The following is a 57,671-nucleotide window of genomic DNA, read 5'->3' on the forward strand; positions in this document are numbered from 1 at the left end:
TCGCGACAACTATATTAGTATATCACCTATACCCTCACCCTGTCAATACCTTTTTCTAATTTTTTTGAAAAAATTATTGTTTTTAAGTTAGTGGATGATATTACATATCTTTGAGGCTGCTAAATTGGCCTACATTCTATCTTGTTTTAAAGGCGCAAAAAAAATGCCCTTTCGGACATTTTTTCTATTCTTGTTCTTGTTTATACTTTTCGAGTTCTGCTTTATTAGCCCAGACATAATGTCCTAGACGAATCTCTGCCATTTCTGGTTTATCAACTGAATAATCGTGCTGTTCAGGATCATAGACCTTCAACACTTTTTTACGCTCCAAGATTGGGTCTGGAATTGGTACAGCTGAGAGTAGGGATTGTGTGTAAGGATGGACAGGATGGTTGAATAGCTCCTCTGTCTCTGCCACCTCTACAATGACACCTTTGTAAATCACGGCGATACGATCAGAAATAAAACGAACTACCGAAAGGTCATGGGCAATAAAGAGATATGTCAAGCCTAATTCTTTTTGGAATTTTTTTAAAAGATTCAGAACCTGAGCCCGGACAGACACATCCAAGGCGGAGATTGGCTCATCCGCAATTACGAAATCTGGTTGCATGACCAAAGCACGAGCAATCCCAATCCGCTGACGCTGTCCACCAGAGAATTCATGAGGATAGCGAGTTAAATGCTCAGCCAACAAACCAACTTCATTGATGATATTTTTGACTTTTCTTTGACGATCTTCTTCGCTATCAAATAAATGATAATTGTAGAGCCCCTCAGATATGATATAGTCAACCGTTGCACGCTCATTCAGACTAGCAGCTGGATCTTGGAAAATCATCTGAATCTTGCGGATCAAGTCTGCTTCTTCTGCTTTAGACTTTTTCCCGTTAATCTTTTTACCTTCATAGAAGATATCGCCTGCACTGGTATCATTAAGTCCGATAATAGCTCGACCAATCGTAGTCTTACCAGAACCTGATTCTCCTACAAGAGAGAAAGTTTCCCCCTTATTGATGAAGAAATTTGCGTTTTTTACTGCTACAAATTTCTTACTTCCTTCACCGAAGGAAATTTCTAAATCTTTAATTTCAACTAATTTTTCAGTCATTTCCTTCCTCCTAAGCTTCTAATTGATTGAAACCCATTTTTGAACGAATTTTTTCATGCAGGTTTTCGATAATTTCTGGTTTATGAACCTTAGGCGCATCTTCATGGAGCAACCAAGTCTTAGCCCAATGAGTATCTGACACATTGAAAGCCGGCGCTGCTTCTTCAAAGTCAATTGACATGGCATAGTCAGAACGCAAAGCAAAGGCATCCCCTTTGATTGGTGAATAAAGAGACGGTGGCGTTCCAGGAATCGAGTAGAGGGCACCATTCGCATCTGCCAACTGAGGCAAGCTTGACAGCAGACTCCATGTATAAGGATGTTTTGGCTCATAGAAGATTTCTTCAACTGTACCGTATTCGATAATCTCACCAGCATACATGACTGCAACCTTATCTGCAATACTAGCTACAACTCCAAGGTCGTGCGTAATAAAGATGGTTGTGAAATGATATTCTTGCTGCAAGGATTTGAGCAAGTCAATGATCTGCGCTTGAATGGTTACATCGAGGGCTGTTGTCGGCTCATCACAGATAAGAATATCAGGACGGCAAGCCAAGGCAATAGCAATAACAATCCGCTGCCGCATACCACCTGAGTATTGGAAAGGATACTCTTCGAAACGTTTTTCCGCATCTGGAATTCCGACTTTACTCATGTAATCAATGGCCATTTTTTTAGCTTCTTTGCTTGACTTCCCTTGGTGTTTGATAATGACTTCTGTAATCTGGCTTCCAATGGTGTTAATCGGATCCAAGCTCGTCATAGGATCTTGGAAGATAGTCGCAATTTTCGCACCACGAATCGGCTCCCAATCTTTGTTAGTCCGAAGAGTCATCAAATCTTTGCCTCGGTAATCAATGGTTCCTTGAGCTACACGGCCGTTTTCTTCTAACATACCAGTAAAAGTCTTGGTTAAGACAGACTTTCCTGAACCTGATTCACCAACAATAGCCAGGACTTCGCCTTCAATTAAGTCCAATGAGACACCTCGAATGGCGGTTAAGACACGATCGCGAACATCGAATTCCACGACAATATCGCGAGCAGTCAATATTACATTTTCATTCTTTGTCATATTTACTCCTATCTATGTGTACGTGGATCGCTGGCGTCGGCTAAGTTTTGACCAACTACGAAGAAAGTAAGGGATACCAAAATCAGAGTTGTAAGCGGAATCCAAAAGAGGTAGGCATTGGTCGTCACGTTTTGAGAATAATCTGAAATCAAGCGTCCCAAACTTGGCACTGTTACAGGAAGCCCTAAGCCAAAGAAGGACAGAAAGGCTTCGTAAGAGATAAAGCTTGGCAACATTTGTGAAGTGGTGGTCACGATAACAGATACCAACTGCGGCATAATGTTCTTCGTTACAATCTTGAGAGTCGGTGTACCAAGAGTACGAGAGGCAAGGTTGTACTCCAAATCCCGATAGCGTATAATCTGCACACGGATAGTGTAAGCAATACCGACCCAACCAGTAATCGTCATAGCAAAAATAAGATTCCAGAAACCAGCACCGATAGAGTAGGTCAAGACGATGACAATCAAGAGGGCTGGGATGTTTGAAATGATATTGTAGACTTCCATCATGACGCGGTCAACTGTTTTGGAAATTCCCCAGATACCGCCGATGATAACTCCGATAGTCAGATTAATAACCGTCGCAATAATCGAAATAAGAATAGAGTTACGAGCACCAAACCAAACACCATCAAAGAGAGACTTACCATTACTATCCGTTCCAAACCAGTACTGGCCACTTGGCTTGATATAACGCATACTAAAGTCATTTACCTTACTCACGTCATTAAAGTCGAAGTCTGAAAACATAGGATAAATGAAGCTCATGAGAATAATGGCAATCAGAATTCCCAGCATAGTAATGGTTGATTTCTTTTTAAGGAATTGGCGCATGACTGATTTCCAGTAAGAGTAGGCTGGAGCATCAATCGTTTCAGAGGCAAAATCGTCACGTTTGACAAATTGGAATTTGCTTTTATCAATTGTAGCCATTATTTACCTCCTTTTGATGTTAACTTGATACGTGGGTCCAGTACAGTCATCAGAATGTCACCCAGCAAGAGGGCAAAGATAGACAGACATGTGAAGATGAATACAAGACCGACAACCATAGAGTTATTAGATGCCTTAACGGAATCAATCAACATCTTACCCATACCAGGGAAAGCAAAGACTGTTTCTGTCAAGGTTGCACCCGCAATAACTCCGACGATTGAAGCTGGAATACTAGATACCAGCGGCACCATAGCGTTTTTAAAGATGTGCTTGTTAGAAATTTCTTTTTCTGAGAGACCCTTAGCACGCGCAAAGCGGACAAAATCCTGAGACTGAAGGTCAATCATATACCGGCGAATCCAAACAGCTGTCCAAGGAGCACTCAAAAGCCCTAGAATAACAGCTGGCAGGACATAAGAGCGCCAATCTCCCGCTCCCAAGATTGGGAAGGAATCTGGAAGACCAACGGCAGACCCCGCCAAACGGACAATGTAGACCAAGGCGATGGTTGGCAGTGACATCATGAAGGTCAAACCTGCTGTGGAAATGCTATCAAACCATGTATTCTTAAGTCGAGCCATGTAGGAACCGAGCGGAATAGCAATCAGATAAGACAGAGCCACACCAATCAAACCAATAATGGCTGAGCTGGTAATCATGGATGGATTTTGATAGTTGCTTTGAGTCGCTGTATAGGCATCTCCCTTACCAAACTTAGCAATGTCCTGTGAATCGGCTTTGCTTGGCGTCTTGTAAGTACGAGAATAAATATTAACAGACGATGTCTTTTTACCTGTCGGGAATTGAACTTCAGAAGACTTAGTTTGCCCTTGTCCCTGTGTAATAACCTGCAGAACAGGAATATTAGCATAGGTTGGATAAGAATTACCTAAATTAAAGGTGATAAAGTTCTGGTGGACAAATGGGAACTGACCATTAAAGTACAGCAGATACTTATGCTTGGTACCAGAACCCACAAGAGACCAGCCAACAGAAGGATCATTTTCAAACCGGATATAACGCTCTAGGTTTGGATTTTCCTCATCTTGGATAACATTTGGATGGTCAATTTGAATCAAATTAGCATAGAACTCAAATACACGCTCATAAACAGGCACTTCACGTACAGCATAGAATTCTCCGCTCAGTGGGAATTTCTGCAATTTCCAGCCATTGCCAAGTTTATCAATATACTTCTGATAAATCTTCTTGTTTGCTTCTGTAGCTTCTGTTGTAACAGAGGACTCTTCCTTGCTGGCTTTCTCCTGTAGTTCCTTAGTATCATAATAGTCAATGTAACCCATCCGCTCAAAGATGGTGTTTTCATAGTTAGCTTTTTTATCTTTATTGGTCGCTATTTTATTATAGTTAGGATCCTGCTTGAAAATCAACCTTCTTGGCACCATGGTATAGATAATGGCATAAGTCAGGGTCGTCACCAAGAAAATCGACACAATTGAGCGTAAAATACGCATAAAAATATATTTTTTCATTTATCGTTTCCTTTAAATTCCAAAAGAACTTTCTCCTCTATTAGAGAAAGTTCTCTTAGCAAGCTTATTTCACGTGGTCTGCTAATTCTTCTTGAGCTTTTTTATTAGATTCCACACGTTCTTTATTCCATTTTTCCTGAGCGCTATTATAATCTTTTGTCGTTACAGTCTCATCCTGCAATTTCATGTACTTATAACTTGCTGCTTCACGCGCCTTAGCACCAGACCAAGCAAACGGTGCTGAGAATGGTACTACCTTAGTCAAGGTTGGACGGCCAGTTCTAGAAGTTACCGGAATCAACAAAGCACTATCAGTCAGCCAAGCCTGAGCAGCCGCATATTTTTCGTAGCGCTTGTTGAGATCCATCTTCTCTGCTCCAGCTTCTTCAACTAGTTTGGTATATTCATCCAAACCAACTTGTTTTGCTGCAGCATTATCGGTGCCGTCAAATCCTAAGAAGGTCTTAGTATTCTCACCACCAGGTTTGATAACATCCAGATAGGTAGATGGGTCTTGATAGTCAGGAGACCAGCCGACATTATCTGAAATATCCCAGTCCTCTTCAGCAGCAGAAGGTGCGAACAAGGTAATGTTGGTCACTTCATCTTTAGACAATTGGTGAACATCAATCACAACATTATCTGTTCCCAAAGTCTTTTCAATAGACTGCTTGAGGGATTGAACGCGCTGTACTTTAGAAGTAGCTGTTTGATCAACCGGAATGTCCAGATGGATCGGGAATTCTACGCCATCGGCTTTCAAAGCTTCTTTTGCTTTTTCAAATTCAGCCTTAGCTTTGTTCTCGTTATAGAATCCATCTTGGCCATCTGAGAAGTCCACATCTTTCCATTCGTCACCATAGGTTACGACTTTTTCCTTAACTAAGTCACCGAAGGACTTGTCACCAGCTTGCACAAATGTAGGTGGGATGTAAAGATTGCGAAGAAGTTTGTCTGCTCCGTCCTTACCATTAATCTGAGATGCATAGGATTCACGATTGAAAGCAAAGGTCAAAGCCTGACGGAAGTCCTTGTTAAGCAAGGCTTTCTTAGTTGAAGTCTTTTGAGCTTCTGACGTCTTAGCAGTATGGTTGTAAGACTGACGATCAATGTTTGTACCTACTAAGAATGTTGAGGCATCTTGAGGTGTATAGACGATATTATCTTTAAAGTCTTTTTCAACCTTTTCATAAGTCGCACTAGTTGGGAAGAGTCTAGCTGTTGTCAAAGCCCCTTGACTGAACTGATCAGCTAGTTTCCCTTGATCTTGTCCATCATAGAAAGAGAGTTTAACTGCATCTACATGAACATTTTCTTTGTCCCAATAATTAGGATTCTTCTCAAATTGAATTTCAGATTTTGAAGTCAATGATTTGAGCAAGAAAGGTCCATTATAAAGCAAGCTTGTTGGATCAGTTGCTTGGGCAAACTTATCACCTTGGTTTTTCAAGAACTCTTTGTTTACTGGATAGAGAATACCCATTGTAGTCTTAGAATTCCAGAAACTTTCTGGCTCATTAAGAGTATACTCAACGGTATGATCATCGACTGCTTTAATCCCTACTTCTGAGAAATCAATCTTCCCAGAAATATAGTCCTTAAGCCCTTTGACAGAATCCTGAACCAAGTAGATTGTTTCAGATTTATTGTCTGCTGCATACTTAAGTCCTGTAACAAAGTCTTCTGCTGTCACATCTGCGTACTCTTCACCTTCGGAAGTATACCACTTAGCATCTTTGCGAAGTTTGTAAGTATAAGTTTTTCCATCTGGCGATACAGTCCATTCCTCTGCCATTGAAGGAACTAAGTTTCCATATTGGTCGTTTTCTAAAAGACCGTCAATGACATTGGCTGTCAAATCTGTTGTAGCAGCCTTACTTGAAGTGAGATAGTTCAAGTTTTCAGGATCTGTCTCGTAGATATAATTAAAGGTGTTAGAAGAGTCTGAGCTGCCTGAGTTTGTGTTTGGCTTAGAGCCTGAGCAAGCTGCAAGAAAGCCAGCTGCAAGAAGAGTAACTCCTGCTAATGCAAGGACTTTGCTTTGTTTCATATAGGTTTCTCCATCTTTTAGATTTTTAGATTTAATTAAGATTATAGCATAGATAGTACTAAAAGTAAAATAAATTTTCAGAATATTAAGTTAGCTCACTAACACCCTAAGATTTTTATGCAAATGGTTTTCTCGGATGTTTATTATCTAGGACTAGACAAGCTCAACCTCGTCCATTTCGTCTTCAAAATCATCAAAAATCCCACTGTTGCTACAATGGGATTTTCTTGCTCTATTTGATATGTTCTGCGAGTTCTTCTTGAGCTTTTTTATTGGATTCTTCCTTTTCTTTTGCCCATTTTTCACGCGCTTTTTCATATTCTTTAGTCGTTATTGGTTTATCTTGGATTTCAACATATTTAAAGCTGTATTCACCCTTGTTTCCAGTCCAAGCAAATGGTCCCGAGAATGGAACAACCTTACGGACACTTGGTGTTGCACCAGATGACCAAGCTGGCATCAACAGGGCACTATCAGTTAGCCAAGCCTGAGCTGCAGCATACTTTTCGTAACGTTTGTTAATATCCTCGTTTTCCGCAGCTGCATCTTCCAAGAGCTTGTCATACTCTTCAAAGCCGGCCTCTTTAGCCGCTGCGTTATCTGTTCCAGGGTCAAAACCAAAGTAGCCGTCAACATTCTCACCAGTCTTAGAGCCAGTGATTTCCAGATAAGAAGATGGATCGTTATAATCTGGGCTCCAGCCGAGATTATTATTCAAGTCCCAGTCTTCTTGAGATGCAGAGTTCGCAAAGTAGGTGATGTTATTCAACTCATCATCTGTCATCTGCTGAATGTCAATCACTACATTATCAGAGCCAAGATTGGATTCAATAGACTGCTTCAGTGACTGAACACTCTTAACGCCATTGGTATCTGCTGAGCTGACCGGAATATCCAGATGAATAGGGAATTCTACTCCTTCTGCTTGCAGCGCTTCCTTAGCTTTGGCAAATTCTGCCTTGGCTTTTTCTGGATTATAAAGACCATCCTGAGCGTCGTCTAATTTGACTCCCTTCCACTCATCACCGTAGTTAGCTAGATTTTCTTCTACAATGCTGCCGAACTCTTTACCATTAGCTTGAACAAAGGTTGGCGGAACAAAAATATTACGAAGCTGCTTGTCTGCCGCTTCTTCGCCATTGGTTTGTGCAGAATAGGCAGTTCGGTCAAAGGCAAAAAGCAGAGCCTGACGGAAATCTTTATTGAGCAGTGCTTTCTTAGTGGAAGATTTCTGTGCATCCGTTGTCTTAGAAGTATGCTCGTAAGACTGACGGTCTATATTAGTTGTGACAACGAAGGTTCCTGAACCTTGAGGAGTGTAGACGATATTGTCGCCATACTGTTTCTTCACACTGGCAAAGTTGGAACTATTTGGGAAAAGACGAGCAATGGTGTAATTACCGTCAGAGAAGCCACGTACCAGAGATTCTGTATCTTGACCATCGTAGTAAGAGAACTTGACGGTGTCGATTTTCACCTTTTCCTTATCCCAATAGTTTGGATTCTTCTCTAAACTAATTTGAGATTTCGAAGTGATAGATTTCAAGATAAACGGACCGTTATAGAGGACACTGGTCGGATCCGTTCCCTGAGCAAACTTGTCACCTTTTGATTTCAGAAATTCTTCGTTAATTGGGAAAAGAATCCCCATGGTTGTCTTAGAATTCCAGAAACTTTCTGGCTGATTCAACGTGTATTGAACGGTAGAATCATCTACCGCCTTAACACCAACTTGGGAGAAGTCAGTTATTTTACCATTAACATAGTCGTCCAAGCCTTTAATGGATTTTTGAACGATATAGAGACCATCAGACTTGCTGTCTGCAGCATGCTTCAGACTGGTCACAAAGTCCTTAGCAGTCACATCTGCATACTCTTCACCATCAGAAGTATACCATTTCACTCCCTCACGAAGCTTATAAGTATAGGTCAGACCATCTTTTGAAACGGTCCAATCTTCCGCTAGAGAAGGCACTAAGTTACCATACTTATCGCTTTCCAGCAAACCATCCACTACATTAGCCATAATCTCATTGGTTGCCCGCTTATTGGACACAGTGTAATCCAGCGTATCTGGATCTGCGGTATAAACATAGCTATAGTTTTTCCCAGATGAATTGGAGCCGCCAAACGAACAGGCAGCCAAAATTCCTGTAGAGAGAATGACAAGCCCAGCAGCTGCAGCTAACTTAGATGTTTTCATAAACTTCCTCCAGTTTTCATTAAGATTACTTTCATTATAGCACTTCTGCGACAGGATGTAAACGTTTCAATGCAATAGAGAGTCATATAAAAAAGAGAGAACAAAAATGTTCTCTCCATTAAATCACTTATTTCAACACTGTCAGCAAAGAGCCGAGCTCTTGCTGTTCTGGATTTTATTTAATGTGTTTTTCTAGCTCTTCTTGGGCTTTTTTGTTGGATGCTTCCTTTTCTTTTTCCCATTTCTTAAGAGCTGCTTCATAGTCTTTAGCTGTCACAATATCATTTTGGAGCTCCATGTTCTTAAAGACATAGACATCTCCTTTGATTCCGACATAAGAGTAAGACTTGGTAAATGGCACGACCTTCTGAACAACTGGTGAACCACCCGCAGAAACACTAGGAATAACAATGGAGCTATCTGTCAGCCAAGCTTGAGCTGCTGCGTATTTGGTATAACGAGCGTCGGTATCTTGTTTTTCCTTATCTGCCTCATCCAATAACTCTTTGTATTCGTTCAAGCCGACTTTATTGACGATATCTTGATTTTTCCCTTTTTCTAAGCCTATATTATCCAGAATATCACCAGTTTCTGGGTTGAAAATATTCAGATAAGTTGATGGATCTTGATAATCCGCTGACCAGCCAGACATATTGAGGTCGTAGTCTTTCTGAGCTGCTGTTTCTGCAAAGTAGGCTGAATTATCGTAGTCATCTGTGGACATTTGCTGAACATCAATAACAACATTTTCTTGACCAAGCGCCGCTTCAACAGACTGCTTGAAAGAGTTGGTTCGCTGTACTAAGACTTTGTCAGTCTGATCCACAGGAACATCAATATGGATAGGGAATTCAACACCTTCTGCTTGTAAGGTTTCTTTAGCCTTAGCAAACTCTGCCTTAGCTTTATCAGCATTGTAGATGCTGTCTTGGGCATCTGTCAGTTTAACACCACTCCACTCATCGCCGTATGTAGGAAGTTTGCTCTCTACTTCATCTGAAAAGTCTTTGCCATCAATCTGCACGAAGCTAGGAGGAACTAGCAAGCTACGGATGAGTTTAGTTGCTCCATCTTTACCATTCATCTGAGCTCCAAAAGATGTCCTGTCAAAGGCAAAGTTAATCGCCTGACGGAAGTCTTTATTTTGAATAGCCGCTGTAGTCGATGTCTTCTGAGCATCTGTAGTCTTAGACGAATGATTATAAGCCTTACGATTCAGATTGAAGCCAAAGAAATAGCTGGTTGAGTTCTGTGGTGTGTAGATAATATTGTCTTTGTACTGCTTTTCTACAGAAGCGTAGTTAGAGCTTGTTGGGTAAAGCCGTGCTTGAGAATAGGCTCCGTCTGAGAAGTTGCGGATCAAGGATTCCTGATCTGAACCATCAAAATAAGTCAGCTTTATATTTTCAACCTTGACATTGTCCTTATCCCAGTAGTTCTGGTTTTTAGCATATTCAATGACAGACTTAGAAGTAAAAGCCTTCAGAATATAAGGGCCATTATAAAGAATGGAAGAAGGTTTTACAGTACCAAAATCTTTTCCTTTTGATTCCAAGAATTCTTTGTTAATCGGAAAGAGAATCCCCATAGTCGTTTTAGAATTCCAATAACTTTCTGGCTGGTTAAGAGTATACTCGACCGTATAGTCATCGACAGCCTTGACGCCAACCGTTGAAAAGTCATTTGACTCACCCTTGACATAGGCATCCAAGCCTTTGATAGAGCTTTGGACAATTGGAAGGGCTTCTGATTTTTCATCTGCTGCGTGCTTCAAACCAGTGACAAAGTCTTGGGCTTTGACACTTTCATATTCCTCTCCATCTGAAGTGTACCATTTAGCATCTTTACGAAGCTTGTAGGTGTAAGTCAGACCATCCTTTGAAACAGTCCAGTCTTCCGCAATAGATGGAACCAGATTACCATACTTGTCATTTTCCAAAAGACCATCGACCAGATTTGAAGCCACATCAGAAGTCGTTGCCCGATTGGAATTTACATAGTCCAGGGTATCAGGATCAGCAATATAAACATAAGAATAAGTATTGCTGGCACTAGAACTTCCACAAGCGGCTAAAATCAGTGCTGACACGACTGTCAGTCCAGTAATGGCAAACCATTTAGATTTTTTCATGAGCATTCTCCTTCGCAATTCAGTATATTGTATTATTATACAATATTTTTTTGAAAAAGCAAACACTTTATGTAAAAAAATAATAATTTTCTATTTTTCAGCCCTATAAGCTGTGTTTTTTCAAATATTTTTTAATTATTGTCATATTTTTCTATGCTAAACTTTATAAAAATGCGTTAAAAGTCAATATCGGCGCCTTTTTACATCTATTCTGTAATATTTTTATTATCCTTCATTTGTGAAAGAAAAGAGCTTTTTATGATACAATGGTTATATCTTGTTTTAGGGGAAAGAAATGAAACGATTATTCCTATGTTTACTAGTTTTGGTCGGAATGACCGCCAGCAAGGTTGCAGCAGATGATTACAACATTGCCGCTAAAAGTGCAATGGCTGTGGATGCTACTTCTGGAAAGATTCTCTACGAAAAAAACGCAACTACACCAATTGAAGTTGGCTCTATTACCAATCTTTTGACCGTCTATCTGGTCTATGAAGCCATTGACAGAGGAGATCTGACTGCCGATACCTATGTTGATATTTCAGACTACGCCTACAATCTGACAGCTAATCCAAATATCAGTAATGTCCCTTTGGAAGCCAGACGTTACAAAGTCAAGGACTTGATTGCCGCGTCCTTGATGTCCAGCGCCAACAGTGCCACGATTGCTTTGGCTGAGAAGGTTGGGGGCAGCGAAGAAAATTTCGTCCAAATGATGAAAGCTAAGCTCAAAGAATGGGGAATCAAAGATGCAACTATTGTGAACTCCACCGGGCTGAATACTCTTCTTCTGGAATACGCAACCGAAGAAACAGACTATACTGCCTCAGCTAGCACATCTAAAAAAAGCAAGGACACTGAAAACAAATTCAGCGCCTACGACTTGGCTGTTATCAGCCAACATCTGATTATGGACTTTCCTCAAGTGACAGACGTCACGTCCAAGTCCACAGCCAAATTTGCAGGGACGAGTCTGGAAAACTATAACTTCATGCTGGAAAACCAGTCCAACTTCCGATCAGGTGTGGACGGACTTAAAGCCGGCAGTTCGGATAAGGGAGGATCTTCCTTTGTTGCAACAACTACTGAAAATGGTATCCGCATGATTACAGTTGTGCTGGACGTTGAGCAAACTGACGGCGACCCTTATGCGCGCTTTGTAGCCACAGCGTCTTTGATGAACTACGTTTCGCAAAACTTCACTCAGACGACCATTGTGGCTGAGGGGGAAGCCTACAATAAAAGCCATTCAACCGTTATTGATGGCAAGCAAAAGACCGTTCCAGCCGTCGCCAGCAAGGATTTCACCATCATTGAGCGCATCGCCAATCAGGCTGAGCACAAGGTGGAATTTTCTACCAACGAAAAAGGCTTTCAAGCTCCGCTGAAAAAAAATACTGAACTCGGAACCTTGACCTATACCGACCCTGAACCGATCGGCCAAGGCTATCTGGAAAACAAAGCACCTTCTGTCACAATGGTGGCAGGCCAAGAGGTGGAAAAAAGTATTTTCTTCAAGGTCTGGTGGAATGACTTCGTCCGCTATGTCAACGAGAAACTATAAAGAAAAGCCGCGAATCAAATGATTCGCGGTTGTTTTTGTATACATTGTAAATGTTGGACTAGAACTAGCAAACTTCTTTGAATATTAACTCGCAATGCGGTTCTTCAAGCAGTGATTTAAAGTTTTACCCAACTGATCCTTCCATTTCATAGCTAATAAGGCGGTTAAGCTCAACAGCATATTCCATAGGCAGTTCTTTGGTGAATGGCTCGACAAAGCCCATGACAATCATTTCGGTGGCTTCGGATTCGGACAACCCCCGGCTCATGAGATAGTAGAGCTGCTCTTCTGAAATCTTAGAAACCTTAGCCTCATGCTCCAGAGCCACCTGAGAATTATGAATTTCATTAAAGGGAATGGTATCTGACGCAGAAATATCATCCATGATAATCGTATCACACTCAATATGGCTGACGGATTTCTGTGAATTCTTTCCAAAGGTCACTTGCCCGCGGTAGTCCACTTTACCTCCGCCCTTAGCAATAGACTTAGACACGATAGACGAGCTGGTATGCGGAGCATTGTGAATCATCTTAGCCCCTGTATCTTGGTGCTGATTGGTATTGGCAAAGGCAATAGACAACATTGTTCCACGCGCTCCAGGCCCATCTAGATAGACAGACGGATATTTCATAGTCGTTTTCGCACCTAGGTTCCCGTCAATCCACTCAACCGTTGCATCTTTCATAGCCCGCGCCCGCTTGGTCACGAGGTTGTAGACATTATCGGACCAGTTTTGAATAGTGGTGTAGCGCATATAGGCACCATCGAGGGCAAAAATTTCGACAATTGCCGCATGCAAGCTATTGCTGGAGTATGTCGGAGCAGTACATCCTTCTACATAATGGACGCTAGCACCCTCATCAACGATAATCAAAGTCCGCTCAAACTGACCCGAATTTTCATTGTTAATCCGGAAATAAGTCTGCAAAGGAACATCTACCTTGACACCTTTTGGCACATAGATGAAGGTACCACCAGACCAGACGGCGGAGTTGAGAGCTGCTAGCTTGTTATCTGTTGGAGGAACCAGCTTAGCAAAATACTGCTTGAAAAGCTCTGGGTATTCCTTAAGAGCTGAGTCGGTATCCGTAAAGACGATGCCTAGCTTTTGGAACTCTTCCTTCATATTGTGGTAGACCACTTCGGACTCATACTGGGCAGCTGCACCAGCCAGGTAAGCTCGCTCTGCTTCTGGAATCCCAATCCGCTCAAAGGTTTCCTTAATCTTCTCAGGTACTTCATCCCAGCTTCTAGCTGGCTTATCAGAGGCCTTTTGGTAATAAATCAAGTCATCAAAATTAATCTCAGACAAATCCGGACCCCAAGTCTGCATTGGCATCTTCTTGAAAGTCTCGTAGGATTTGAGACGGAAATCCAGCATCCACTCTGGTTCATCCTTGGCTGCAGAAAGCTCACGAATGACCGCTTCATTCAACCCTTTTCCTGTCGAGATAACAGGCTCAACATCGTCATGGAAACCAAACTTGTACTCACCGAGATCAATCGGTTTTGGTTCTACTCTTTCTTCTGACATAATTTCCTTTCATGTTCTTACTTTTTATCTTCTTCAATTGCTCGCTTGAGGGCATTCCAACCCAAGGTCGCACACTTAATTCGCTGCGGGAATTTGGCAACACCTGCTAAAAAGGCTCCATCTCCTAATTCTTTCTGGCGACTGTCTTCTTGGCCCTGAACCATCTGTGAGAAGACCTCTGCTAATTCCAGTGCCTGCTCTTTTGTCTTGCCCAGAACCGCATCCGTCATCATGCTGGCTGAAGCCGTTGAAATGGTACAGCCAGAATTTACAAAGGCAATATCCTCAATCTGATTTTCAGCATTAAACTTGACAGACAGGCTAATGACATCGCCACAGGTCGGGTTATTGAGGACTACCTGCTCCACATCTTCCAGTTTCCCATGATGATGGGGGTGAGCCGAGTGGTCGTTCACAACCGCCTTGTAAAGACTGTCTAACTTAGAAAGTGCCATTGAAAAACTCCTTTGTCTTTTCTAAAGCATCTACCAGCTTGTCGCAATCCGCATAGGTATTGTAAACATAAAAGCTGGCTCGCACAGTCGCTGGCACCTGCAGATAAGTGAGTAAAGGCTGAGCACAATGGTGACCCGCCCGAACAGCTACTCCTTCGTAGTCCAGAGCCGTCGCGACATCATGCGGATGGAGACCATCCAAGTTAAAGGCAATCACACCTGAGCGCTGGGCCAAATCCTGAGAGCCATAAATGGTCAACCCTTCTACTGCCTGCAGCTTAGGAAATACGTAGGCAATCAGGTCCTGCTCATGCTGGGCAATGGCATCCATACCCAAGTCTTCCAAATAATCAATGGCCGCCGCAAGACCGATTGCTCCAGCCATATTTGGCGTTCCAGCCTCAGACTTCCAAGGAAGCTCCTTCCAAGTCGCTTCCTGCTCATAGACGAAATCAATCATTTCGCCGCCGAACTCGACTGGCGACATCTGATCTAGCAGTTCTTCCTTGCCATAGAGAACCCCGATACCGGTCGGCCCAGCCATCTTATGCCCCGAAAAGGCGAAGAAGTCCGCATCCAAATCCTGCACATCAATTTTCATGTGCGGAATGGATTGAGCCCCATCCACCACCAAAAGCGCTCCTTGCTGATGAACCAGCTGGGCAATCTCCTTGATGGGATTGATGACACCGAGGACATTAGAAGCATGAGCCAGAGAAACAAACTTGGTTCGCTCACTGAGCTTGGCACGGAAATCATCCATATCCAGAGCACCATCTTTGAGATAGACATAAACCAACTTGGCTCCGGTCTTCCTACAAGCTTCCTGCCAGGGAATGACATTAGAATGGTGCTCCATGATAGAAATCATCACTTCATCACCAGACTGCAGCCTTTCAGCTGCAAAGCGAGCCACCCAATTAAGACTCGTCGTGGTTCCTCGTGTAAAGAGAATTTCTCTGCTAGAAGCCGCATTGATAAAAGAGCGAATTCTTTCTCTGGCTGCTTCATAAGCTGCCGTCGCCCGCTCGGCTAGCGTATGCACACCGCGGTGGACGTTGGCATTGTCTCTAAGATAGTATTCCTCAATGGCATCTAGCACCTGCTTAGGTTTCTGAGTTGTCGCTGCATTGTCCAAATAAACCAAAGGCTCATCATTGACAATTTGGTCCAAAATGGGAAAATCTTTCTTGATTGCTTCTGCATTAAATCCAGACATGAAGACTCCTATCTACTTACACGGGACAAGGCCCAGCTTTTTATCTTTTTGCGAGAATAATATCGATATTTTCAATCATTTCATCACGGACTTCCTTAACAGGGATTTCCACAATCACTGAACCTAAGAAGCCACGCACGACCAAGCGCTCTGCCGTCGCCTTATCAAGACCCCGACTCATGAGGTAGTACATATCTTCTGGATCTACCTGACCGATAGAAGCCGCGTGACCAGCTGTCACATCGTTTTCATCAATCAAGAGGATGGGATTAGCATCTGAGCGAGCTTGGTCAGATAGCATGAGAACCCGGCTTTCCTGCTGGGCATCTGCTCCCTTAGCCCCTTTGATAATATGACCGATACCATTGAAGGTCAAGATCCCTTTTTCCAGGATAACCCCGTGCTGCAGGATATTTCCGATAGAGTTGCAGCCATAGTTAGTTACGCGGGTATCAATTCCCTGAACCTGCTTACCGCTGGAAAGAGCCACCACTTTCATATCCGCATGGCTACCCTTGCCATAGAGGTCGCTATCAAAGTCAGCCACGACATTGCCTTCGTTCATAACGCCAATAGCCCAGTCAATCATAGCATCATTGTCCAGCTTACCGCGACGGCTGATATAAGCCGTTACATTTTCGCCCAAGCGGTCAATAGCTGAAAACTTAATCTGAGCTCCAGCCTGAGCAATAACTTCGACAGTGATATTGGCTGTTACTGGAACAGAGCACTCACCGTAAGTTTCCAAGCGTTCCAAGTAGTTAACCTTGGAATGCTTGCCTGCGATAATCAAAATATGCTTGTTAAAAGGAACATCGCTTTCGCTGTCCTGATAAAAAATTCCTTCAATCGGCTGGTCAATCTCAACATTGTCCGGCACATAAAGAACTGCACCGCTGTTGAAATAGGCAGTGTGATAAGCCGCCAATTTGTCCTCGTCGTACTTGACCGCGGACATAAAATGCTTCTCTACCAACTCTGGAATTTCTTCCAAAGCTGTGTGGAAATCAGTGAAGACCACACCTTGGGCTGCCAAATCAGCCGGCAATTGCTCCAGAACAGTATGAGTTCCCACTTGGACAAGCTTGAGATTGTCATCTAGAGCTGTAAAGTCTGGAACACTTGTCAGCGGCTCACTCTCTGAAATACGGCCGTCCCCCAGATTCCAGCGATGAAATTTAACCCGCTCAATACGCGGCAAATCTAACTGGTCAATCTTATCAAAGGCTTGCTGGCGCAGTTGAAAGAGCCAATCCGGCTCCGCATGTAGCTGTGAAAATTCTTGAATTAATTCTTTAGTCATGTCATTCTCCTATCTTTTATCAAAGTCAAAAGAATGTTTGACTAGGCTTCTTCGGTATAGGTGAAGCCCAACTCTTCAGCCAGCTTGGCATAGCCTTCTTTCTCCAAGCGGACTGCCAATTCAGGACCGCCAGAAAGAACGACTTTACCATCCATCATGACATGAACCACATCTGGAGTGATATAGTTGAGCAGGCGTTGGTAGTGGGTGATAATCATAGCACCAAAGCCTTCACCGCGCATAGCATTAACCCCTTTGGACACAACCTTAAGAGCATCGATATCCAGACCTGAGTCAATCTCATCCAAGAGTGCAAAAGTCGGCTCAAGCATGAGCAACTGCAGGATTTCATTGCGCTTCTTTTCACCACCGGAGAAACCTTCATTAAGATAACGCTCAGCCATTTCTTCTTTCATGTTGAGCAGTTCCATCTTTTCATCCAGCTTCATGATAAAGTCGCGGACGGAGATTTTTTCCTCGTCTTCCTTGCCAGCATTCATGGCTGCACGGAGAAACTCTGCATTAGTAATACCAGGAATTTCACTAGGGTACTGCATAGCAAGGAAGAGTCCCATGCGAGCACGCTCATCCACTTCCAATTCTAAGATATTGACTCCATCAAAAAGCACTTCTCCTTGAGTCACTTCGTAGTTAGGATTGCCCATGATGGCTGCAGACAAGGTGGACTTCCCTGTTCCATTCGGGCCCATAATAGCTGCAACCTCTCCCGTTTTCAGAGTGAGATTCACCCCTTTGAGAATTTTTTTCTCTTCAATTTCAACATGAAGATCTTTGATTTCTAAGACAGACATTTCTTTTTCCTTTCTTTGCTTAGCTAATTTACACACTTTAGTATACCAAAAAAAAGCCCAAAAGGCTTTTATTTTGTTTAGAGCTATTCTTATTTATTCCTCTTTTGACGCCATTTCCGCCGAACTTCCTCTCGGTAGGAGGAATTCCCAATAAAGCGGAGAATATTGAGCAAAGGAGTACGATTAGGCCCCAAAACTCCGACCAGCTCAGCAAAGAGCTCAACACCCAGAAGTAAGCCAATCATCAAGAGCACGCCACCAATTCGACTGGAAACATTCAACAAGAGAGAAATCATGGCAAAGACCAGTGAAATCCCATAGATAACCAGCACCGTTCCTCGGTGAGTCAATCCCAAGGACAAGAGTCTATGGTGGAGATGGTGCTTGTCAGGCGTGTAGAACTTCTGACCAGACAGAGTACGGCGGATAATCGCCAGAAAAGTATCCGTAATCGGCACCCCTAGGATAATCATAGGGGTCACCACTGCAACAGCCGTCGCATTTTTCAGCCCTTGCAAGGACAGAACAGCAATCATAAAGCCGATGAAAAGGGCCCCCGTATCACCAAGATAGATGATAGCTGGGTGGTAATTGTAAGGGAAAAAACCCGCAATTGACAAGACCAAGACGAAAATAGTCAGGGTCAAAAAGAGATTGTGCTGGGGCAAAAAGAAGTAAGAAACAATCCCCATCGTCACCAAGGAGATAATGGACACTCCGCTCACCAGACCATCCAGACCGTCAATCAAATTAACCGCATTGGTAATAGAAATAATCCACACTACTGTCAAAATATAGGACAGCCAAGGCTCAAAATGCAGGAAAGGTCCGCCAAAAGGAATCTTAAAATCATCCAATCGGAAATCTGTCAGCCACCAGATTAGGCTGGCTGCTAGAACAATTCCCCCCATTTTCAGCAGAGGCGATAGTTCTTTGATATCATCAACCAGGCCTGTAAAGGCAATAATCAAACCACCTAGAACGACTGGCCAAACATAATCAAAATAAGTCTGTCCAAAAAAATCTACAGCAACAATCTGCGGCATCAAGAGCAGAGTAGAGATAGAAAAGGCCGCTACAATCGCCAGCCCCCCACTGCTAGGCATGGGCTTTTTATTGATGCGGCGAGCATTGGGATAATCTACCGCTCCAATCTTAAAGGCTAAGAGCCGAACCAAGGGTGTCAGAATCACCCCGATAAAAAAAGTTCCCAGCAATACCAAGATAAACTTTAAAGGAAAAGTAATCATAGGCATTCAACCTTCTGCAGGCCAGAGACCGCATCTGTCACCAAAAGCAGATGACCGTGCTCCTGCAGCACCGCCCGAGTGATATCTGAATCATCTGCAAATTCACGCATCTTAGCCAAAAGCCAAGCTGGATAGCGCTCTGGGAAGCTCTCAACATCTACCAAAATCGTCAAATAATAAGCTGAATCATACTTATAAAGCTCTGATAAGTCAATCTTATAGTCCACCGTCTGGGCAAAAGCCGCAGCAGCCTTAATATCTTCAAATCGTAGGATGTAGTAAATGTAACGCTCTGCATTTTCTGTCAACTGCTCATCGGCCGCCTCCTGAGAAAATTTCGCCCCTTCCTCTGCTTCAGCTGTTTCCAAAGATTGGACTGCTTCTATGTCTTCCTTACTCTTTTCAAAAATGCTCTTTTCCAATGTCTTGAGGAATTCATCTGGAGACATATGAGACAGCTCGTCCATGTCTGGCAGATCTGCCAAATCCTCAAAGCTCAGATTCTTATCCAATTTAGACTTGGTAACAAAAACATCCACCTTATCCGGCTTAGGCGTCACACGGAAACTCAGCATACCGCTGTCCAAAAAATTATCCGGCATTTCCAACTCATCTAAGATGGTATAGAAAAACTCTTCCGTCTTTTCTTGGGGAACTAAGAAATCGGCCATTTCCATGCCGCGCTCTTCCAAATCTTCCAGCTGAATCGTGATTTTTATGGTCGAATCACTAATCTGTTTCATTTCCATATCTCTACCTCATACACTTCTAGTCCTACTATTATACTAAAAAATCCCCCGTATTTCAAAAAATAGCTAGTATTGCTCTGAAAATGGAAGTTGTTGGAAAGAAAAGATTCCTTACAAGAAAAAACTCTCAGAAAATTCCGAGAGCTTCTTATTTCACTAGATGAGATAGTCAGAGAAACATTAAAATTAACTCTTTTATCCCATCAAGGCTTTGATTGCCGCATAAACCAGAAGCACACCGCCTAGGCCGATCCGATATTTGCCAAAAGCCGTAAAGTCATGCTTTTTGACGTAGTCTGTCAGGAAACGAATCACGACTAGACTGACACCAAAAGCCACCCCCATGGCAACTAAGAGCAAGAAGATTTGCCCAAATCCCAGACTGTTCCCATTCTTGATGAACTTAAGAATTTTCCAGCCACTAGCGCCAAACATAATGGGAATACCCAGATAGAAAGTGAACTCTGTCACGACAGAACGACTGACACCATTTAGGAGACCGCCGACAATCGTGGCACCAGAACGGCTAGTCCCAGGAAAGAGAGCTAGAACCTGAAAGAGACCAATCTGCAATGCAGTCTTGTAAGGCAAATAGGCTAAATCTGTCACAGCAGGCTCCTCTTGTTCGCGTCTTTCCAGATAGATAAAGGCAGCCCCATAAACAATCAACATCACTGACACAGAGACCAGATTGTAGAAATGTGCTTCAAACCAATCATCCAAGAATAAACCGATAACAGCAGCCGGCAAGGCTGCCACAACCACCTTGGCCCAAAGCTGCCAGGTCTTTTGAACCTGACGGGCTGACTTGCCTGATTTAAAAGGATTGAGCTTGTCAAAATAGATGACGACAACCGCCAAAATTGCTCCCAGCTGGATAACGACATTAAACATTTCCATAAAGGCTGGACTTTGATTCTTATACTGGATAAAATCTTGAATTAAAATCAGGTGCCCTGTACTAGAAATCGGCAGCCATTCTGTGATTCCTTCGATGATTCCGTAAATAATAGAGATGAAAATTTCAATGATAAACATAGAATACTCCTGAAACAAGGGTCTACTCAAGGAAAGTCACAGTTAAATTCCCAAAGAGTATTAGGTTTTATTATATCACAATTTAAAGGCTAGGAAAAGCCAGTATAATAACTTTTCTGGCTAGGAGAGAGCTTGTCTATCAGAAAGCCCCACCGCCTCCGCCGCCTCCGCCTCCGGAGAAACCACCCCCCGAACTTCCGCCAGATGAGACAGAGAAATTGCTGGCTGTGGCGGCTACATGGCCGTAGTTTGAGAAACTGTGCATACTGCTATAGAAGGCATAGTGCAAGTTAGCCTGAACATAGCTGTCCATAGATGGATTTTCCAAGCGAATCTGACGCAGAGCCATGACACGGCTGACACGATCTGCATAGCCAAAGAGGGTCGCATAGACCAAGAGACGGTTCCAAAGGATAATACCTTCAATTTCTGTATTGTCCAGATGAGCAATATCTCGCAGCATATTGGAAAAACTTCGCCACAGATAGAAGTCGTGCGCGCCTTTGTCATTCAGGACGCCATCTCGCCAATAAAGCTGTGCCTTACTAGCAAAAATGAGAATCAAAACAAGCCCCATAAGTGCTAAGGGAATATATATCCAGATAAAGCCTCCAAAAGCGGCCGAATAGACAAATAAAAATCCAAGAGAAAATAGTAAAACAGCACTAGCTAGAACGATGGCAGTAATCAGCAATCTCTTTTCCTGAACTTTAAGAGGCCGGTAGTGACCAAAGAGACCCAAACGCTTGCCTTCCGAACGCACTTCTTTAGATAAGGAGCGCAAACTGTTAGTAAATAAGGACTTGATATTGCTACCGATGTTACGGATATAGGACTCATCCGCAGAAGACTTGTGCTTATAAATATCTTCTGAAATTTGATAGGCTGAAAAGAGATCTTTCACCCTAGCCTGGGATTGCTTGTTAAAAGCCATGCCCAGAAAACGTCTCTCAAAGTCTGCCAGCCCATCATAAGTCGCTATTTGCAGAACAGGATTTTCAGCATCCCCCTGCAGGAGGAGATTGCCCCTATCCAGCAAGTCTAACAAAGTCGCCTGGACCATGTTTTCAAAGTTCAGCACTGCCTTTCCGCCCCTAGTCGGATCGACATCCTCCATGTCTACTGCGTAAATATTTTCCGCCAAGACAAGGGGAGCCAAGTCCTGAGGAGCTTCGTATAGACGGGCATTCTTGGGATAAGACTGCTTAGGCTTGATCTTCTGAGCAAAGACAAAATAAAGAATAGCCGCTACAAGGATGGCACATAAGAGCAGCAAGGGCATATAAATCTCTCCTAGCTGCCGATAAAAGACCGTCATGCGGGCAATCTTTTCTTCCTGAGCTTTAAAGGTTGGCAAGTAGTCACTCTCGTCTTCATTCTGGGACACAAGAGAGACCGCCTGTCGATCCCAATAGCCGTGGAGCTCGACATTATCGCCCGAGCCAATTCCATTGAGTTTGACCAGATAGTCGGTGCCATCCTTATCCACGAAAGGCTGAGTACCAAAGTAGCCACTATGAGCAAAGAGCTCGCTCTTATCTGGATTACTCAAGCCAGAAACCGTCAAAACGACCTCTCCTATCCCCTGGTCCCAGTCGCTGATAGGAGTCCAGTTAAGCTCAGCAATATCCCTGTGAAGAAAAAGGAGATTTCTCAACTGCCAGGTCACAGTGACTATGACTCGGTCACCATCGTAGCCTGAATTATAGATTTTGACTTCAAAGCCATCTCCCAAATCTTTGATTTCTGGTCTAAAGTCCACATCAGTCTCACCATTGGTCTGAATCGAGACCGTCGGATTCCCATCAATGGCAAAGCCATTAGGCATCTTTCCAGCAGAGCCCAGCGAAACAATCTGACCATTATAGTCGTCATTAAACTTGTAGGTCACTTTCTCTGTGTAGGTAGCTGTATTGTCCTCACGCAGGGCCAGATCGCCTTGATAGGATTCAATATCATAGTCAACAGCCGAGACAACCTGACCAAAACAAAGGCAGGAAAATAAAACCAACAGAAGATAAAAATATCGCTTCATATTCAACCTCTCTTTACAGATACTTGGCTCTATTATATCATTTTTATCAAGTAAGGGCTTACTAGGATTGAAAAGAGTAGCAATTTTCGATAGAATAGGAAGAACTATTATTAGATAAGCAGGAGAAACCCATGAAGAAATTATTACTCACTTTATTTACAGCCCTCCTGGTCACCTTAGGAACGGTCCATGTTATTCAGGCCGATGACTACCTGAGAATCGGTATGGAGGCAGCCTACGCTCCCTTCAACTGGACTCAGGATGATGATTCCAACGGTGCTGTAAAAATTGAAGGCACCAACCAATATGCCAACGGATACGATGTGCAGATTGCCAAAAAAATTGCTCAAGAGATGGGTAAGGAACCTCTGGTTGTCAAGACTTCCTGGAACGGCTTGATTCCTGCTCTAACCTCTGGCAAGATTGACATGATTATTGCAGGTATGAGTCCAACTGCCGAGCGGAAAAAGGAAATCGCCTTTTCCAACAGTTACTACACCAGCGAGCCAGTTCTCCTAGTTCGTAAAGATGGAAAATATGCATCCGCTAAGACTCTAGAAGACTTCAAAGACGCTAAAATTACTTCCCAGCAAGGAGTTTACCTCTACAATCTCATTGACCAACTGCCTGGCGCAAAAAAAGAAACAGCTATGGGCGATTTTGCCCAGATGCGTCAAGCCTTGGAATCCGGGGTTATTGATGGCTATATCTCTGAGCGGCCAGAAGCCTTGACTGCCGAGACTGCCAACTCCAACTTCAAAATGATTCAATTCGAGAAAGGCTTTGAAGTCGGCGAAGAAGATGCTTCCATTGCTATTGGGATGCGCAAGGACGACAGTCGTATCGAGCAGGCCAATGTTGCTATCGCTAAGATTACCACCAATGACCAAGTCAAGCTGATGGATGAGATGATTCAGAAACAGCCTGTTGATACGGATAGTGAAGCAGCTAAGGAATCATTCTTCAGCCAAGTTGCTAAGATTCTGGCTGAAAACTGGCCGCAATTCCTACGCGGAGCTGGTTTGACTCTACTCATTTCGATTACAGGGACCATCGCAGGTCTCATCATCGGACTGCTGATTGGCGTTTTTCGGACGGCACCAGCTTCTAAGAATAAATTATTAGCATCACTGCAAAAAATCTTCGGCTGGTTCTTAAATGTCTATATTGAGATTTTCCGCGGAACTCCAATGATTGTTCAGTCCATGGTTATCTACTACGGAACAGCCCAGGCATTCGGAATTTCTATCGACCGGACTATCGCTGCTATTTTCATCGTCTCTATCAACACCGGAGCTTATATGAGCGAGATTGTCCGCGGTGGTATCTTTGCCGTTGATAAAGGGCAATTCGAGGCTGCAACAGCACTGGGTATGACCCATGGCCAGACCATGCGCAAGATTGTACTGCCTCAGGTCGTCCGCAATATTCTGCCCGCAACTGGTAACGAATTTGTCATCAACATCAAGGATACATCCGTGTTGAACGTTATCTCGGTAGTTGAGCTTTATTTCTCTGGAAATACCATTGCTACCCAGACCTACCAATACTTCCAAACCTTTACTATCATCGCTGTAATCTACTTTGTCCTGACATTCAGCGTGACACGCATCCTGCGCTATGTTGAAAAACGCTTCGACACAGACAACTACACGACAGGTGCCAATCAAATGCAGACAGGAGAAGTAAAATCATGACAGAAACCATTTTAGAAATTAAAAACCTCAAAAAGTCATACGGTGAAAACCAAGTCCTCAAGGACATCTCCCTCACCGTTCATAAAGGAGAAGTAATTTCCATCATCGGCAGTTCTGGCAGCGGAAAGTCAACTTTCCTGCGCTCCATTAACCTTCTGGAAACACCAACTGGCGGACAGATTTTCTATCGCGGCAAGAATGTCCTGGACGAGAATTACGACCTGACCCATTACCGTGAAAAGCTGGGCATGGTCTTTCAGTCTTTCAATCTCTTTGAAAATCTTAATGTTCTGGAAAATACCATCGTCGCTCAGACAACAGTTCTGAAAAAAGAACGGTCAGAAGCCGAAAAAATTGCCAAAGAAAACCTCAACAAGGTTGGAATGGGCGAGCAATACTGGCAGGCCAAGCCTAAGCAACTCTCAGGCGGTCAGAAGCAGCGAGTCGCTATTGCCCGCGCCCTCTCCATGAATCCTGATGCTATCCTCTTTGACGAGCCGACTTCAGCCCTCGACCCTGAAATGGTTGGTGAAGTTCTGAAAATCATGAAAGAACTGGCTCAGGAAGGGCTGACTATGATAGTCGTAACCCACGAGATGGAATTTGCCCGTGATGTCTCCAGCCGTGTCATCTTTATGGATAAAGGCGTCATTGCTGAATCTGGCAGTCCGCAGGATATCTTCACAAATCCAAAAGAAGAAAGAACCAAAGAATTCTTGCAACGCTTCCTCAGCTAAATTACTTCTATTTTCAAAAGCAAAAAGGAATCTGGATTTAGTTCCAGATTCCTTTTTTTATTTAATGAGCAATATCAGTTGCACGATTTTGAAGTTTAGTCTTCAAATTTTTCATGGTTTTTGTCGTAGAAATCAATCAAGCCAAGAGCTGTTTCAAAAGAGATATTTTTCACTTTTGCACGTCCTTGAGCAAGAGCAATGATAGACATTTCACGTGCATTTGTTTCTTTACTAATACGGTAACCAGTGATCTTCTTATCACGTACCCAACTAACAACAGATTCTACTTTCTCGAAATTAGATTTAGCCATTTCTTACTCCTCTCTATTCTAGCTACATCAACTACTATAATTGTTTTTATACAGTTTGTCAACTTAAACAAACCAAATTCGAACAAATTAAATAATTCTGAATTTTCTTTACTTAGCTTTGAGGGCTGAAAGTATCTGAGTCCGAATACTTTCGAAACCTTCTGGATTTGCTGGAAGGAAGATGGTATTATTACCCGAACTATCTGCAAAATTATTCAGCGTATCCAGGTACTGGTTGGTCAAAAGAATAGACATAATCTGCTCTTCTGTCAACTCAATATTGGCCCCCTTCAATTCCTTAATAGAGTCTGCCAAACCATCCACAATGGCCTTCCGTTGCTCGGCAATACCAACCCCATGAAGACGGTCTTTCTCAGCTTCTGCAGAAGCAGCTGTCACAATCTTAATCTTATCCGCTTCAGCCAATTCCTGAGCAGCCACGCGTTTACGCTGCGCCGCATTGATTTCGTTCATAGACTGTTTGACTTCCGCATCAGGCTCAACCTTGGTAATCAAGGTTTTGACGATGATATAACCATAGGTCGACATTTCTTCTGCCACTTGCTTTTGGACTTCTAGGGCAATTTCGTCCTTCTTTTCAAAGAGCTCATCCAAGGTCAGTTTTGGAACGGAGGAACGAAGGGCATCTTCAATATAGGACTTAATCTGTGCTTCTGGCCGCATAAGTTTGTAATAAGCGTCAATTACGTTGTTCTCATTTACGCGATACTGGGTCGCAACATTCATGGTTACGAAAACATTATCCTGTGTCTTAGTCTCAACGATAATCTCGCTCTGCAACAAACGCAGCTGAACGCGAGCCGCTATCTTGTCAATCCCTAAAGGAAGACGGAAATTGATACCGCTGCTGCTGGTTTTGTGATAGCGTCCAAAACGCTCAATGATTGCCACAGATTGCTGACGAACCACATAGACTGCACTAAGCAGCAAGAATATAAAGATTATGATCAATATGATAAAGAAAAATGGAATAAAAAACATGTTCAAGCCTCCTTGATTCACTATAGTATATTCTAACATATTTAATTTGCAGTTTCAAACGAAAACATACAAATTAGGCTAAAATATATTTACAATCAGACAAGCATATTGTAGAGTGTTTCATTCCCGTTCAGATTGATAAAGGACGGATCAAACTGCTCAATACGATTAATCAAAGAAGCATAATCATGCTTATCTGCCAGAGAAATACCAATCAAAACCGGCCCCGTTCCCTTGCTTGCCCGTTTGATATATTCAAAACGAGTGATGTCGTCATTAGGCCCTAAAATATCATTCACAAATTCCCTCAGGGCACCAGGACGCTGTGGGAAGTTAACCACGAAATAGTGCTTGATACCATCATAAATAAGTGCCCGTTCTTCCATCTCTGGCATACGGTTGATGTCATTATTACCACCTGAGATAATGCAACAGATAGTCCTCCCTTTAATATACTCGCTCAGAATTTCCAAAGCAGCAACACTTGCAGCACCGGCTGGCTCTGCGACAATCCCTTGCTTAGAGTATAGGTCAATGATTGTCTCTGAAATAAGCCCTTCGTCTACACCGATAAGATTTTGAACATTCTTTTGTGTAACCTCATAAGTTGATGCACCGACTTTCTGGACTGCGATGCCGTCGGCAAATTTATCGATTTCTTTAAGCTTGACCGGACCTCCAGCTTCAAAGGCTGCTTTCATACTGCGGGCACCGTTGGCTTCCACACCAATAACTTCGATAGCTGGCTGACTTTCTTTGATATAGGTTGAGACTCCTGATATCAGGCCGCCGCCGCCAACTGGTACCAAAACAGCATCAAAAGTGATAGCTTCTCTCCTAGCCTCATCTAAGATTTCGTAGGCCACTGTTCCTTGACCAGCTTGGACATCATCATTGTCAAAAGGATCGATAAAGGTGAGATTTTCAGCCTTAGTATAGTCAAGCGCTGCTTTAGCCGAAGCATCAAAAGTATCTCCAACCAATTTAATTTCCACAAATTCACCGCCAAAGAAGCGAACCTGACCAATCTTCTGCTGAGGGGTCGTGATGGGCATAAAAATGGTTGCTGGAATTTTCATTTCCTTACAAGTATAGGCCACTCCTTGGGCGTGATTGCCCGCAGAAGCACAGACAACCCCACGCCGGCGCTCCTCTTCGCTAAGTTGAGAAATAGCGTAATAAGCCCCGCGGAGTTTAAAAGAGCGCACCCGCTGCATATTTTCTTTCTTTAGGTAAATCTTAGCCTGGTACTTCTCTGATAAATAGTGGTCGTAGTCAAGCGGTGTATTGACAACCACATCTTTTAACACTTTATGAGCATGCGTGATATCTTTTGCTCTGAGCATGTTTCTTCCTTCCCTGTTTTTTCAGTTTATTCTCTATCAAGCAAAACAAGGGGCTGGGAATTCGCATTCCAACCCCTAATGTCTTATCTGCTCTTTATCTTAATTATAAATCTTGAAGGCATCGTCGTCGTTTTTACCAACGAATGGCATTGCTTTACGCAATTCTGCACCGACTTTTTCAATCTCTAGATTAGCAGCTTGCTCGCGGTAAGCAGTCAGTTTCGGACGACCAGCTTTATAGTCGTCAACGAAGTCATTAGCAAATTTACCGTTTTGGATATCAGCCAAGACCGCCTTCATGTTTTCTTTGACTTGCTCAGTAATCACGCGCGGACCAGAGACATAGTCACCATATTCAGCTGTATTTGAGATAGATTGACGCATCTTCTTGAAGCCACCTTCATAGATCAAGTCGACAATCAGTTTCATTTCGTGCAGCACTTCAAAGTAAGCCAATTCTGGTGCATAGCCAGCTTCCGTCAGAACTTCAAATCCTGCTTCAATCAGGGCAGTCAAACCACCACAAAGCACAGCTTGTTCACCAAAGAGATCTTCTTCTGTTTCTTCTTTATAAGTTGTTTCAAGAAGTCCAACACGAGCTGAACCAACACCTTTACACCAGTCCATTGCGATGTCTTTGGCATTTCCAGTAGCGTCTTGGTAAACTGCATAGAGAGCTGGTACACCAAAACCTTCTTCGAAAGTACGGCGAACCAAGTGACCAGGACCTTTCGGCGCACACATGAAGACATCTACATCAGCAGGAACTTTGATAAATTCAAAATGGATGTTGAAACCATGAGCAAACCCAACAGCATTTCCAGCTTCCAAGTTTGGAGCGATTTCTGCTTCATAGAGATCTCTTTGGATTTCATCTGGAGCCATAATCATGATGACATCAGCCAACTTAGCAGCTTCTGCTACTGTATAAGTATCAAAGCCATCTTCTTTAGCCTTGTCAAATGACTTACCAGGTCGAACACCGATAATCACATCGTGGCCTGTATCACGCAAGTTTTGCGCATGGGCATGACCTTGTGATCCATAGCCGATTACGGCAATTTTCTTACCGTCAAGTGCTGCTACTTTTACATCTTTTTCGTATTCCATTGTTACTGCCATAAGTTTTACTCTCTTTTCTATTTTTCTTGCCTGTTAGGCGGTTTTAACAAATTAAAGGTTTGATTTAATCTCGGGTAAAGCCTGTCGCTCCAGTCCGAGCAATATTTTTGATACCATAAGGGCGAATGACCCGAAGCAGGGCTTCGCTCTTCTCGGCATCACCAGTCATCTGAACGGTAATGGAGCTAGGTGCTACATCTACAACTGTCGCCCGGAAGGGTTGGATAATAGACAGAATCTCTGCCCGCTTATCAGCTGGAGCCGAGACCTTAACCAGAATCACTTCACGCTCCAAGTGAGGGCGGTCCGTGATATCTCGAACCCGAATCACATCAATCTGACGGTTCAGCTGCTTGATAATCTGCTCAACCTCTGCCAATGAAGCCACATCAATGATGATGGTGATACGGGAGACCTCCGGATTTTCCGTCGTTCCAACTGAGATACTCTCAATATTAACCTGACGTCTGGAAAGGACACCCGTGAAGCGGTTTAGAACACCCGAACGGTTTTGGAGTTTAGCTGTCAACATTCTACGCATGGAACTTCACCCCCAACATTTCATGATTGCTCTTGCCGGCCGGCACCATTGGAAGAACATGCTCCTTGCGAGAGATATCCACCTCGATAAACATTGGTATATCTTCCTTCAGCACTTCCAAATCCTGGACAATAGTCTCCGGATCGTCAAATTTATAGGATTTAACACCATAGGCCTGAGCCATGAGCTGGAAATCTGGCAAAGTTTCAAAGACTGACTCAGAGGTACGACCATCATAGAAAGCTTCCTGCCACTGGCGCACCATGCCTAGCGAATGATTGTTAAGCATGATGACCTTAATTGGAATCTTATAGATATTGAGAATAGCCATCTCTTGGTTTGTCATTTGATAGCCACCATCTCCGACAAAGAGCACCACTTCCTTATCCGGATTGGCAATTTTAGCTCCAATCGCTGCAGGCACACCAAAGCCCATGGTTCCTAGACCACCAGACGTTACCAGTTGACGCTCGTTTTTATAAGGATAATATTGGGCGGCCCACATTTGGTGCTGACCGACGTCTGTTACAACGATGGCATCACCCTTGGTTAGCTCACCCACGCGCTCAATGACAGCCTGAGGCTGTACGACACGTTCTTTCTTATCATATGAGCGGACCCGCTCCTTATCCTGCGTTACTTTTTCAATCCACTTGCTGGTATTGTTATGCACTTGCTCTTCATTGAGCAGCATCTTCAAGGCTTTCTTGGCATCCCCTACGATAGGGATGTCCACACTGATAATCTTTCCAATTTCCGCTGGATCGATATCAATATGTGCTACTTTAGCGTTCTTGGCAAAGGTTTTGGGATTACCGGTCAGACGGTCATCAAAGCGGCAACCGATACTAATCATAAAGTCGGCCTCAGTCATGGCAATATTGGCCGCAAAAGAACCGTGCATCCCACCCATACCTAAGAACAAAGGATGATCTGTCGCAATAGTTCCCTGACCCAACAAGGTAGTGACTACTGGAATCTGATACCGCTCCGCCAAAGCAACCAGCTCCTCTGCTGCCTCGGCATAACTAATACCGCCTCCTGAAAGCAGAACCGGCTTTTTAGCCTTAGAAATCTGCTTGATAATCTTCTTAATCTGCAATTCATTAGGCTCAATAGTTGGCTGATAGCTCGGCAAATGCAACTTGCTGTCATAGATAAAGTCCGTTTCCAAAGCCGAGACATCCTTAGGCAAATCAATAACGACCGGTCCAGGACGACCTGTCGTCGCAATGTGAATAGCTTCTGTAATAATACGCGGAATTTCCGCCGTCTCCCGAACCTGATAATTATACTTGGTAATAGGAGTTGTAATACCGACAATATCCGCTTCCTGAAAAGCATCTTTACCGATTCCAGCCTTGGCCACCTGACCAGTAAAGACTAAAAGGGGGACGCTATCACTCATGGCATCGGCAATACCGGTAATGGCATTAGTCGCTCCCGGACCGCTGGTCACAACTGCAACTCCGATTTCCCCAGTAGACTTCGCATAGCCTTCTGCTTCGTGAACGCAGCCTTGCTCATGGCGGCCTAGAATATGACGGATGCCTTCAAAACTATAAATAGCATCATAAAGCGGCAGTACAGCGCCGCCGGGATAGCCAAAAATCGTATCAACACCAAGATTTTTCAAGGTTTCCAAAACAAGCTCTGAACCTGTCTTAGAAGTTTCTAATTTGATTTTCTCCATTCTTCCCCTTTCATTTATTTACAATTTTCTAAAAATTCAAAAAGCTTTCTACTATGATAACATTTTTGAAAAAAATTGCAAGCCGCTAGTTAATTTTTTTCTTGATTTTTTATCTAAATCCGAATGTTTTTCAAACAAAAGACAAAAAGCCAGAACTATATTTATAGTCCCGACACTTCATTGGAATGTTCTTCACACAAATGTTCACTTTAGATAAAAACTACCTTCTTCCACCTTTTCTCCAAAGCTGATTCTTCTGGCTATAACCAGCCTTTCTCTTGCCCTATTCGGACTGCTTCTGTTCGATTTTCAGCATCTAGTTTGGTCAAAATAGCAGACATGTAGTTACGAACCGTTCCATTTGATAGGAAGAGTTTTTCAGAGATTTCTTTATTGGACAGGCCAGCCGCTGCAGCCTGTAGGACTAGCCTCTCCTGCTGAGAGAGAGGGTTCCTGCTGGTCATCAGTACCTCCATCAATTCCGGCGAATATTCCTTTTGCCCATCTAGAACGGTGTGGATGGTCTTCATCAAATCCGCAATGCTACGCTCTTTGAGCACATAAGCATCTACATCCGTCTTAACAGCTCGCTCAAAGTAGCCCGGTCGCTTGAAGGTTGTGACGATGATGACCTTGATGTTGGGTCGATTGGCCTTGACCCATTCGAGAACGTCTAGGCCGGTTTGATGGGGCATTTCCACGTCCAAAATAGCTACATCAACAGTTTCTGAGCTAAGACAGTCAATAGCCTTCTGCCCATCTGCGGCCTGATAGACTTCTTCGACATCTGGCTGCAGCTGCAAGAGCTGAGCTAAGGCATCTCTCAGCATACTTTGATCTTCTGCTAACAAAAGTTTCATGCTTCCTTCCCTCCGTATGGCAACTCAATCCGAATCCACGTCGGATCTTGGCTGCTAAGAATCTCAAGCCTTCCTGACAAGGCAGACAGTCGCTCTCGAATACTATGCAACTCCCGACCAGTCAGCTTTTGAAAACCACAACCATCATCCTGAATGTCTAAAACAAGTTTTTCCTCATTCTTTACCAAAGAAAAATTGCTCTTTTTAGCCTTGGCATGCTTGATGATATTAGTCGCCGCCTCCAGCAAAATCATACTAATCGTTGACTGCTGACTCGGTGGGATACTGGCAACATTGAGCTGGTTATCTATTTTTACCTGAACGCCACTCATCTCTAGCATAGCTCGAATGGTCACTAGTTCCTCGTCCAGAGTCCGATTCTTTAGATCGTTAATAATCCGCCGAACATCAGCCATTGATTTCTTACTAATTTCTTGCACTTCCTGCAGTTCTTTTGCTGCCTTGTCATAGGCTTCCATCTGCAAAAACTGCTGAGCCAGCTCCGCCTTAACACTGAGCATAGCAAAGGTGTGTCCTAGACTATCATGTAAGTCTCGACCAATCCGATTGCGCTCATTTTCCGCCAGGAAAAGATTCAGCTGGGCATTTTGCTTGACCTTTTCTTCCTTGATTCGCTCTGTCGTTTGAATCCGATAAAGACCAAAAGTCAAACCATCCGAAAAGAGAAAGATTACAATATAGGAAAGCAGCTCTGCTGGACCAACATTGCCCATCAAATAATTAGTCAGCACAATAGCAGGCTGCAAGGCGATAAAGGTCAAAAAGCGCCAGGATTTAAAAGAGATATCATCTAGTTCGTAAATCAGCAGATTAGACAGATAAAAAATATACCAGGTAAAACCTGTATTTAGCCAGACAGAACCATAGTATATGTAAACAACTAAGAACCACCAAGAAAAAAATTGAATAAGGCGATGGTTACTTAGCAAGACCGCATAGTAAGCCACAACAAAAATAGCTGTCCAGAGCAAGAGGAAAAGCGGGTATTCCCCGCTGATTACTCCCGCCACTGGAAAGATGATAAAGACCAGCGCAATATGAAACATATAGTGGACTTGTTTAAGTTTTTCCCACATGAATTTATTTTACCTCAATTCGCTTTTTGAGCTGCAGCACAAGAATGCTAACCAAAACCGTATAAATCAGAACAATCAAAGCGGCCTTGCCATTAAACTGATGGTGTTCTAGATAAGAAGACACGACCTGCATTAGTTGATAACTTGGCGTCAGCTTACCGATTGGCTGGAGCCATTTTGGAAACATAGTCAGAGGAAACCATAGACCGCCCAGAACAGCCAGTGCCATATAGACGATATTTCCCACAACAGACATGAGCTGAGCACTTGGTAAGAGACTGACCAATACCCCCATGGCAATAAAGACCACACTTCCTACCAGAAGTATCAAGGCAATAAGAAGCCAGTCCACCATTGGCAGATGAACCCCACGAACAAAATGCCCAATCGAGAAGACTACGATAATAGAAAGCATAAAAGTCAACAAAGTACTGCAAAGTTTTGATATATAATATTTTACCATAGAAATCGGCGAGTGCTGAATCATTTTTTGCCAGTTATTATTTTTATCAGACTGCAAAGTGCTTGGAATGCTAAAGAAGGCACTAGACATGATACTAAAAAGAGTCATAGAGAAGAGGTAGCCTCGAAGCACAAGTTCAGACGTATCACTTCCAGACATCATTCCTGAGAAAATCAGGTAAAAGACGCTGGGCAGACCAATAGACAAGAGATAATAAGCAGCCTGCCGCTTCATTAAAATCAACTCAATCTTCATAAGACTTGCCATATTTTTCATGATTACTCTCCTATTCTTGTGTCGTTTCAAAAATACTATCCAAGAGGGTACGGTTACGTACTTCAATCTCTTCGATTGTACAGCCGTTTTCCTGAAGAACCTGCCAGACCTGTCCAGTATCTCTAGTAGCAAAAGATAAAGCCTTTTGCTTGATTTCTAAATCAGTCACATTATCCAGTTTTTCCAGCACAGACTGATAAGTCAGCGGCAAGGTAAAGTGTTTTTCCTGCTCCTCACTGCGCATGGCATAAGGCGTCGTGTCCCGAATCAACTCGCCCTTGTGCAGCACCAAAATCCGGTCTGCCGTATGCTCAACTTCTTCGATATAGTGAGAGGAGTAGACGATGGTCACTCCCTGCTGCTTGAGCTGATTAACAATTTCCCAGAAATGCTGACGAGTGGAGGTGTCCATAGCTGAAGTCGGTTCGTCCAAGAACAGAATCTTAGGACGGCCAACCAGGCTTAATACAAAAGAGAAGAGACGTTTTTGTCCACCAGACAGCTTGCTGGCCAACTGATTCTTTTGCTTGTCTGTAAATTGTAATAAATCATCAATTTCTTGATTGGATAAACTATTTGGATAAATAGCTTGGAAGAACGCCAAGAGTTCCTTGACCTTCAAATCCTCCACCACTGTATTTTCCTGTGGTAAAATCGCTACCGACTGCTTGAGATGATTGTCAGTTGGTTTGAGCCCCTGAATCCTTGCCTGACCTGCTGTCAGAAACTTATCACCCAACAAACAGTCCATGAGAGTCGTTTTCCCTGCTCCGTTGGGACCAATCAAGGCCACACAGTCACCTTGGGAGATTTCAAAGGAAATATCCTTTAAAATCTCCTTACCATGAATGCTTTTTGAAAGCTTCTTTACTTCAATCAGTTCCATTTTACTCCTCCTTTAATCTGATAACCGCATCTGCTTCTGCCCTTTGTTTTTTTATAATCATCCAAGCCTAGGGCCGGAAGAAAAACAAAGACCAAATGCTTTTTGAATTCTTACAGCAACCTTTTATCATTTTGTTAACTATATTATAAGGCAAAGAAATTTTTCCTACTAGTTGATTTTGTCACCGACTGACATGACAAATGTCACTATTCTGCATTTAGAGACCAAAGCTAGCAAATATTGGAATAATCTGATTATTTCCCTTCTGCATGAAGACACAAAAAAGCCGGCTCCCTCATTGAGAGGAACCGACTAGTTGTATGTCTGTTGCAATTTAGATAGAAGCTGGAAGCAAAACTGCCTAATCTAAAAATTGTTTTCAATAAACTAGCTACTCAATCTTGTAAGATGAGAGACCAACGCTTTTTAAACTTTAGCTCTGTCCCTCTTCTTTGAGACCGTTGAGCTTCAAACTCAGAATAAACATCTCAGGTGTAATATCCTTAATGTCCTTCAGTCCAAAACCTTGGAAGAAACTGTTCTTTTCCACTTCTTCGACATTGACCTTTTGCAAATCAATTTCAATCAAGGTCTGCAGTTTCTTCTCTGCTGTAACTGAATAGTCAATATTGACACCTTCCAGACTCTTAGCTGCTACATAGTTTGAATCAGACTGCATTCCTTCACGAATGATAGTCGTCATCTCCTCTGGAGTCAAAGTAGCTGATGCCGCACTGGCTTCTTCTGGCAAGGAAGTGAGCAGTTCCATCCGAAGATTCAAGATTTTCTTACCCTGATAGGTAATGGTATCACGATGATGAATTTCTTGAATGTCTCCGACTAAAGTTTTAGAGACAATCTCTGTACTTTCAGAGGAAGAACTGGATGACTCGCTGGAGCTAGATTTAGCCCGCCTAGAAGAAGCTGCTGATTCAGAAGAATGTCTAGGACGATGCTTGCTGAAGTTAGGAAACACACAGCCCGTCAAGAGTACCGAAGCAGAAATAACAAGAATGAAAAATTTTTTCATAGTTCACCTTTTTTACTTTTTATTTGTTACAGTATAACATAATACCAGTTTCTTGTCTAAGTGTTTTCTATAAAATGACAAAAGGCAACCTTTCGATTGCCTTTTGATGCTATTCTACACTAAAAATATATGGATAAACCGGCTGACTGCCCTGATGAATTTCTACTTCGACATCCTCGAATTGTTCCATCAAATCTTGAGCAAGACTGCTAGCCAACTCTTCGCTGCCGTCTTCACCGATATAGATAGAGACTATCTCGCTGTCTTCATTGAGCATCTTGCTGAACGTTTCTTTCAAAGCTGTCAGCATATCTGGATTAGAAACAACAATCTTACCATCCACCATACCGAGGTTGTCATTCTCATGAATTTCCAAGCCATCAATCGTCGTATCGCGAACCGCAGTCGTCACGCTGCCGCTGACTACTTCTGCCAAGGCTGCAGTCATACGCTCTTGGTTTTCCTCGATAGTCTTGCTGCCATCAAAAGCTAGGAGACTGGTCAGACCTTGAGGGATTGTGCGAGTCTCAATAACAGCCGCTGGCTGTTCAATCACTTCTGCTGCTGATTGGGCTGCCATGAAGATGTTTTTATTATTTGGCAAGATAATAATATTACGAGCATTGACTTGCTCCACAGCTTTGATGAAGTCTTCTGTCGATGGGTTCATGGTTTGGCCGCCAGAGATGATGTAGTCAACTCCCTGAGCCTTAAAGATTTCAGCCAGACCATCACCAGCCACTACAGCGATAATCGCAAACTCTTTCTCTTGAGCCGGCTTAGCTGAGCGCTCTTCCTTTTCAACCTGCGCTTCGTGTTGGTTGCGCATATTGTCAACCTTGACCTTGACCAGACTACCATACTTGAGACCTTCCTGCATAACCAGTCCTGGATCTTCAGTATGGACATGGACTTTGACGATTTCATCATCGTTGACTACCAACAAGGAATCCCCCAAATCGTTGAGGTAGTTGCGGAATTCATCATAATCAAAATCTTTTACATAGGTTGGCCCTGTCTTGAGAGCCACCATGATTTCTGTACAGTAGCCGTAAGTGATATCTTCTGTCGCCACATGACCAGCTACAGACTTATGATGCTCAGCATTAATCATCTCAGACATGGTCGCAGGTGTCGCCACAAAGTCCTCAGACGCAATATATTCGCCTGTAAGAGCAGACAAGAAACCTTCGTAGATAAAGACCAGCCCTTGACCGCCAGAGTCCACAACACCGACTTCTTTCAGAACCGGCAGCATATCCGGTGTCTTAGCCAGAGCGGCCTTGGCTCCTTCCAGAGCCGCTTTCATAACTTCTACAGCGTCATTAGTGACTTCAGCTTTCTTCTTGGCTCCGATCGCCGCACCGCGGGAAACCGTCAAAATCGTTCCCTCAACCGGCTTCATAACAGCCTTGTAAGCCACTTCTACACCAGACTGAAAGGCCAGAGCTAGGTCTTCACCAGTCAGCTCTTCATGCTCTTTCACACTTTGAGAAAAACCGCGGAAAAGCTGAGAAGTGATAACTCCTGAGTTACCACGCGCGCCCATCAAAAGGCCTTTCGCAAAGATACCCGCCGCTTCGCCAACTGTTGAAGCAGACTTGTCCGCCACTTCCTTGGCGCCATTTTCAATGGTCATACCCATGTTGGTCCCTGTATCGCCATCTGGAACTGGGAAGACATTCAAAGAGTTTACATATTCAGCCTGTTTATTTAAGCGAGTTGATGCTGCCTGCACCATTTCTTGAAATAAACTAGTAGTAATATTTGCCACAATTATTCTCCTACGACTTTAATATTTTGGATATAAACATTCACTGCATGGGCAGTAATTCCAAGCTTGTTTTCCAAACTGAATTTAACACGCTCTTGGATGTTTTTGGAAACTTCGCTGATTTTGACTCCATAGCTTAACACAGTGTAGACATCAACTGCGATATCACCTTCATCAGTCGCTTTCACAACCACGCCCTTAGCATAGTTTTCTTTTCCTAAAAGGGCTTGAAAATTATCCTTGATTGCATTTTTGCTGGCCATGCCAACTACACCAAAAATTTCAGTCGCTGCACCTCCGACGATTGTCGCAATAACGTCATCAGTCAGCTCAATTTGACCATCTTTTGTATTAATTTTCACAGTCATAATTTGTACCTCAAAAGTATTTTATAGTTTATTCTACCATATTTTATACAGGGTGTAAAAGAGGAAGGGTCTAATTCAACTGTCTAGGCGGAAATTCCCAAGCAAAAAAAGGACGGAAAATTTCCATCCTTTTTAAATAAAGATTAAACGCGTTCAACTTTACCTGATTTAAGGGCACGAGCTGAAGCCCAAACTTTTTTAGGTTTACCGTCAATCAAAACAGTAACTTTTTGAAGATTTGGTTTAACAGCGCGTTTTGTTTGGTTCATCGCGTGAGAGCGGTTGTTTCCTGATACAGTCTTACGACCAGTAAAGTAACATACTTTAGCCATTATCGTGTTTCCTCCTATTAGATCTAATATTACGGATGTGCTAGCACCACATACCTCCCTATATTACCAAAAAACTTGACGTTTGACAAGTACATTTCTCCAAACTTTCGAAATTAATCCGTTTTCTTAAACATAGCTAATCTTCAAAGAGCCGAAAGCCACGTTGCCTTTGACATAGAGAGTTTTTCTCTTTTCATTGACATTGCGAGGATTGTAGACAGAGCCAAAGGCATTATCTACATCCAGCTCTACACGCCAGTCACTGGGCACATAAAGCATCACACTGCCAAAAGACAGGTCTACTTCAAAAGTTGCTGAATACCCTTCGATAGTCGCATTATCAAAATAAACCGATGCACTGCCAAAAGCACAGTCTAGCTTTTCGTAGGTGAAGTTATCTGAGTTGATATAGCGCGTGCCGCTGCCAAAAGCAATATCATCTTTTGAGGAAGAAGAGGCAGTTGAGAAGATACGCCCCTTAAAAATGCGCTGGGGCTTAAAAATCATATTGAGACCGATGCAAGCCAGAATACCACCCAAAACCAAAGTCCCTGTTGAAATAGCTAAAAAGTGGTAAACGGCATTGGCAATAATCAGCGCAATAACTGCCATGATTAACCCAGTGCCAAAGTCTCTTTCTAAGAAATTTTCCAAGGCGAAATAGGCAAACATTGCAACTACTAGCGTGGGCCAAATATTGAAATTGAAAGCAGGAATCCCAAAATTCCCCTGCAGCAAGACCCAAGCTGCCAAGACTAGAAAGCCGATTCCAAAAATTGTTTTTTTCATGATAATTACCTCACTTCACTTAACTTTTCTTTTACTAACTGATAATAATGCCTAGATACATGCACCTTCTTATGGGTATTGTAAAACTGAACGGTACTCGTTCCTGAAAAAGACTTGTCCAGAGCATAGATGGCCTTGATATTGGCAATGGTGGACTTAGAAATCCGACAGAAATAGCGGGGCAGAATCTCTTCTAACTCATAGAGTTTCAGTTTAACCTCATAAGCATCATTGCGGGCATGGGCAAAAATCTTGCTGCCGTCCGTCTCAAAAAAGAGAATGTCCGCTAAATCAAGAAAGTACTCACTGCTTTCCTTATAGAAAAGAATGGACGGAGTCACCGTTTCTTCCAGAGCTTCCTGGATACGCTGAATCCGCTCATCCAGCCGCGAAACTTTTATCACCATTTCTGTTTCATCCAAACTCTGATCTAATTCAATCCGAATGTTCATACGCTCTCCTTTCCATCTGCTTATCTTTATTATAACAAGAAACTCCCGAGAAACAAGGCCTTTTCAGTAAGTGGTCAATTTTGACCGGTAAGTGGTTTATAAGAGATGATAGCAAGCAAACTTATCCTATACAAGTAAAAAAATAGTAAGAACAAAGAAAAAAAGAAGCCTTTAAGCTTCCATATTAAGATGCCGATTGCAGGGATCGAACCTGTGACCTACGCGTTACGAGTGCGTTGCTCTACCAACTGAGCTAAATCGGCGTCTTTTCCCCTTTATTTTAGCATCTTGAGTTTTTTTGTCAAGTTAGAATTTCACAATTTCTTAACCCAAATCAAACAAGGGTTGCTTTTATCCCAAAGTTCAGGAAAAATTTCTAACTTTTTAAAGCCCTGAGCCTGATAAAAAGCGTTAGTTCTGTCATAGGTAGGATAATAACCTGGTGCTACCGTTTTTACTTGCAGATAGGATGCTTTTTGACGAGCAGATTTTTCTAAAACTTCTAGAAGTTGACTACCAATTCCCGCTCTATGATAGAATTTCTTAACAGCTAAGCAGTCAATCTCTGCACAATCTTCACTAGAATAAGATAAGCTTACAAAGCCAGCCAATTTACTCTCCTGATAAGCAACCCAAACTTGTAAATCCCTAGCTCCTTCAATGTAAGCTTGTGTACTTTCAGGTATTCCAAACCATTCTGGTAGATCCTTTAAAACTTCACTGACTGCTATCATCTTTTGTTTTTCTTCCTTCACTTCTTCAATCGCTACCATCTTTAAATCCTTTCATGTTTTAAGCTTTAGGACTAAACATATTTTCCATCTTACGAACCCGCACTTTCGTAGGCATCCAATCCCCTATCCCAGAGTTTGAGCGAAATGAAAAAGAAAACAAGGGAAATCAGAATCAAACCACCAATGTTAAAGAGCCCATTTTTGTCCTGCAAGAAATAGCTAGCAGGATAGTAGGCTGTAAAAGCAAAAGGAACGATAAAACTAATCAACCAACGAAGGAGCGAATTGTAAATGGAAATCGGGTACTTGGCAAAATCATTAAACATATAGAAAATGTAAATCATAGCACCTGACTGCTTGGTCCAAAAAGCGATACTGGCTGTCGCGATTTTCAAAGAAGTATAAATCAGGGTCGCAAAAGGAATGCAGACTAGGAAAAGCAAGAACTTGGGAATAGTCCAAGTAATGCTAGAGAACGTTGTCGCTAGTAAAATTCCACCGACCAAGAGCTCACCCAAGGCATCAATCTGAAAAGTCTCGACTAGGATGTGAAAGAGAGGATTGATAGGACGAGTCAGATACTTGTCAAACTCTCCCTTTCTCACCAATCGTTGCCCCAGTGCCCAGAGATTGTCAAAAAAGAGATGGTCCAGTCCCTTGGGAATCAAGGAAAAACCATAGATAAAGGCAATCTCTTGAAAGGTCCAGCCTTCTAGCGAGGGGATGTGTTGAAAGATGACATTGAGAAACAAGAGGTTCAAGCCTTGGGTCAGGAAGACACCTAAAACACCAACCACAAAATCAACCTTGTATTCCATGATTTGCTTGATGTACTGTCTGATAAAAATCAGATGCATGCGCTGATATTTTTTCATACTAACCTCCTTGAATGGTGATAAATGACTGGACTCTTTTCCAAATCAACTGAGACAAGCCCACCATCACTAAGAGCCAGAAAAACTGTAGCAAAAGCGCTTGATGAATCTGACTGGCATCGTATTTCCCAACGATAATCATAACCGGAGTGTAAATCAAGGATGAAAAAGGCAAAAAGGAAAGAATATTTGAAACAATTTTAGGAAAGAAAGCCAAGGGAATCAAACTCCCCGACATAAAGGCCACTATAGAAGTCTTGAGTAGATTAGAACCCCATAGATTTTTAAATACAAAGGCTGAAAATCCAAAGCAGATATTAAAGAAAAAGTTAATCAGGTAGGCCAGCGTTAAGCTAAAGAGATAAAGGACAGTTAATCCCAGCACTTCTACAATCCCTTGCCCAGAAAGGATTTTTACCAATACAATGACACATAGAAATGGAACTCCAACAGAAATAAAAATCAACCACTTGGAACCAAGTTCGGTGAAGAGATAGGAGGCCGCAAAATGAACTGGTCTCAGCAAGCGCATGATAATGGAACCATCCTTGACCTCCTCCCCGATCATAAAGGAGCTATCCGACCTGGTCAGAAGATTAGTCACAAAACTCATGATGATGTAGAGGGTGATATCTGCCATACTAAAGCCTTGAATCAAGGACTCTTGCGAGGAATCAAAGACCGCCTTCCAAAGATAGAAAGCGACAAAAGCTCCCATGACATCACCAATCCGATAAAGAAGAAAATTGACTCGATAGGTAATCAACTCCTGAATCCCTGCATTGATAAAGGGTTTATAACGTCTCCACAATTTGACCATCTTAGAGCTCCTTTCGGTAGAAGCGACGGATAATATCCTCAATATCCGTATCCACCATCTTCAAATCGCGAATCTCAAAATCAGACAAGGTTTGCTTGATAATATCAGCTGACTGGTAGCGGGAACTATCGTATTGAATGTTGAGGCTATTTCCTTGTCTATCAATGGTCATATCAGGCAAGCCTTCAAACTGAGAGACGAGATGACTTTGGCCTGGCACCAGTTCAAAAGAAAGAGTCTTCATCTTTCCAAAGGTCTCTTTAAGCTGGCTCACCGTTCCATCAAAAATCTCCTGCCCCTTGTCAATCATAAAAATTCGATCACAGAGTTGCTCAATATCACTCAAATCGTGAGTAGTCAATAGAATGGTTGTTTCTTCTTCCTGATTGATCTGGGTAATGGCCCGGCGAATGTTATCCTTGACCGAAACATCCAAACCAATGGTCGGCTCATCTAAAAAGAGAACCTTAGGATTATGGAGCAAGGAAGCAGCAATGTCCGCACGCATCCGTTGACCCAGTGAAAGAGTCCGCACGGGGTCTTTGATAAATTCCTTCAAATCCAAGACTTCATTCAAAAAGTCCATGCGCTTATGGAAAAGTGAGTCTGGCACATCATAAATCTCCTTTAAGACCGTGTAGGTCTCTTGCAGAGCCAAATCCCACCACAGCTGGGTTCTTTGTCCAAAGACAACTCCAATGTCCTTGACATAATCTTGACGATTGTCCTGCGGAATTTTACCGTTAATCCGACACAAACCAGAAGTGGGCTTCAAAATCCCGGTCAGCATTTTAATGGTTGTCGACTTCCCAGCACCATTAGCCCCGATAAAGCCTAAAATCTGTCCCTTAGGAACCTCAAAGGTCAAATCCTTGACCGCCTCAAAGGTCTGCTTTTCAGGATGAATAAAGGAGCGCAAAGCCCCCTTCAAGCCTGGTTCCTTAACCGTCTTCACAAAATTTTTCTGAAGATGCTCTACTTCTATCATTGCCATACGTTTCTCAATATCCTATCATTCATTCATCTTACAAACCATTTCCCTACCAAACTCAGGAAAATAGAATCTTATCTCCTCACTATACTACCACTTTTACTTCCAAACTAACATAGGAAATTCAAAAATAATTATCATATTTTATCACACACCAAAAAACCCACCCTTACGGGCAGGTTTCTGTTTTGTAGTCTTCAGCTAGATTATGCTTTACCTTCTCATTTCAATTCTTTAGCCAAGATACTCATGTTTTCTTCTAGATTCTCTAGGTAGTTTTTATCATTTTGAGGATCTGCTTCCAAAGGATTGAGAGTTTTTAGCCTGACACCTGTTGACTTTACGAGCGTTTCTGCCACTTTCGACGATGCATTACTTTCGGTAAAAATCGTCTTAACTTTATAGGTTTTCACAAATTCTTGAATTTCAGTAAGCTGCCTTGCATTTGGCTCTTGTTCAGGAGAAATCCCTGCAATACCTAGCTGCTGCAAACCAAACCGCTTTGCTAAATACGAGAACGCAGTATGTTGAGTGACGAAAGTCTTTTGCTTAGCCTTTTCAAAGATTGGTTGGTATTTTTTGGTCAATTCTTGAGCTTTAGCAATGAATTTCTTAGCATTTTTTTGATATATTTCCTTATGTTCTTTATCGAGTTCAGATAGCTTATCCGCAATAATCTGCGCTTCTTCACCAGCTTTTTCAGGATCTAGCCATGTATGAGGATCGTAGAGAGTTTTTTCATCGATTCCTTCGCCAGCTTCCACGTCTTCCAAACCCGGTACACGCTCCAAGGTCATTCCTTCGGATGCTTCCAGCACTTTCACCTTAGATTTTTGCAAATTTGGATCTAGGCTCCCCGCCCATGACTCTAAGGTATGTGAATGATAGACAAAAACATCCGCATCATAGATAGACGCTATATCATTAGCTGATGGTTCAAAAGAATGGATCCCTGTACTAGATTGAATCATGCGAACATCATTCAAATCACCAGATACTTCTTTAACCATGGCATAAACCGGATAAAAACTGGTCACAATCTTCAAACCTTTAGCTTGTTGTTCTTCTTTCTGAGTACACGCTCCCAGCATCAGAGCTAGTATACTCAGCGTTATTAATACTGCAGTTCTTTTCTTCATATTAACTCCAAAATTGTTGGTTCATCTTTTATTTATCAATAAAACATTCATATCTAAAAACAGATAAAAATCAAGGTGTTGTTTCTGTATTAGTAGCAGGTGTTGAAACAGCTGATTTCAACAAGGTTAACAGTTTTTCTACTTCTGCCATGATGTTATTATTATCCATAGTCCCTAAATTAAGATTATTTCGCAATCCTGTTAAGGTCTCAGTTGCATTGGATTTCAAACTTGGATCCGTCGTCTTTTCAAGTAAGTCTTCCGCCTCTTGCAGCTTAGCTTCTACTTTAGCAGTTTCAACTTGAGGTACTTCTGGCTCAGTTGGTGTTTCCTCTTCAACTTCTTCTTGAGGTTTCTCTGGGCTAACAGCATCCTCCTTGTCATCTTTTTTACCTAAAACATGATCACTTGCATTCCCCCATCCATCGCTAGACTGTGGTCGCTCATCTGGATGTTCAACATAATACTTGATAGTTGCAAATAAATCCTCTAATGTATAGCCATTAGGAGCTCGGTAAGTCTTATCATCGAACCAAGCAAATTTGATGTTGTGGTAGTGATCCTTATGAGGGATAATCAGATTACCATTTTTTACTGCTACAGTATGCTCAACATTGTAAGGCAGACGAACGAGCGGTATCCGTTTCTCTCCTTGAACACGTTCGTAGATAGCAGCCGCACTTTCTCCACTTGGATTGGCTTTGGAATCATCTGTTGGTGCAGGTGGAAGCAGACCTTTTTCTTTAGTATAGGTCTGAGCAGCTGCTTTTTCTTTAGCTGAAAGACTATCTTTTCCTATCCAGTGACTGTGTCCCATATGAGGGGTTACATAAGCATCTCCTTCGTCGCTGATAATATCGCGCGCATCAAAGATATATCCATCAGATGTCGTATATTTGTCAGCTAGCTGGGCTACTCGAACTTCGGTTTCAGTATACTCAATCTGTGAATTTGCTTTGCCGAGACGTTCTGGATGATTGATAGGCGCAAGAAATGCTAATAAGTCATCAATTAATTGCACCTTATCACTTGTTTCATCATTCAAACGCTTGACTAAATCATCCAAGGCTTGAAAATCTGACAAACGTCCCTTATTTTCTAGCAATTGCTGATGAGCCTGAGTCAGAAGACCATATACCTTATCATAAAACTCTTGATCTTTCGGTTCAACTGATTCTTTCTTAGCTTGCAGGACATGAGGTATGCTTTTCTGCTTCGCCAATTTATTTTCAATCGCTGTAATAATCTCTTTAGGCAAGTCTTTAGCTAAAAGATAGCGGGACACTCCTTTATCCTCTAGCACATAACCGTCAGCTATTTTCCTAACGACCTGCTGGATTAAATCCTTATCCAATGAATCCGCATGTTCCAAATTTAACTTTGGAGGAAGAATCGGTTTTAAAGCTGGTTGAGATGGAGTTAGTATCGGAGTTGGTATAGGTCTATAAGGTGTCAATCCTAACATAGGTTTATTAGGCTGACTTATAAGAGGAATTGTCCGAGCAAGCTTTTCTTCCAATGCCGACATTTGTGTATAAGGAATAAAGTGATAATGATTACCATGCGGCACTGCTACTCCATTTTGTGTTCGACTAGTAATTTGTGCTGGATCAAAGATCAAGCCATCTGATTCAACATGACGCTGACTAAGTGGAAGATTATAAAGTTGCTGAAGGAGACCCTTAACATCTTCTCCTTGACTCGGTTGATAGTTGTTTGAAATTTGAGTAAAAGTAGGTTGTGTCTGTATCCAGCCACTGCTTCCATTATTATACGAACGGCTGACTACAGTACTAGCTACTTTTCCTCTACCTGATAGGTAAGCTTGAGCTGCAGCTAGCTCACTAGGCGACAAATCACTCTTTGGGATATAGTGAAAATGATCACCATGAGGTACGATATAGGCATCTCCCGTATCCTCAATAATGTCTGAAGCATTAAAAACATAGCCATCATCTGTTGTATAACGGCCTTGAGCTCTAGCTGTTGCTACTTCATTGCTTATTTTCGTAACATTATGACCATGTTCCTGCTTTTGACGAGTAATCTCTTCCTTACTGCGAATATTATCCGCACGAGCTATATCTTTCAGATAAACATAATATTGTCCATTAACCTTGATAACATATCCACCCTTGACTTCATTGACAATATCCTCAGTCCTAAGTTGATAGTTGGGATCTTTCATCAAAAGATCTTCGCTGAAAATAGCATCATATGGAACTTTCCCATTATAATAATGATAGTGATCACCATGAGAAGTGACATAACCCTGATCAGTAATCTTGATAACAATCTGCTCCGCGTTAATCCCTTCTTTTTTGCTTACTTCGTCAGGCGTTAACTCCTCAGACTTTTGAACAGCTTGCTTACCATCAATATAGCTAACACGATTGGATTTTTTAATCGAACTGTTTGCCTGATAATAACCTAGCTGATGAGCAAAAAGACCCACAGTAGCAATGACAACAATTCCTTTTAAGTATTTCTTATTTTTTTCCATTGGATATCACTTTCTTTTTTGATTATACAGAATTCGCTAAAACTTATCACAATTTACAATTAACTCATAATATACCCCCAAAGAAATCATCTAAATATTTTTTTCTATAAAATATAGCAGAAACTCAATTTTTAACAACTTATTAAACTCGTTAACTAGTTAATTAACTGGTTAATATTTTACTCCTCATCATCTAGTCTGTCAAGATTTTTTTATTAGATTGTAAGAAAAATATTATTTGTTCTTTATTTGTCCAATTGTCATAATACAAAAAAAGCTTATCCTTTCGGATAAACTTTTTTAAAAATATATCAAACTTTTTAAGCTTTACCTTCTGAACCGAATACATCGATACGTTCTTCAACTGATGCTTGGATAGCTTTTACACCGTCAGCCAAGAATTTACGTGGGTCGAAGAGTTTCTTCTTGTCGTATTCTGCTTCGTTTGCTTCGTAGTCACGAGCGAATGCACGAGTTGCGTTAGCGAATGCGATTTGGCATTCAGTGTTAACGTTAACTTTCGCAACACCAAGTTTGATAGCTGCTTGGATTTGGTCATCAGGAATACCTGAACCACCGTGCAATACGATTGGGAAACCTGGAAGAGCTTCTGTCAATTTCTTCAAGTGGTCAAGGTCAAGACCTTCCCAGTTTGCTGGGTAAGGGCCGTGGATGTTACCGATACCTGCAGCCAAGAAGTCGATTCCAGTTTCAACCATTGCTTTAGCGTCTTCGATTGGAGCCAATTCACCTTTACCGATGATACCATCTTCTTCACCACCGATAGTACCAACTTCAGCTTCTACTGAGATACCTTTAGCATGTGCTTTTTCAACGACTTCCTTAGCCAATTTAAGGTTTTCTTCTACTGGAAGGTGTGAACCATCAAACATGATAGAAGTGTAACCAACTTCGATACACTCAAGTGCATCTTCGTAGTGACCATGGTCCAAGTGAATCGCAACTGGTACAGTGATGCCCATTGATTCTACAAGGTTAGCGATCAAGTTGCGAGCAACTTTGTAGCCACCCATGTATTTAGCAGCACCCATTGAAGTTTGGATAAGCACTGGTGCTTTCTTAGCTTCTGCCGCACGCAGGATAGCTTGAGTCCACTCAAGGTTGTTTGTGTTGAATCCACCAACTGCGTAACCATTGTCACGAGCTGCTTGGACAAATTTTTCTGCTGAAACGATTGCCATTCTTATCAGGCCTCCTCTTATTTTTTGTGGTTAAACCACTTACATTGTTTATTTTATCACTTTTTCACTGAAATTGCTAGTTTTTCCTGAAATTTTAAAGAATTACAGGTAGACCCTTAGCCTTTTTAAGCGTCTCTATCGCAAAAAGAAAAAGCTGGCCGAAGCCAGCTTACTTGATGCGGAGAGAGGGACTTGAACCCTCACGACCTAAAGCGGTCACAGGATCCTTAGTCCTGCGCGTCTGCCAATTCCGCCATCCCCGCGATTGAGTACCTTACTAGTATAACAGGACAGCTAAGGCTTGTCAAGAAAATTTTTGACTTTATTTCAAAAAATCAACTTTCTACTCAATCAGCAAATCTAAGAAATCTAAGCGAAAATGAAGCTAAGGCAGGAACATAGAAAACTCAAGGTTGCTGAGTCGCAATAAAGACAGCCACCGTTTGGTCGGGATCGTATTTTTCAAAGTCAATAGTGTAGTCCCGATGAAGCTCACCTGATTCTTCTGCCTGCCAAATCCTCTGCCAAGCATGAAGAATCGCTTGCGGATCCTCCTTATCCGCTTCAAAGACTTGATAGGTCTGCTCGGATGTGTCAAAATCATAGACTTCCCCATCTGTCAAACGGCAGATAGAGAGGCTGTAGTCTCCTTTGTAATCATTGGCATAGTCATGATAGACGGCATAAACCGGCTCCCCCTCAGCAAAAGCTTCTTTCACAGCTCCCTCTTGTTGCTGCCAGAGAGCTTGGATTTTTTCTATACAATGCTCATCTTGAAAATTATTAGTACGAATACTAGCTAAAATGTTTAGAAACATCTTCTTCCCTCCTTTTATTTTTCATTATAACATTTCTCTAGAAAAATCGCTTATCCTAGAAAAAGCAAGTCTATCTCTCCTGGCTCTTTTCTACCGCTGCTGTGACAAATGCCCTATAAAGACCTTCAGGTCGGTTCGGTCGGCTGGAAAGCTCTGGGTGATACTGACAAGCAACGAAGAATTTGTTTTCTGGGATTTCTACTATTTCGACCAAGCGATTGTCTGGTGAAACTCCTGAAAATACAAATCCGGCCGCCTCAAACTGCTCGCGGAAAGCATTGTTAAACTCATAGCGATGGCGGTGACGGCGCTGCACGACTTCTTGATGGTCGTAAGCTGCTGCTGCCTTAGAGCCAGGCTTAAGCTTAGAAGGATAGAGCCCCAGTCTCAGCGTCCCACCCAAGTCTTCGACATCAATCTGATCACGCATGAGATCAATAATCGGAAATGCTGTGTCTGGATTGAGCTCCGCTGAGTTAGCATCTGCCAATCCCAGGACGTGACGGGCGAATTCGACACAGGTTAACTGCATACCCAAGCAAATACCCAACATAGGCACATCCTGCTCACGCGCATAGCGGATTGCCTGAATCTTACCCTCAGTTCCTCTCTGACCAAAGCCGCCCGGAACGATAATCCCATCCGCACTTCCAAGAAGCTCTGCAGCGTTTTCGACCGTTACCTGATTCGCATCAATCCAGTTAATCTTAACTTCCGCATCATTGTCATAACCTGCATGCTTGAGCGCTTCAACAACTGAAATATAGGCATCTGGCAACTCGACATACTTGCCGACCAGAGCAATACGTACCTGCTTTTCCAGACTCATTACTTTCTCTACCATGGCTGACCACTCTGTCATATCTGCTGCCGGCACATCCAGTTTCAGATGGTCACAGACGATTTGGTCCATATTTTGAGCCTGCAAATTGAGAGGAATTTGGTAGAGATGCTCTACATCCAGCGACTCAATGACCGCCTCCGGCGCCACATCACAGAATTGAGCCAGCTTATTTTTGATATTTTGCCCAGCTGGATCTTCTGTGCGGATGACCAGCATATTAGGCTGAATCCCCAGACCGCGCAACTCTTTGACAGAATGCTGAGTCGGCTTGGTCTTCATTTCTCCAGCTGCCTTGAGATAGGGCAGGAGAGTCGTATGGATATACATGACATTGTCTGCTCCGACATCCGCCTTCATCTGGCGCAGAGCTTCTAAGAAAGGAAGAGACTCGATGTCGCCCACTGTACCTCCGACCTCGGTGATAATCACATCCGAGTCAGTCGTCCGTGCAGCCCTCTTGATCTTGTCCTTGAGAGCATCCGTAATATGCGGAATGACTTGGACCGTTGCCCCCAGATACTCGCCTTTACGCTCCTTGCGCAGGACTTCGCTATAGATTTTACCAGTGGTAACATTGGAGTATTTATTGAGATTGATGTCAATAAAACGCTCATAATGTCCCAGATCCAAATCTGTCTCGGCTCCATCATCTGTCACAAACACCTCCCCATGTTGATAAGGGCTCATGGTACCAGGATCAATGTTGATATAAGGATCAAACTTCTGAATCGTAACCTTGAGGCCTCGATTCTTCAAAAGTCGACCCAAGCTAGCTGCCACAATCCCTTTCCCGATAGAAGAAACTACACCGCCAGTGACAAAAATATATTTAGTTGACATACGTGCTCCTTTTCATAAAACAATTCATTCCAGCAACCACGTCGTTGCTGGAAACTTATCTAGAGGAGGATTTTCCATAATCTGTCTGAAAAAGAAAAATAGCTCCCTGAAAACAGGAAGCTCTGACCTCTAAAAGAGGTGCCCGAACAGTATGATATCGCAAACCTAAAAAACTGTCAAATGTCTTCAGTCGGTTTTCATCCATTTTCCTCAATACTAATGACATGTGTTTCAAATTCTACATCGGGCATGCACTCCGCTAAATCGTGTCGGATTCGTTCCAAGGCTTCCAGACGCATTTCGACAGAGGTATTGGCATTCCCCTGAATGATGAAAATAGCATCCTTGGTCTCCTCATCAAACTTATAATAATCGCTGTCACGAACATCCAGCCAAGCCAAAATGCCTTTGGCATCCCGATAAACATAGTCTGTCTCGGCAACATGCTTCTCCTTGGACAAAATAGGCAGAAAGACATCTTCCTTTTGGCTTACGGTGAATTCTATCTGGCCATCAATCTTATCAAAATCATGCCCTCCAATAGCCAGTAGAGAATGCAGGGCTTCGACATTATAAATATCAATAATGCTATTAATATGAGGGAGCGAGCCTCGGTGCTGGATATTGCGAATCAGAGCGGGAACAGTCGGAGGATTCTTCTTGACACTGCGGCCTACACGCTGGAGTATTTCTACATAACCTTGAACCACTGGCGACTCAAGCACCTCATCCAAGTCACATTCCAGAGCCCAGTCTTCCATTTCCTTTTTCTTTTTTAGAAATGAGGGAGACAGTTCTGCATGAGGATTGACATTCTTGGCAATCCCAATAACGACACTCTTAATGCCTAAATCACCCAGGCTCTTATTAATGACAAATTTCATAGCAGCTTACCTCCGTCTTTTCTTTATTAAATTTTATTAGTATTCTACACCTTCCGAACTTATATTTCAAGGAACATTAAAAGAAACAAAGGATTTCGTCCCTTGTTTCTTTTGGTTGTTCTATTCTTCCTCTTCGGTCTCCGTGTCTTCGTCAGAGTAGTCGTCATCTTCTTCGTTGAGTTCGACTTCTTCACCTAGATCATCTGGAGCGATTTCGTTGATTTCAGCATCGTAAGCTTCCACTTCGTTCTTCTCATCGTCCGGATTTTCCTCGTCGTATGAGAGAGCTGGGTCTGCTTCGTAGCCGTCCTCATCTTCTGGATCGTCATCACTGTAGTCAATAGCATCCTCGTCGCCATCCATAAAGGCATTAACGCGTTTTTTCTTACGTTTCTTAGGTGCGTCATCCTCATCAGTTTCTTCCAAGGCGATGATTTCTTCATCCACTTCGTCGATAGCATACCATGAACGCAGACCCCATTTATTATCTCCCAGCGGGATAAAGCTGCCGTCTACATTGAGTTCTGTGTAGAATAAAGGCAGGGCATCGCGAATCTCACTGTTTGATTTTTCCAGATAGTTTTGAATTTCATTGACCAGATCATTAAAATACATCTCATGGTCGCGGCCGCGGGCTTCCAAAATGGCACGCGCCACTTCAATCATAGAAAGCTCACTTTTTTCCTGTCCAGCAAATACTTCTAATTCCAAGGCTTTTCTCCTTTTTTGTCTTTCCTTACTATTTTACGCTAATTTCCAAAAATAGTCAAAGGGTTACCATTTATATTTTAAGTTAAAATTTTTCAAATTTCTAAAAAAACGAATCTGAGCAAATCAACTACAGTATGAGCTGTTATAGCGCTGTAGAGCCACTGTTTCCGAAGCAAAAAAGCAAAAGGCAAGCCGAAAACAAGACTAAGAATAACGACACTTCCTATATCAAACTTTTCCAAACCAAAGTGAATCAGAGTATGAGGCAAGGTCAGAATACCATAAACCAGCATATTCTCCATTTTTGAAAAAGTATCTTTTTTAGTCAGGTAAATGATAATAGCAAAGAAAAATAGTCTAAAAGCTACTTCTTCAAATACACCTGCGCGAAGAGCATCTAGGACAGGCTGAATAGGAAAAGAGTCTGGTAGACTCATAGGCTTGTGGGCCAAAACGAGATTGAAGAACCCCAGCACAAGTCCCACAAGAAGCCCCGAAACCAAAGCAAGAGCTGCTTGTTTCAGACTATCAAGTTTTAAAAGGGTTCTGTATTTTTCATTTTCCTTCAATAAAAGACTGCTAGCCAGATAAGTCAGGACAGTCAAAGCAGCAAAAATAGGATTCGAAAAGATGGCCAAAAAACCTAGAATAATAGCTGTTATCCAGTCACTTTTTGAAAGTTTGCGGTAGTTCTCAGCAATTACGGTCAGGGCCATACCAGCTAATAAAAGGAGACAAAAAAGCGCTGCATTATGAAATAAAAGATTGACTATTAGCCAATAGAAAATAAAAAAGAGAAGAAGCAAGCCTAGCTTTAGATAAGATTTTTTACTGCTTTTCATGCTCGACCTCCTTCACGCGTTCTATGGACTAGCGACAGAGCAGGATTTCCTTTTAACTATACTATTATTATAGCAGAATCCCCTCTTGTTTTCTAAAAAAAGGAGGCAAGAATGATATCTTGCCTCTTTCATCTTTATTTCACTTTCGCAGTGCTTGTAATCACTTCAACAGCTTTCTTGATAGCAATGTCATGTTTCAGCATGTCTTCTGACAGCAATTGACGAACACGTTCCACTTCCATGTTGTAGTCTGTAGCCAGTGAAGTTACTTCTGCTTCGATTTCTTCTGCGCTAGCTTCAAAACCTTCTGCCTTAGCAACAGCTTCTACGACAAGGTTTGTCTTAGTGCGTGACTCAGCATCTGCTTCGTATTGCTTGTGCAGGTCTTCCTGACTAGTTCCAGTGATTTGGAAGTACATGTCAGGTGAGATTCCTTGGCGTTGCATGTTGCCCAAGAATTCATTAACAGCGCGGTGTACTTCTTCGTGGACCATTTCTGCTGGCAAGTCAACGATTTCAGCGTTTGCTACTGCTTGATCAATAGCTGCTGCTTCTACCGCATCATTATAAGCTGTTTCCTTAGCTTCTGACAATTCTTTGCGGTACTTTTCTTTCAGCTCGTCAAGAGTTTCCACTTCTTCGTCGATATCTTTTGCAAGTTCATCGTCCAATGCTGGAACTTCTTTTTCTTTAACTTCGTGAATAGTTGTCACAAACTTAGCTTCCTTGCCTGCCAAGTCTTCTGCTTGATAGTCTTCTGGGAAAGTTACGACAACATCCACTGTTTCGCCTGCACTGTGACCAACCAACTGCTCTTCAAATCCTGGAATAAATTGGCCGCTGCCTAGTCCAAGTGAGAAGTTGTCACCCTTGCCGCCGTCAAATTCAACGCCGTCAACAGATCCAACAAAGTCAATCACAACTGTATCACCGTCAGCTGCTGGACCTTCTTTGAGAACCAACTCAGCCAAGTTGTTGCGCTCACGCTCAATGCGCTCATCTACTTCAGCGTCAGTCACTTCTTTAGTCGCTTCAACAGTTACTTCCAAGTCTTTGTAAGCACCCAGCTTAACTTCTGGCTTAGTGACTACTTCAGCTTTGATGACCCAGTCTTGGCCTTTTTCCATAGACTCGACATCAAACTGAGGTTGAGCAACTACTTCGATACCTGCTTCTTTGACAGCCGCTTCGTATGCTTCTGGAAGAAGAGCGTTCAAAGCATCTTGGTAGAGGGCTTCTTCACCAAAACGTTGGTTGAAGATAGCACGTGGAAGGCGACCTTTACGGAAACCTGGTACAGCAATATCTTTTTTTACTGAGTTAAATACGCGATCCAAGGCTGGCTTGATTTTCTCTTGACTGATGCTAAAAGTCAAAAGACCGCGATTTGTTTCTTTGTTTTCAAATGATACAGACATTCTGTCATTTCTCCTTAAAATTTATTGAATACAACCCATTATAGCATAATTAGAGTTTTTTTCAAAATTATTTTTCCTTTTATCCCTTCCTGATCTTATCCTCTGTATAGGCCGCTCTGGCGCCGCCAATTAGCTTGGGACGGCTGGCTAAAGCCGTGACATGGGCAGCTCCCAATTCCTTGAGAATCGGTCGGATAGGAATCTGCACGTGCTTGACATGCATGCCGATAGCAGTATCGCCAATATCCAGCCCCGCCTGAGCGACAATGAACTCTACCTCAACAGGATCCTTCATGTATTGGAAAGCTGCTAGCTGACCGCTGCCCCCTGCATGAAGAGTAGGCAGAACATTGACAATTTCCAAATCCTTCTTGTTTGCCAAGGCTCTTTCGACTACGAGGGCGCGGTTGAGATGCTCACATCCCTGAACTGCTAGAAAGATACCCTTCTCTTCTAAGATATCCCGTATGGTTTTGACAATGACCTGTCCAACTTCCAGACTGGAATTCTGACCGATATGGCCTCCGACAACCTCACTAGAGGATAGACCCAGAACAAAAATATCTCCTTCGACCAAGACAGCCTTGTCCAAAACATCTAAAACAATCTGACGAGTTTCCGCTCCAATCTTAGCTAAGTCCATGTCTCACCTCGTTTATTTCACTGTGACTGTCTTTTTCAAACTCTCTGGGAAGGCTTTGTAGAGGGCAAAACCGACTGCTAAACCAAAAGCATTCTGCATAAAATTGCCCAAGATTCCAGCCAGGCCTGCTCCGACACCATTCATGATGCTGTCAAAGAGAGCGTAGCCACCTACCATAGCTACTGCGGCCAAGACCAGCCCAAGGTAGCGTTTCTTGCCCTCAAAGCCAGCAAAGAAGCCTTGAAGTCCGTGGCAAATCAGACTGAAAATCATCCACTGAGGATAGCCAGCAATCATATCAATCAAAAAGCCTGAGAGTCCTCCGACAATAGCTGCTTCCTTGCGGCCAAAATAGAAGGCTGTAAAATAAATCCCTGCATCCAATAGGGTCAAAAATCCTGTCGGAGTTGGAATTTTCATAAAATTTCCCAAAACCACAGACAGTGCTGTGATGAAAGCTAAGATAACTAATTTTTTAACTTGATTATTTCTCATACTGAACTACCCCATATTGATCTGAGCGCTGAATCGCTCGGTAAACAAAATCTTTAGAAAATTGAACTGCTGCAAGCGGAGACTTGCCTAGTAGCAGCTGACTGGCAATGCTGGAAGCAAACGTACAGCCCGCCCCTGTATTGTTGCTGGCCAGCACTGGCGATTCCATGACCTCAAACTCTCGACCATCATAGTAAACATCCACCGCCCGCTCCTTGCTTAAGCGATTGCCGCCCTTAATCACCACATGCTTGGCTCCCAAATCATAGAGCTCCTTAGCAACAGCCTGCATATCCTCCAGACTTTTGATTTCTTTTTCGGTCAATAGCTGAGCTTCTGCCAGATTTGGTGTGATGATGCTGACATAAGGGAAAAACTTGATAATTTCTTCTCTCAGTGCACTGACTTCCAAGTCATGATTTTCCTTGCAGACCAGAACAGGATCCAGCACTACGGGTATATCCGCATGCTGCTTGACAAAAGCCAATGCCTGCTCTGCTATTTCCAGATTGGGTAAAAGTCCTATCTTAATAGCAGAAAAAGGAACATCCTTGAGACTGGCCAACTGCTGGGCAAAAACCTCTTCCTCAACTGGAATAACCTCAAATCCCTTGTCAGTCATCGCGGTCAAGCAAGTCACAGCTACAAAACCATGCAGACCATTGACTGTATAGGTAGCCAGATCAGCATGGAGCCCGCCGCCGCTAAAAATATCATTGCCCGAAAGGGCTAGAATCAGTTTATTCTTCATAACGAATCTCCTTTAGATAGAGGCCGTTTGGACCAGCTGTTGGTCCTGCCAGATGGCGATTTTTTTCCGCTAGTATCCTCTGAATCTGCTCCACCGGCATGCGCTTATTGCCAATCTTGAGCAGGGTCCCGACCATATTGCGGATCTGCTTGTAGAGAAAGCCATTGCCCGAAAAAGTAAAGACCAGAAAATTCCGCTCTGCATCAAAGCGAACCTTGGCCTCGGTAATGGTCCGAACCTTGTCTTCCACGCTGGTTCCCGAAGCCGTAAAACCAGTAAAATCATGCGTTCCCTCTAACTGAGCAATCGCTTCTTCTATCAGACCCAGCTCCAAAGGATAAGGGTAGTGCGTTGCATAATGGCGCATCATAGGATTTTTGGGCCGGCCGATGTCCACCAAAAATTCATAGGTCTTGCTATGCTTATTGTAGCGAGAATGAAAATCATCCAATACCCGCTCCACCCTGATAAAATCAATATCTTCCGGCGTCTGGGTATCCAAGGCAAAACGCAATTTCTCTTCATCCCGCTCTTCTGGTAAATCAAAATGGAGCACCTGGCCCAGAGCATGGACGCCGCTGTCGGTTCGGCCCGCTCCATGAATCACCACAGGCTGGCCTTTATTGATACGGGTCAGGGTCTTTTCAATCTCTTCCTGAACGCTTCTGGCATGGGGCTGTCGCTGAAAACCAGCAAAGCCATAGCCATCATAGGAAATAATCGCTTTATAACGTGTCATGTGTTTATTTTAGCAGGAAAAAAAGCCCCCAGCAAGCCCTAAAAGCAGGAACTGTCTGGGGACAGTTTTTTTGAAAAATATCGTTTAAGAATCAGGAATTTTTTCTGTTCCGACTTGCCATTATGCAACAAAACAATCTATCTGAATCAGACTGTCAGTGACGACACAAACAGAGTAAATTCAAATGGGTTATTGATTACATATTGTTAAAAATCATTATTTGCAGTGATATAAACTACAAATCTGACACTTTTTCTTAGGAACCCCAAATGGAGTTTTCATCCAGGAAGCTATTGGTGTTCTTCAGCAACTGCGTAAAGACAGCATACTTGAAGTCCTTGGTTGCGCGTTCATCGACACGCGACTTCTTCAGATCCTTGTCAACAGCTTCTGCAAAGCCAGCTTTCAGCTCTTCATAAGTAGTATAGACTTTTCCGTTGACAGTCACTGGCTTAATACCTGAGGTTTGTGCTTTATCCACAACTTTTCTGAAGTAAGCTTTCTTGAAGGCTTCCATGGTTTCAAATTCGCCTTCAGAAATTTGCTTGATGATAAAGTTATCGCTCAAACCAGCCACACCTTGCTCATTGGCTGTCTTGCGGTGTTTATTGGAAGCATAGCTTACAAAGCCTTTTTCATAGCCATAGTAACCCCAGATTCTGAAGGTATTATGCTTGAAC

General features: G+C 42.7%; 53 protein-coding genes and 2 tRNA genes (1 of these 55 running past the window's edge). 3 read left to right on the top strand and 52 right to left on the bottom strand.

Going from position 1 to position 57,671, the window contains the following annotated elements:
- Window positions 1–184: 184 nt before the first annotated feature.
- The 7 genes from MK370_RS08405 to MK370_RS08435 form a co-directional block, all read right to left on the bottom strand.
- Window positions 185–1,111 (bottom strand): ATP-binding cassette domain-containing protein, encoded by a 927-nt coding sequence (locus MK370_RS08405; RefSeq protein WP_268684909.1) that lies wholly within the window; start codon window positions 1,109–1,111, stop codon window positions 185–187.
- 10 nt (window positions 1,112–1,121) lie between these two features.
- Window positions 1,122–2,189 carry an ABC transporter ATP-binding protein gene (locus MK370_RS08410; protein WP_268684910.1) on the bottom strand — a complete coding sequence of 356 codons (1,068 nt, stop codon included), beginning with the start codon at window positions 2,187–2,189 and terminating at the stop codon, window positions 1,122–1,124.
- An 8-nt stretch (window positions 2,190–2,197) separates the two neighbouring features.
- Window positions 2,198–3,124, bottom strand: coding sequence for an oligopeptide ABC transporter permease OppC (gene oppC / locus MK370_RS08415; RefSeq protein WP_268684911.1), 927 nt, complete (start codon window positions 3,122–3,124; stop codon window positions 2,198–2,200).
- Window positions 3,124–4,620, bottom strand: a complete 1,497-nt coding sequence (locus tag MK370_RS08420; protein WP_268684912.1) for an ABC transporter permease — start codon at window positions 4,618–4,620, stop codon at window positions 3,124–3,126. The genes oppC and MK370_RS08420 overlap by 1 nt, the downstream gene beginning before the upstream one ends.
- A 64-nt stretch (window positions 4,621–4,684) precedes the next feature.
- Window positions 4,685–6,670: a peptide ABC transporter substrate-binding protein gene (locus tag MK370_RS08425; protein ID WP_268684913.1), complete on the bottom strand. Its 1,986-nt coding sequence runs from the start codon at window positions 6,668–6,670 to the stop codon at window positions 4,685–4,687.
- Between the two features lie 232 nt (window positions 6,671–6,902).
- Window positions 6,903–8,873 carry a peptide ABC transporter substrate-binding protein gene (locus MK370_RS08430; RefSeq protein WP_268684914.1) on the bottom strand — a complete coding sequence of 657 codons (1,971 nt, stop codon included), beginning with the start codon at window positions 8,871–8,873 and terminating at the stop codon, window positions 6,903–6,905.
- A gap of 175 nt (window positions 8,874–9,048) precedes the next feature.
- Entirely contained in the window at window positions 9,049–11,004 is a 1,956-nt protein-coding gene (locus MK370_RS08435; protein WP_268684915.1) for a peptide ABC transporter substrate-binding protein, read from the bottom strand.
- A 295-nt stretch (window positions 11,005–11,299) separates the two neighbouring features.
- Between MK370_RS08435 and pbp3 the strand changes: the two genes are divergently transcribed.
- On the top strand, window positions 11,300–12,568 hold the full coding sequence (gene pbp3 / locus MK370_RS08440; protein ID WP_268684916.1) for a D-alanyl-D-alanine carboxypeptidase PBP3: 1,269 nt from the start codon (window positions 11,300–11,302) through the stop codon (window positions 12,566–12,568).
- Between the two features lie 124 nt (window positions 12,569–12,692).
- Here the strand turns inward: pbp3 and sufB are convergent, their stop codons facing one another.
- The 9 genes from sufB to MK370_RS08485 all read right to left on the bottom strand — a co-directional run bounded on the left by sufB (window position 12,693) and on the right by MK370_RS08485 (window position 22,966).
- Window positions 12,693–14,105 (bottom strand): Fe-S cluster assembly protein SufB, encoded by a 1,413-nt coding sequence (gene sufB / locus MK370_RS08445; protein WP_268684917.1) that lies wholly within the window; start codon window positions 14,103–14,105, stop codon window positions 12,693–12,695.
- A 17-nt stretch (window positions 14,106–14,122) separates the two neighbouring features.
- A complete protein-coding gene (sufU, locus tag MK370_RS08450) occupies window positions 14,123–14,560 on the bottom strand; it encodes a Fe-S cluster assembly sulfur transfer protein SufU (RefSeq protein ID WP_268684918.1) in 438 nt (145 codons plus the stop codon).
- Window positions 14,547–15,779: a cysteine desulfurase gene (locus tag MK370_RS08455; RefSeq protein WP_268684919.1), complete on the bottom strand. Its 1,233-nt coding sequence runs from the start codon at window positions 15,777–15,779 to the stop codon at window positions 14,547–14,549. Before MK370_RS08455 ends, sufU begins: the two co-directional genes overlap by 14 nt.
- Before the next feature lie 40 nt (window positions 15,780–15,819).
- Window positions 15,820–17,082, bottom strand: coding sequence for a Fe-S cluster assembly protein SufD (sufD, locus tag MK370_RS08460; RefSeq protein ID WP_268684920.1), 1,263 nt, complete (start codon window positions 17,080–17,082; stop codon window positions 15,820–15,822).
- 41 nt (window positions 17,083–17,123) lie between these two features.
- Window positions 17,124–17,894 (bottom strand): Fe-S cluster assembly ATPase SufC, encoded by a 771-nt coding sequence (sufC, locus tag MK370_RS08465; protein WP_268684921.1) that lies wholly within the window; start codon window positions 17,892–17,894, stop codon window positions 17,124–17,126.
- 89 nt (window positions 17,895–17,983) lie between these two features.
- Window positions 17,984–19,150 carry a glycosyltransferase family 4 protein gene (locus tag MK370_RS08470; RefSeq protein WP_002893637.1) on the bottom strand — a complete coding sequence of 389 codons (1,167 nt, stop codon included), beginning with the start codon at window positions 19,148–19,150 and terminating at the stop codon, window positions 17,984–17,986.
- On the bottom strand, window positions 19,141–19,893 hold the full coding sequence (mecA, locus tag MK370_RS08475) for an adaptor protein MecA (RefSeq protein WP_268684922.1): 753 nt from the start codon (window positions 19,891–19,893) through the stop codon (window positions 19,141–19,143). Before mecA ends, MK370_RS08470 begins: the two co-directional genes overlap by 10 nt.
- 195 nt (window positions 19,894–20,088) lie before the next feature.
- Complete coding sequence (locus tag MK370_RS08480) at window positions 20,089–20,931, bottom strand: undecaprenyl-diphosphate phosphatase (RefSeq protein ID WP_268684923.1); 843 nt, start codon at window positions 20,929–20,931, stop codon at window positions 20,089–20,091.
- A 139-nt stretch (window positions 20,932–21,070) separates the two neighbouring features.
- Window positions 21,071–22,966 (bottom strand): DUF2207 domain-containing protein, encoded by a 1,896-nt coding sequence (locus tag MK370_RS08485; RefSeq protein ID WP_268684924.1) that lies wholly within the window; start codon window positions 22,964–22,966, stop codon window positions 21,071–21,073.
- 131 nt (window positions 22,967–23,097) lie between these two features.
- Between MK370_RS08485 and MK370_RS08490 the strand changes: the two genes are divergently transcribed.
- Window positions 23,098–24,663, top strand: a complete 1,566-nt coding sequence (locus MK370_RS08490) for an ABC transporter substrate-binding protein/permease (RefSeq protein WP_268684925.1) — start codon at window positions 23,098–23,100, stop codon at window positions 24,661–24,663.
- Window positions 24,660–25,400 carry an amino acid ABC transporter ATP-binding protein gene (locus MK370_RS08495; protein WP_004185455.1) on the top strand — a complete coding sequence of 247 codons (741 nt, stop codon included), beginning with the start codon at window positions 24,660–24,662 and terminating at the stop codon, window positions 25,398–25,400. The genes MK370_RS08490 and MK370_RS08495 overlap by 4 nt, the downstream gene beginning before the upstream one ends.
- Before the next feature lie 95 nt (window positions 25,401–25,495).
- Here the strand turns inward: MK370_RS08495 and MK370_RS08500 are convergent, their stop codons facing one another.
- From MK370_RS08500 to MK370_RS08675, 36 genes are all read right to left on the bottom strand, one after another.
- Window positions 25,496–25,711 (bottom strand): hypothetical protein, encoded by a 216-nt coding sequence (locus MK370_RS08500; protein ID WP_002893653.1) that lies wholly within the window; start codon window positions 25,709–25,711, stop codon window positions 25,496–25,498.
- A 108-nt stretch (window positions 25,712–25,819) separates the two neighbouring features.
- Window positions 25,820–26,752: an SPFH domain-containing protein gene (locus tag MK370_RS08505; RefSeq protein WP_268684926.1), complete on the bottom strand. Its 933-nt coding sequence runs from the start codon at window positions 26,750–26,752 to the stop codon at window positions 25,820–25,822.
- Window positions 26,753–26,808: 56 nt separating this feature from the next.
- Entirely contained in the window at window positions 26,809–28,059 is a 1,251-nt protein-coding gene (gene ilvA / locus MK370_RS08510) for a threonine ammonia-lyase IlvA (RefSeq protein ID WP_268684927.1), read from the bottom strand.
- A gap of 99 nt (window positions 28,060–28,158) precedes the next feature.
- Window positions 28,159–29,181 (bottom strand): ketol-acid reductoisomerase, encoded by a 1,023-nt coding sequence (ilvC, locus tag MK370_RS08515; RefSeq protein ID WP_268684928.1) that lies wholly within the window; start codon window positions 29,179–29,181, stop codon window positions 28,159–28,161.
- 64 nt (window positions 29,182–29,245) lie between these two features.
- Window positions 29,246–29,722, bottom strand: a complete 477-nt coding sequence (ilvN, locus tag MK370_RS08520) for an acetolactate synthase small subunit (protein WP_002898887.1) — start codon at window positions 29,720–29,722, stop codon at window positions 29,246–29,248.
- On the bottom strand, window positions 29,715–31,415 hold the full coding sequence (locus tag MK370_RS08525; protein ID WP_268684929.1) for an acetolactate synthase large subunit: 1,701 nt from the start codon (window positions 31,413–31,415) through the stop codon (window positions 29,715–29,717). Before MK370_RS08525 ends, ilvN begins: the two co-directional genes overlap by 8 nt.
- A gap of 260 nt (window positions 31,416–31,675) precedes the next feature.
- Complete coding sequence (locus tag MK370_RS08530) at window positions 31,676–32,275, bottom strand: response regulator transcription factor (RefSeq protein WP_268684930.1); 600 nt, start codon at window positions 32,273–32,275, stop codon at window positions 31,676–31,678.
- Window positions 32,272–33,372 carry a sensor histidine kinase gene (locus MK370_RS08535; protein WP_268684931.1) on the bottom strand — a complete coding sequence of 367 codons (1,101 nt, stop codon included), beginning with the start codon at window positions 33,370–33,372 and terminating at the stop codon, window positions 32,272–32,274. Before MK370_RS08535 ends, MK370_RS08530 begins: the two co-directional genes overlap by 4 nt.
- Before the next feature lie 4 nt (window positions 33,373–33,376).
- Window positions 33,377–34,111, bottom strand: a complete 735-nt coding sequence (locus MK370_RS08540; RefSeq protein ID WP_268684932.1) for an ABC transporter permease — start codon at window positions 34,109–34,111, stop codon at window positions 33,377–33,379.
- A gap of 10 nt (window positions 34,112–34,121) precedes the next feature.
- Window positions 34,122–34,997, bottom strand: a complete 876-nt coding sequence (locus MK370_RS08545) for an ABC transporter ATP-binding protein (protein ID WP_268684933.1) — start codon at window positions 34,995–34,997, stop codon at window positions 34,122–34,124.
- Window positions 34,998–35,430: 433 nt separating this feature from the next.
- A complete protein-coding gene (locus MK370_RS08550) occupies window positions 35,431–36,027 on the bottom strand; it encodes an SP0191 family lipoprotein (protein ID WP_268684934.1) in 597 nt (198 codons plus the stop codon).
- Between the two features lie 109 nt (window positions 36,028–36,136).
- Complete coding sequence (locus tag MK370_RS08555) at window positions 36,137–37,801, bottom strand: DAK2 domain-containing protein (protein WP_125382504.1); 1,665 nt, start codon at window positions 37,799–37,801, stop codon at window positions 36,137–36,139.
- 2 nt (window positions 37,802–37,803) lie between these two features.
- On the bottom strand, window positions 37,804–38,169 hold the full coding sequence (locus tag MK370_RS08560; RefSeq protein ID WP_002893676.1) for an Asp23/Gls24 family envelope stress response protein: 366 nt from the start codon (window positions 38,167–38,169) through the stop codon (window positions 37,804–37,806).
- Window positions 38,170–38,312: 143 nt separating this feature from the next.
- On the bottom strand, window positions 38,313–38,501 hold the full coding sequence (rpmB, locus tag MK370_RS08565) for a 50S ribosomal protein L28 (protein ID WP_001140948.1): 189 nt from the start codon (window positions 38,499–38,501) through the stop codon (window positions 38,313–38,315).
- 126 nt (window positions 38,502–38,627) lie between these two features.
- Entirely contained in the window at window positions 38,628–39,290 is a 663-nt protein-coding gene (locus MK370_RS08570; protein WP_268684935.1) for a LiaF transmembrane domain-containing protein, read from the bottom strand.
- Between the two features lie 5 nt (window positions 39,291–39,295).
- Window positions 39,296–39,742, bottom strand: coding sequence for a LytTR family DNA-binding domain-containing protein (locus tag MK370_RS08575; RefSeq protein WP_268684936.1), 447 nt, complete (start codon window positions 39,740–39,742; stop codon window positions 39,296–39,298).
- Between the two features lie 190 nt (window positions 39,743–39,932).
- Window positions 39,933–40,005 (bottom strand) — tRNA-Thr (locus tag MK370_RS08580).
- A gap of 51 nt (window positions 40,006–40,056) precedes the next feature.
- A complete protein-coding gene (locus tag MK370_RS08585; RefSeq protein WP_002902392.1) occupies window positions 40,057–40,515 on the bottom strand; it encodes a GNAT family N-acetyltransferase in 459 nt (152 codons plus the stop codon).
- Window positions 40,516–40,565: 50 nt separating this feature from the next.
- Entirely contained in the window at window positions 40,566–41,351 is a 786-nt protein-coding gene (locus MK370_RS08590; RefSeq protein ID WP_002905302.1) for an ABC transporter permease, read from the bottom strand.
- A 1-nt stretch (window position 41,352) separates the two neighbouring features.
- Complete coding sequence (locus tag MK370_RS08595; RefSeq protein ID WP_049553359.1) at window positions 41,353–42,171, bottom strand: ABC transporter permease; 819 nt, start codon at window positions 42,169–42,171, stop codon at window positions 41,353–41,355.
- A 1-nt stretch (window position 42,172) separates the two neighbouring features.
- Window positions 42,173–43,165 (bottom strand): ABC transporter ATP-binding protein, encoded by a 993-nt coding sequence (locus tag MK370_RS08600; RefSeq protein ID WP_049553360.1) that lies wholly within the window; start codon window positions 43,163–43,165, stop codon window positions 42,173–42,175.
- Between the two features lie 218 nt (window positions 43,166–43,383).
- Window positions 43,384–44,301, bottom strand: coding sequence for a metal ABC transporter solute-binding protein, Zn/Mn family (locus MK370_RS08605; RefSeq protein WP_002905305.1), 918 nt, complete (start codon window positions 44,299–44,301; stop codon window positions 43,384–43,386).
- Window positions 44,302–44,371: 70 nt separating this feature from the next.
- Window positions 44,372–46,804: a pneumococcal-type histidine triad protein gene (locus MK370_RS08610; RefSeq protein WP_268684937.1), complete on the bottom strand. Its 2,433-nt coding sequence runs from the start codon at window positions 46,802–46,804 to the stop codon at window positions 44,372–44,374.
- 320 nt (window positions 46,805–47,124) lie between these two features.
- Window positions 47,125–48,006, bottom strand: coding sequence for a class II fructose-bisphosphate aldolase (locus tag MK370_RS08615; RefSeq protein WP_002902377.1), 882 nt, complete (start codon window positions 48,004–48,006; stop codon window positions 47,125–47,127).
- Between the two features lie 177 nt (window positions 48,007–48,183).
- Window positions 48,184–48,269, bottom strand: a tRNA-Leu gene (locus MK370_RS08620).
- A 144-nt stretch (window positions 48,270–48,413) separates the two neighbouring features.
- Complete coding sequence (locus MK370_RS08625; RefSeq protein ID WP_002908767.1) at window positions 48,414–48,824, bottom strand: GyrI-like domain-containing protein; 411 nt, start codon at window positions 48,822–48,824, stop codon at window positions 48,414–48,416.
- 70 nt (window positions 48,825–48,894) lie between these two features.
- A complete protein-coding gene (locus MK370_RS08630) occupies window positions 48,895–50,508 on the bottom strand; it encodes a CTP synthase (RefSeq protein ID WP_268684938.1) in 1,614 nt (537 codons plus the stop codon).
- A gap of 197 nt (window positions 50,509–50,705) precedes the next feature.
- Window positions 50,706–51,392, bottom strand: a complete 687-nt coding sequence (locus MK370_RS08635; RefSeq protein ID WP_268684939.1) for a B3/4 domain-containing protein — start codon at window positions 51,390–51,392, stop codon at window positions 50,706–50,708.
- A gap of 120 nt (window positions 51,393–51,512) precedes the next feature.
- A complete protein-coding gene (gene rpoE, locus MK370_RS08640) occupies window positions 51,513–52,103 on the bottom strand; it encodes a DNA-directed RNA polymerase subunit delta (RefSeq protein WP_002898937.1) in 591 nt (196 codons plus the stop codon).
- A gap of 92 nt (window positions 52,104–52,195) precedes the next feature.
- On the bottom strand, window positions 52,196–52,945 hold the full coding sequence (locus MK370_RS08645) for a CPBP family glutamic-type intramembrane protease (protein ID WP_268684940.1): 750 nt from the start codon (window positions 52,943–52,945) through the stop codon (window positions 52,196–52,198).
- Between the two features lie 134 nt (window positions 52,946–53,079).
- On the bottom strand, window positions 53,080–54,363 hold the full coding sequence (gene tig / locus MK370_RS08650; RefSeq protein ID WP_002927751.1) for a trigger factor: 1,284 nt from the start codon (window positions 54,361–54,363) through the stop codon (window positions 53,080–53,082).
- Between the two features lie 79 nt (window positions 54,364–54,442).
- The gene (locus MK370_RS08655; protein WP_268684941.1) at window positions 54,443–55,006 is read right to left on the bottom strand and encodes a TIGR01440 family protein; all 564 of its coding nucleotides are present in this window, start codon (window positions 55,004–55,006) and stop codon (window positions 54,443–54,445) included.
- A gap of 12 nt (window positions 55,007–55,018) precedes the next feature.
- Entirely contained in the window at window positions 55,019–55,501 is a 483-nt protein-coding gene (locus tag MK370_RS08660; protein ID WP_268684942.1) for an ECF transporter S component, read from the bottom strand.
- The gene (locus MK370_RS08665) at window positions 55,491–56,252 is read right to left on the bottom strand and encodes a bifunctional hydroxymethylpyrimidine kinase/phosphomethylpyrimidine kinase (RefSeq protein WP_268684943.1); all 762 of its coding nucleotides are present in this window, start codon (window positions 56,250–56,252) and stop codon (window positions 55,491–55,493) included. Before MK370_RS08665 ends, MK370_RS08660 begins: the two co-directional genes overlap by 11 nt.
- Window positions 56,242–56,991: a tRNA pseudouridine(38-40) synthase TruA gene (gene truA, locus MK370_RS08670; RefSeq protein WP_268684944.1), complete on the bottom strand. Its 750-nt coding sequence runs from the start codon at window positions 56,989–56,991 to the stop codon at window positions 56,242–56,244. Before truA ends, MK370_RS08665 begins: the two co-directional genes overlap by 11 nt.
- Before the next feature lie 256 nt (window positions 56,992–57,247).
- Window positions 57,248–57,671, bottom strand: partial view of a ZmpA/ZmpB/ZmpC family metallo-endopeptidase gene (locus MK370_RS08675; protein ID WP_268684945.1) — the final stretch only. Its footprint extends 5,279 nt past the window's final position; 424 of the gene's 5,703 nt are visible here — the last part of the coding sequence; the start codon falls outside the window, past its right edge; it ends in the stop codon at window positions 57,248–57,250.

The organism is Streptococcus sanguinis (assembly GCF_026781265.1).
Lineage (GTDB): Bacteria > Bacillota > Bacilli > Lactobacillales > Streptococcaceae > Streptococcus > Streptococcus sanguinis_T.

What these genes read in the sequence shown, in the direction of transcription:
- MK370_RS08405 (WP_268684909.1), bottom strand. Translation starts at nt 1,111, where the DNA reads ATGACTGAAAAATTAGTTGAAATTAAAGATTTAGAAATTTCCTTCGGT.
- ilvC (WP_268684928.1), bottom strand. Translation starts at nt 29,181, where the DNA reads ATGGCAGTAACAATGGAATACGAAAAAGATGTAAAAGTAGCAGCACTT.
- MK370_RS08660 (WP_268684942.1), bottom strand. Translation starts at nt 55,501, where the DNA reads ATGAGAAATAATCAAGTTAAAAAATTAGTTATCTTAGCTTTCATCACA.
- truA (WP_268684944.1), bottom strand. Translation starts at nt 56,991, where the DNA reads ATGACACGTTATAAAGCGATTATTTCCTATGATGGCTATGGCTTTGCT.
- MK370_RS08525 (WP_268684929.1), bottom strand. Translation starts at nt 31,415, where the DNA reads ATGGAGAAAATCAAATTAGAAACTTCTAAGACAGGTTCAGAGCTTGTT.
- MK370_RS08420 (WP_268684912.1), bottom strand. Translation starts at nt 4,620, where the DNA reads ATGAAAAAATATATTTTTATGCGTATTTTACGCTCAATTGTGTCGATT.
- MK370_RS08560 (WP_002893676.1), bottom strand. Translation starts at nt 38,169, where the DNA reads ATGACTGTGAAAATTAATACAAAAGATGGTCAAATTGAGCTGACTGAT.
- MK370_RS08435 (WP_268684915.1), bottom strand. Translation starts at nt 11,004, where the DNA reads ATGAAAAAATCTAAATGGTTTGCCATTACTGGACTGACAGTCGTGTCA.
- MK370_RS08470 (WP_002893637.1), bottom strand. Translation starts at nt 19,150, where the DNA reads ATGCCTATGATTACTTTTCCTTTAAAGTTTATCTTGGTATTGCTGGGA.
- MK370_RS08535 (WP_268684931.1), bottom strand. Translation starts at nt 33,372, where the DNA reads ATGTGGGAAAAACTTAAACAAGTCCACTATATGTTTCATATTGCGCTG.
- MK370_RS08495 (WP_004185455.1), top strand. Translation starts at nt 24,660, where the DNA reads ATGACAGAAACCATTTTAGAAATTAAAAACCTCAAAAAGTCATACGGT.
- MK370_RS08610 (WP_268684937.1), bottom strand. Translation starts at nt 46,804, where the DNA reads ATGGAAAAAAATAAGAAATACTTAAAAGGAATTGTTGTCATTGCTACT.
- MK370_RS08540 (WP_268684932.1), bottom strand. Translation starts at nt 34,111, where the DNA reads ATGAAAAATATGGCAAGTCTTATGAAGATTGAGTTGATTTTAATGAAG.
- MK370_RS08635 (WP_268684939.1), bottom strand. Translation starts at nt 51,392, where the DNA reads ATGAAATTTGTCATTAATAAGAGCCTGGGTGATTTAGGCATTAAGAGT.
- MK370_RS08665 (WP_268684943.1), bottom strand. Translation starts at nt 56,252, where the DNA reads ATGAAGAATAAACTGATTCTAGCCCTTTCGGGCAATGATATTTTTAGC.
- tig (WP_002927751.1), bottom strand. Translation starts at nt 54,363, where the DNA reads ATGTCTGTATCATTTGAAAACAAAGAAACAAATCGCGGTCTTTTGACT.
- MK370_RS08545 (WP_268684933.1), bottom strand. Translation starts at nt 34,997, where the DNA reads ATGGAACTGATTGAAGTAAAGAAGCTTTCAAAAAGCATTCATGGTAAG.
- MK370_RS08410 (WP_268684910.1), bottom strand. Translation starts at nt 2,189, where the DNA reads ATGACAAAGAATGAAAATGTAATATTGACTGCTCGCGATATTGTCGTG.
- MK370_RS08570 (WP_268684935.1), bottom strand. Translation starts at nt 39,290, where the DNA reads ATGAAAAAAACAATTTTTGGAATCGGCTTTCTAGTCTTGGCAGCTTGG.
- MK370_RS08430 (WP_268684914.1), bottom strand. Translation starts at nt 8,873, where the DNA reads ATGAAAACATCTAAGTTAGCTGCAGCTGCTGGGCTTGTCATTCTCTCT.
- ilvA (WP_268684927.1), bottom strand. Translation starts at nt 28,059, where the DNA reads ATGCTCAGAGCAAAAGATATCACGCATGCTCATAAAGTGTTAAAAGAT.
- MK370_RS08600 (WP_049553360.1), bottom strand. Translation starts at nt 43,165, where the DNA reads ATGGCAATGATAGAAGTAGAGCATCTTCAGAAAAATTTTGTGAAGACG.
- MK370_RS08455 (WP_268684919.1), bottom strand. Translation starts at nt 15,779, where the DNA reads ATGTCTGGATTTAATGCAGAAGCAATCAAGAAAGATTTTCCCATTTTG.
- MK370_RS08645 (WP_268684940.1), bottom strand. Translation starts at nt 52,945, where the DNA reads ATGAAAAGCAGTAAAAAATCTTATCTAAAGCTAGGCTTGCTTCTTCTC.
- sufU (WP_268684918.1), bottom strand. Translation starts at nt 14,560, where the DNA reads ATGGCACTTTCTAAGTTAGACAGTCTTTACAAGGCGGTTGTGAACGAC.
- sufC (WP_268684921.1), bottom strand. Translation starts at nt 17,894, where the DNA reads ATGTCTGTCTTAGAAATCAAAGATCTTCATGTTGAAATTGAAGAGAAA.
- mecA (WP_268684922.1), bottom strand. Translation starts at nt 19,893, where the DNA reads ATGGAAATGAAACAGATTAGTGATTCGACCATAAAAATCACGATTCAG.
- MK370_RS08625 (WP_002908767.1), bottom strand. Translation starts at nt 48,824, where the DNA reads ATGTTTCTAAACATTTTAGCTAGTATTCGTACTAATAATTTTCAAGAT.
- MK370_RS08575 (WP_268684936.1), bottom strand. Translation starts at nt 39,742, where the DNA reads ATGAACATTCGGATTGAATTAGATCAGAGTTTGGATGAAACAGAAATG.
- MK370_RS08585 (WP_002902392.1), bottom strand. Translation starts at nt 40,515, where the DNA reads ATGGTAGCGATTGAAGAAGTGAAGGAAGAAAAACAAAAGATGATAGCA.
- MK370_RS08505 (WP_268684926.1), bottom strand. Translation starts at nt 26,752, where the DNA reads ATGTTAGAATATACTATAGTGAATCAAGGAGGCTTGAACATGTTTTTT.
- pbp3 (WP_268684916.1), top strand. Translation starts at nt 11,300, where the DNA reads ATGAAACGATTATTCCTATGTTTACTAGTTTTGGTCGGAATGACCGCC.
- MK370_RS08630 (WP_268684938.1), bottom strand. Translation starts at nt 50,508, where the DNA reads ATGTCAACTAAATATATTTTTGTCACTGGCGGTGTAGTTTCTTCTATC.
- MK370_RS08500 (WP_002893653.1), bottom strand. Translation starts at nt 25,711, where the DNA reads ATGGCTAAATCTAATTTCGAGAAAGTAGAATCTGTTGTTAGTTGGGTA.
- rpmB (WP_001140948.1), bottom strand. Translation starts at nt 38,501, where the DNA reads ATGGCTAAAGTATGTTACTTTACTGGTCGTAAGACTGTATCAGGAAAC.
- MK370_RS08480 (WP_268684923.1), bottom strand. Translation starts at nt 20,931, where the DNA reads ATGTTTATCATTGAAATTTTCATCTCTATTATTTACGGAATCATCGAA.
- MK370_RS08595 (WP_049553359.1), bottom strand. Translation starts at nt 42,171, where the DNA reads ATGGTCAAATTGTGGAGACGTTATAAACCCTTTATCAATGCAGGGATT.
- MK370_RS08615 (WP_002902377.1), bottom strand. Translation starts at nt 48,006, where the DNA reads ATGGCAATCGTTTCAGCAGAAAAATTTGTCCAAGCAGCTCGTGACAAT.
- MK370_RS08485 (WP_268684924.1), bottom strand. Translation starts at nt 22,966, where the DNA reads ATGAAGCGATATTTTTATCTTCTGTTGGTTTTATTTTCCTGCCTTTGT.
- MK370_RS08550 (WP_268684934.1), bottom strand. Translation starts at nt 36,027, where the DNA reads ATGAAAAAATTTTTCATTCTTGTTATTTCTGCTTCGGTACTCTTGACG.
- MK370_RS08655 (WP_268684941.1), bottom strand. Translation starts at nt 55,006, where the DNA reads ATGGACTTAGCTAAGATTGGAGCGGAAACTCGTCAGATTGTTTTAGAT.
- MK370_RS08590 (WP_002905302.1), bottom strand. Translation starts at nt 41,351, where the DNA reads ATGAAAAAATATCAGCGCATGCATCTGATTTTTATCAGACAGTACATC.
- MK370_RS08605 (WP_002905305.1), bottom strand. Translation starts at nt 44,301, where the DNA reads ATGAAGAAAAGAACTGCAGTATTAATAACGCTGAGTATACTAGCTCTG.
- sufD (WP_268684920.1), bottom strand. Translation starts at nt 17,082, where the DNA reads ATGACTAAAGAATTAATTCAAGAATTTTCACAGCTACATGCGGAGCCG.
- sufB (WP_268684917.1), bottom strand. Translation starts at nt 14,105, where the DNA reads ATGTCAGAAGAAAGAGTAGAACCAAAACCGATTGATCTCGGTGAGTAC.
- MK370_RS08425 (WP_268684913.1), bottom strand. Translation starts at nt 6,670, where the DNA reads ATGAAACAAAGCAAAGTCCTTGCATTAGCAGGAGTTACTCTTCTTGCA.
- MK370_RS08490 (WP_268684925.1), top strand. Translation starts at nt 23,098, where the DNA reads ATGAAGAAATTATTACTCACTTTATTTACAGCCCTCCTGGTCACCTTA.
- MK370_RS08530 (WP_268684930.1), bottom strand. Translation starts at nt 32,275, where the DNA reads ATGAAACTTTTGTTAGCAGAAGATCAAAGTATGCTGAGAGATGCCTTA.
- ilvN (WP_002898887.1), bottom strand. Translation starts at nt 29,722, where the DNA reads ATGCGTAGAATGTTGACAGCTAAACTCCAAAACCGTTCGGGTGTTCTA.
- oppC (WP_268684911.1), bottom strand. Translation starts at nt 3,124, where the DNA reads ATGGCTACAATTGATAAAAGCAAATTCCAATTTGTCAAACGTGACGAT.